We start from the raw sequence: 54859 nt of genomic DNA, 5'->3' as shown, positions 1-54859 counted from the left end.
CTCGCCGCGGAACATGAAGTAGGTGCGGAACTCCTCCCACGGCGCGGCGAGGTCACCCTCTTCGTCGAGGACGTACTTGAGTTCCATCTGGTCGAGCAGCTGCTTGACCAGGTCCTGGTCGGGGATGACGGGGCCCGACGGTCCCGCCCCCTGGGGATCGGGCTGCGCCCCGAAGTTCGGAATCGAGGACGGGTCGATGCTCATGTCTGTCCCTTCGTATGGATACAACTCATCCTCTCTCAGAGGGGGCCCCCGGGGGCAAGCCCGGCCCCCCGTCTGCCATGACCTGTTCGCTCCCGGCGTGCGGCCCGGTGGGGGCTGGTCGCGCAGTTCCCCGCGCCCCTGAAAGGCTTGCGGCTTCGCCGCTCAGCCTTTCATCGATGAGGTGCGCCCGAAGGGCATGCACCTCAGGGGCGCGGGGAACTGCGCGAGAAGCCCCACCGGGCCGCGGCCGGCGAACGACCGCACCCCGGCAGACGCGCCCCCGGCCCCTACAGCGACTTCCCCGTCGCGGGCCCCACGATCAACCCGTCGCCGAAGGCATCCACCCGCACCGTGTCCCCGTCCGTGACCTCCCCGGAGAGGATCTCCCGGGCGAGCCGGTCACCGATGGACGTCTGGACGAGACGCCGCAGCGGCCGCGCCCCGTAGGCCGGATCGTTGCCCTCCCGCGCCAGCCAGTCCAGCGCCGCGTCGGTGACGTCGAGCGTGAGCTGCCGCTCGGCGAGCCGCTTGGCGAGCCGGTCGATCTGCAGCCCGGCGATGCGCCGCAGCTCGTCCTTCTCCAGCGCGGAGAAGACGACCAGGTCGTCCAGCCGGTTCAGGAACTCCGGCTTGAAGGAGGCCCGTACGACATCCAGGACCTGCCGCTTCTTCTCCTCCGCCGAGGTCAGCGGCTCCACCAAGAACTGGCTGCCCAGGTTCGACGTGAGGATCAGGATCGTGTTGCGGAAGTCGACCGTGCGGCCCTGGCCGTCGGTGAGCCGCCCGTCGTCGAGCACCTGGAGCAGCACGTCGAAGACCTCGGGGTGCGCCTTCTCCACCTCGTCGAGCAGCACCACGCTGTACGGGCGCCGCCGCACCGCCTCGGTGAGCTGACCGCCCTCCTCGTAGCCGACGTAGCCGGGGGGAGCTCCGACGAGCCGGGCCACGGAGTGCTTCTCGCCGTACTCGCTCATGTCGATGCGGACCATCGCCCGCTCGTCGTCGAAGAGGAAGTCCGCGAGCGCCTTGGCCAGCTCGGTCTTGCCGACGCCGGTGGGGCCGAGGAAGAGGAAGGAGCCGGTCGGCCGGTCCGGGTCGGCGATGCCCGCGCGGGTGCGCCGGACCGCGTCCGACACGGCCCGTACGGCCTCGCCCTGCCCGATGAGCCGCTTGCCGAGCTCGTCCTCCATGCGCAGCAGCTTCTGCGTCTCGCCCTCCAGGAGGCGTCCGGCGGGAATGCCGGTCCAGGAACCGACGACGTCGGCGATGTCGTCCGGCCCGACCTCCTCCTTGACCATGAGGTTTCTAGAAGATTCAGTGCGGGCGACCTCCTCCTCGGCCTCGGACGCGGCCTCCAGGTCGCGCTCCAGGGTCGGGATCTCGCCGTAGAGCAGCTTGCTGGCGGTGTCGAAGTCGCCGTCGCGCTGGGCGCGCTCGGCCTGGCCGCGCAGCTCGTCGAGCTTCTCCTTGAGCTCACCGACCCGGTTGAGGGACTGCTTCTCCTTCTCCCAGCGGGCGGTGAGGCCGCGCAGCTCCTCCTCCTTGTCGGCGAGGTCGCGGCGCAGCTTGTCGAGGCGCTGCTTGCTGGCCGGGTCGGTCTCCTTGCTGAGGGCGAGCTCCTCCATGCGCAGCCGGTCGACGGAGCGCTGCAGCTCGTCGATCTCGACGGGCGAGGAGTCGATCTCCATGCGGAGCCGGGAGGCGGCCTCGTCGACGAGGTCGATGGCCTTGTCGGGCAGGAAGCGGGAGGTGATGTACCGGTCGGAGAGGGTCGCGGCGGCGACGAGCGCGCTGTCGGCGATCTGCACCTTGTGGTGCGCCTCGTAGCGTCCCTTGAGTCCGCGCAGGATCGCGATGGAGTCCTCGACGGACGGCTCGGCGACCAGGACCTGCTGGAAGCGGCGCTCCAGGGCGGGGTCCTTCTCGATGCGCTCGCGGTACTCGTCGAGCGTGGTCGCACCGACCATGCGCAGCTCACCGCGGGCGAGCATGGGCTTCAGCATGTTCCCCGCGTCCATCGCGGAGTCGCCGCCGGCGCCCGCGCCGACGACGGTGTGCAGCTCGTCGATGAACGTGATGATCTGGCCGTCGCTCTCCTTGATCTCGGAGAGGACGGTCTTGAGCCGCTCCTCGAACTCGCCGCGGTACTTGGCGCCGGCGACCATCGCGCCGAGGTCCAGGGAGACGAGCCGCTTGTTCTTGAGGGACTCCGGGACGTCGCCCTTCACGATGCGCTGGGCGAGGCCCTCGACGACGGCGGTCTTGCCGACGCCTGGCTCGCCGATGAGCACCGGGTTGTTCTTCGTGCGGCGCGAGAGCACCTGCACCACGCGGCGGATCTCCTGGTCGCGGCCGATGACCGGGTCGAGCCGGCCCTCTCGCGCGGCGGCGGTGAAGTCGGTGCCGAACTTCTCCAGGGCCTTGTACGAGCCCTCCGGGTCGGGTGTGGTCACCCGGCGTCCTCCCCTGCTCTTCTCGAACGCCTCGGCCAGCGCCTTGGCACCGGCCCCGTTCTGGATCAGTACGTCACCGGTCGCGCCGCCCTTCGCGGCGGTCCCGATCAGCAGATGCTCGGTGGAGAGGAACTCGTCGCCCAGCTCCTTCGCCCGCTCCGCCGCGTCGGCGATGACCGCGAGCAGTTCGCGGCTGGGCTGCGGGGGCGCGACCGTCGAGCCGGTCACGCTGGGCAGGCCCGCGAGCACGCGCTCGGCGCCGGCCCGCACCGCGGCCTGGTCGGCCTCGACGGCGGCCAGCAGATCGACGATGTTCTCGTTGTCCTGGCCCTCCAGCAGGGCCAGGAGCAGATGCGCCGGGGTCAGATCCGGGTGTCCCCCGGACACGGCCCGGCTGGTGGCCGCGTTGATCGCGTCACGGCTCCGGTTCGTCAGCTCGGCGTCCACGTACTCGTTCTCCTCCACGTCCGACCCCGCCCGGGGTCCACCTACGGCAACTCTGACTTATTCAGTGTACACAAAGTTGAGTCTATTCCGCTCAAGGTAAGACGGGGAGGTGTCCCGGGATAGGTTCCGGGCATGGCGAAGCGCATCGACCTGGACGATCCGGCGCAGGCCTTCCTTGACTTCTGGCGGGAACGGCACCTGTGCACCCTCACGACCCTGCGCGCGGACGGCACCCCGCACGTCGTCCCGGTCGGGGTGACCTACGACGCCGAGCGCCGGGTGGCCCGGGTGATCACGAGCCGGACCACGCGCAAGGCGGTCCATGTGCTCCAGGCGGCGGGCGCGGCCCGGGCGGCGGTCTGCCAGGTGGACGGCCGGCGCTGGGCGACGCTGGAAGGGACGGCCACGGTGCGCGCGGACCGGGAGAGCGTGGCGGACGCGGAGCGGCGGTACGCGGAGCGGTACACGCGTACGCCGAGGCCCAATCCGGACCGGATCGTGATCGAGATCGCGGTGACCCGCGCGACGGGCAACGGCGTCTTCGACGACTGAGCCGCGCGGCGGCGGTCCGGGTATGTACGAAAACTGCAGCGGCGCCACCGTGGTTCAGGTTCCACGGTGACGCCGCTGCGGGGGGAAGCACCTGCGCGATCTACAACGACGGGGGAATCGCGTCAGGCACTGCGGGGGGTGGCTGTGGTGCCGGTCGTCTCGCCGACCAGCTGGTGATCCCGCTGGTCGAGGTTGACGAAGATCATTCCGTACCGGACGACGGTCCGCACCGGCTGGGGGGCGCCGCGCGGGCGACGCAGACACCGGTAGGCCCGGATGTCGTCGTCATCGTCCCGCGCCACGACGATCGGCTCCCCGAACAGGGTGACCATGAGCGAGTCACCCGGATTCGGGATCGCCGTCACGAGATCGACCGTGTGCCAGCCGGACCGGTAGGCGATCGCCATCTCGCGGCGCAGGGATTTGTCGTCGGGCGGCGTGATCATGCCGCGCCGTTCCCGGGGGCGACACGCCCCCACGCCACGTCGTCGGTGCCGGTCGGGACATCCACGGTCGAGGAAGAGACGACAGCGTGTGTGCCGACCTGCGCGGAGCCCCACGCGACGTCACCAGGAGCGCCGGCGACGCTGAAGGCGCCGACTGCCAGCGCGCCGGCGGCGATCGCCGCACCGAGCGCCGAGCGAATCATCCTCTTACCCATGTCGGCCTCGTCCTTACTTGATGGCTTCGTGTCCCCCGCTCCACAAGACCATGACTCATTCGGGCCCATGCAAACCACAGAAGCGATGCATCATGTTCCTGCACGTTCAGGAGCCTGGGGGGTGGAGATTTGACCACATCAAGCACAAAACCGACACATCCGCATCCAGTCACTGAGCTGTGCCCGGACGGAGAGCGCCTTTACGCCACCGCGCTGAGCACCGGCCGCCTCGCCCGCAGCGAGGTGGACGTCGCACCGTGCCTGCTGGAGTTCGCGTTCCTGCACCCGGACCCGGACGACGCGCACTGGCTGCGCCCGGTTCCCCCGTCCGTCGTGCTGGCCCAGCGCCTTCAGCCCATCGAGCGGGAGATCCAGGACCGACGGCGCCTGTCCGTCGACCTGGCCGCCGCCTTCCAGCCGTTCATGGCCATCAGCGCGCAGATGCCTCCGACCACACACGCCATCACCGTTCTGGAGGGCGTGGGCCGGATCAACGCCGCCTTGGACAAGGCCATCGCCGAGAGCAGCGCCGAAGTGCTGACAGTACAGCCCGGAGGCGGCCGTTCCGAGCATCTCCTCAGCGAGGCTCTGGAGCGCAGCAAGCCGCTCATAGAACGCGGTATCTCGATGCGCACCCTGTACCAGCACACCGTCCGCTACAGCCAGAACACCTTCGCGTATGTGGACAAGATGGCCGGGGCGAGGGTCGAGATCCGGACACTCGAGGAACTCATCGAGCGGCTCATCATCTGCGACCACGACGTGGCCTTCATCCCCGCTCAGGCCGGTGACGCCATCGCCCTGGAACTGCGCCACCCCGGCCTGGTGCAGTACCTGATCAACGTCTTCGACCTGCTGTGGCGCCGCGCCACCCCGCTCAACGACGACGTCCCGTACGAGGCCACCCCCGAGGGCATCACCGGCGTCCAGCGCTCGATCGCCAAGCTCCTCATCGAGGGACACGTCGACGAGGCGATCGCCCGGCGTCTCGGGATGAACGTGCGCACCTGCCGGGCCCACATCGCCAAGATCGCGGCGGCGCTCGGCAGCGGCAGCCGCGCCCAACTCGGCTACCTCATAGCCCAGTCCGGAATGCTGGAGCGCGAATCGTGACGCCGGATCCGCACGAGCACGCCGTCGAGGAGATGTGCGCCCCCGGATCAGCCCTCTACTCCCGGGCCCTGCGCGAGGGCCGGATAGCCTCCCAGGAGGCCGAGGAGGCGCCCTGCCTGCTGCGCCACGGCCTGCTCCGGCCCGCCGAGCACGAGACGGGGTGGCTCCACCCCGTGGCCCCCGCCGTGGCACTGCCCCGGCTGCTCGACACGATGGAGCACGAGATCAGGCGCCAGCGCAGCCGCGAGACGCAGCTGGCGGACTTCTTCGCCCCCCTCATCGCGGAGGACACCCAGCGGGCCACCGTGCCCAGCACCCCCATGTTCACCGTCCTCATGGGCTTCCAGCGCATCAACCAGGCCATCGACGAGGCGGCCGACTCCGCCTCACGGGAACTGCTGACCATCCAGCCCGGCGGCCAGCGCCCCCCGAAGGGACTGGCCGAGTCACTGCCCCGGGAACAGGAACTGCTCACCCGCGGCTGCCGCATGCGCACCCTGTACCAGCACACGTCGCGCCACGCCCCCGCCGTCACCGCCCACTACGAGCAGCTCACCGGCGACGTGCAGGTCCGCACTCTCGACGAGGTCACCGAGCGGCTCGTGATCCTGGACCGCACCGTCGCCTTCATACCGGCGAACCAGGACCGCACGGTGGCCCTGGAGATCCGGCACCCGGCCCTGATCACCTATCTCGCGACGACGTTCGAGCGGCTGTGGCGGCTGGCCACGCCCATGTTCCCGTACGCGCGGGACCTGGACTCGGCGGCGTCCTCCGACGGCATCACGGCCCGGCAGCGGACCATCGCGACCCTGCTGATCGAGGGGCACACGGACGCCGTCATCGCCGAGCGCCTCGCCATGAACATCCGCACGGTCCGCGTCCACATCGCCAAACTCGCCGCCACGCTCGGCAGCGACAGCCGCGCCCAGCTCGGCTACCTCATCGGCCGGTCGGGAATCCTGGACCAGGACTACTGACCGGCCGGTCGCCGGCTACTTCGTCAGCCCCGCCTCCGCACACGCCGCCGCGTACTTCGCCGTGCAGATCTCGGACACCTTGAAGAACTTGTCCTTGATCACCGTGGACTTGATGTTGTCCCGCTTCAGCGCCACGACACTCACGCTCGCGGTACGGATCTGCTTCGTGGTCGGACTGTTCGTGCGGTCCGCCGCGAGCGCCTCGAACTCGATCGTGCGGCCCTGAGCGATCCGCACCGCCATCTCGGCGGCCGTCGCGGCCTCCTTGGCGTACGGCTTGTAGATGCTCATGTACTGGTCACCGGTGAGGATCCGCTGCACCGCGGCGAGCTCCGCGTCCTGCCCCGTGATGGGCGGCATTTTCGTCACACCGGCCTCACGCAGCGCCTCGACGACCCCCGCGGCCATGCCGTCGTTCGCCGAGTACACCCCCGCGATGCGGCTCGCGCCGATCGAGGCGATGGCCTGCTTCATCTCCGCCTTGGCGTTCTGCGCCTTCCAGTCGGCGGTGTCGTAGGACTTCGCGACGGTGACCGTGTTCGCCAGCTCGGCGCGCGCGGCCTCCTTGAACTGGGCCGCGTTCGGGTCGGACGGCGCGCCGTTGATCATGACGACCTGGCTGCGTTTGCCCGCGTTCTCGCCGAGAGCGAGGAGCAGTTCCTTGCCCTGGGTCTGGCCGACCAGCTCGTTGTCGAAGCCGACGTACGCGTCGACGGGGCCCTGCGCGAGACGGTCGTACGCGATGACGGGGATCCCCGCGTCCTTCGCCTTCTGGACGGACGGGGCGATCGCCGCGGCGTCGACCGGGTCGACGATCAGCGCGTCGACCTTGGCGTCGATCATGCGCTGCAACTGGCGGCTCTGCTCCTTCGCGTCCTGTTCGGCGTTCGCGTAGACCAGCTCGCCCTGGTTCTCGGTGAGTTCGGCGACCTTGGCCTCGATGCCCGGGTGATCGAACTTCTCGTAGCGGGTCGTCTCCTTCTCCGGCAGGAGCAGGCCGATCTTGACATCGTTTCCCTTGTGCGTGGGCTGGCTGCTGCCACCGTCCCCACCGGGCAGCAGGCCACCACAGGCCGAGAGCGAGACCAAGAGGACGGATACGACGCCGGTCGTCGTGACGCATCGTATGCGCGTGTTCATGTGCGGATACCTCCCTGACATGGCCGCAGCGGTGCGACCGAGGTGGCTCGAAAGCCAACTCGGCCGCCCACCCAGCGTCAAGAGGTGAAGCCACACTGCAACGAAACCGGGTCCTTAGCTTCCTTTTATGAAGACATATGAAGGCGCACGGGACCCGCGGGCACGGGCGGGATTCAGACGCCGGCCGGGACCCGGTCGAGGAAGCCGTGGACCGCGCGGATGCGGCCGTCCTCGTCGAGCACGACCACGTCGAAGCCGGCGACCGGCGCGGACCCGTCGGCCTCGGAGACGAGCTCCCAGCCGAAGCGGGCGATGCCGTGGTGCCCGTCGACCGCACCGAGCGGCCGGAAGAAGAAGCCGGGGAACTGCTCGTGCGCGGCCCCGATGACCGCGGCGACGCCCTCGTGCCCGGCGACGTCCGCGAGCGGGTCGGTGTAGGTGCCGTCCTCGGTCCAGGCGGCGGCGACGGCCTTGGCGCGGGCCTCGGCGCCGCGGGCGTTCCACGCCTCGAAGTAGCGGTCGGCGGCGGTCTCGTGGAAGGTACGGCCCTGTGCGGTCATGACGGTCGCCTCCTGCGGATCTCGGATGTCGGGGCCGGAGCCCGAGCGGAGTGCGCCGCCCGGGTTCCGGTGACTTCAGAGTGCCGGGACGCGGACCGGGGGTCGATTACGTGCCAGGTAATGCGGCCGGTACGGAGGCGATACGGGGCGGGGCTCAGCCCTCGTACTCGGTCAGGTCGATCGCGTACAGCCGCATGCGGTCGGCCTCGCCGGTGAACTCCATGCCAAGCTTGGTCAGCACCTTCTCGGAGGACGTGTCGCCCTCCGCGGTGGCCGCGACGACCCGGTCGACGCCCCGGTCCTGGAGGGCGAACTCCAGCGTCGCCTGGGCGGCCTCGGAGGCGTACCCCTGCCCCCAGAACTGCCGGCCGAGCCGCCACTGGATGCCGATGTGCCCCGCGATCGGCGCCGGGGCGTCCGGCACGTAGAGGCCGACGGCACCGGCCAGCTCGCCCGACCCGAGGAGCTCGACGGCGAAGACCCCGAAGCCCTCGTCGTCCCACTCCTCCTCCCAGCGCTCGATGTCCTCGGCCGTGTCGTCGAGGGAGCGCGGCGCGCCGTCGCCGACGTACCGCATCACCGCCGCATCGGCCTGGATCTCGGCGAGCGGGGCGAGGTCCTCGTCGGGCAGCCAGCGGCGCAGGAGGAGGCGAGGGGTACGGATCTCGGTCATGGGCCCAGTATGGGCGGGCCCATGACCGTGCCGCCTACCGGTCAGCCGCCGGTGGGATACGAGATGTCGTCGACGCGGATCTTGTGGATGTCCGTCGCCGGCGAGAGGTTCCCGGAGGAGTCGTACGTGAACGCCCGGTACTCGTAGACGCTTCCGTCCACGGGCAGCGGGTCGCAGACCGAGGCGGTGGCCGTCGTCTGGCGCGGGTCGTAGCCCTTGTGCAGGACGACGGTCCAGGCCTCGGTGCCCGCGAGGCGGCGCTCGACCTGGAAGCCCGTGAAGTCACGGATCGGGGCGGGCGTCGAGTCGGACGCGGCCACCCACACGCCGGCGTCGCAGCGGTCCAGGGCCAGGTCGGGCGCGTAGTACGGGCCGATCTGGTCCGGGATGTTGAGCCAGACCTCGTTCTCGGCGTACGCGTTGAGCGAGCCGTTGCCCACGTACTCGGTGGTGCCGCCGTCGTTCGTGACGATCACCTTGTACTGGTTGGCCTCACCGTCGGCGACGACCGGCTCGGTGGTCCAGGTGTTGCCCTTGGTGGTGCCGATGGCCACCCACGTGCCGCGCCCGTCGACCATCTCGTTCGAGTAGACCGTGTAGTGGTCGAACTGCGGCTCGGTGTTCTGCGTCCACTTCAGGCTGACCCGGCGGGTCGCGGGGTCGTACGAGCCGGTCATCCCGGTCGCCGTCGGCACCGGCCGCACGATGGTGTCGGCCGAGCCGGACGAGGTGTTGCCGGCCTTGTCCTTGGCGCGGACCTCGTAGTAGTACGGCGTCCGGTCGTCGGGGTTGACCAGCGGGTCCGTGTAGCTGCGGGCGGTGGTCGTGGACGCGACCTTCGTCCACGTGCTCCCCGTCCGCGCCTCCCGCCGGTACAGGCTGTACCCGGCGAGGTCCATCTCCTTGTTGGCGGACCAGGAGACGGTCGTGCGGCGCGTGGTGGTGTCGTACGCGGTCTTCACACCGGTCGGCGCGAGCGGCTTCACGGAGTCGTACGTGGCCGAGGTGCGGGGCGCGTACGTGTAGGCGACCTTGGCGGCGCCGGACCAGTTGACGTAGTCGACGCGCAGGGTGTGCTTGCCGGACGGCATGGTGAGGTTGACGCTCTTGGAGCGGGCGGTGTCGCCGGTGCCCTGCCAGAGGTCGATCTTGCGGACGCCGTCGAGGTACACCCGCACCCCGTCGGTGGCGGACACGCCGAACGTGAACGGACCGCCGGAACCGAAGTCCCGCGTCACGCTCCACCGCACCCCGAAGTTGTTCGAGGGCACGTTCGTGGCCGGGCTGCCGGACCAGTTCTGGCTGATGGCGCTGTCGCAGTCGGTCTTCACCGGCGTCCCGGAGAACGTCGTGTTCTTGTAGAAGGACCGCTGGTAGACGTTGGTGGAGCAGGTGGTGGCGGCGGCGGCCTGGGGAGCGACGGCCAGCAGCCCGCCGACCGCGGCGACGGACAGCGCCCCCGCGACAGCGGCGGCGCCGGATCTCTTCTTGTGCAACGGGATCCTCTCGGCCTCTCGGACGAGGCATGAAGACAAAGGGGTGGGGAGCGGCGTATCGGCTTCATGACCCCTGACCTGGCCGGAAGGTTGTACGAAGCCCGTACACCCGCCGTACAACCAAGCGCACCCTCCATGTGTCTTCTCCACACCCGGACGAAGATCCGGACCGTCCTGCCTGTCCTGCCTGTCCTGCCTGTCCTGCCTGGAGAACCATGCGAATCCGTACGGCCGCCACCGTCGCGGGCGGCGCCCTCGTGCTGCTCCCGTTCCTCACGCCCGCCGCTCAGGCGGACACCCACAAGGGCGACACGACGTTCACGTCGGTCACGTTCAGCAAGTCGACCGTGAACGTCGGCGTCAGCACGACCCAGTACCTGACGGTCACGGCCACCGCCAAGGACGGCTCCGGGATCAAGGGCATCTACGGCGGCAAGCTGGTCAGCCCGGCGGGCCGCATCGCGTTCCCGTACTCCGCGTCCTGCACCCGGCCCACGTCCACGACGATGAAGTGCGTCTGGAAGTACTCCTTCGACGCGAACGCCTCCGACGACTACGCGGACCTGCGCAACGCCGACGCGGGCACCTGGCACCTGGACGCCGAGGCGGCGGCCACCGACCAGGACTTCTACACCCTGGACACCAGCAGGACGGTCAAGATCAAGCGGTACGCGAAGCTGACCGCCACCCAGGCCACCCCCGAGCCCGTCGTCAAGGGCCGCACCCTGACGGTGACCGGCACCCTGACCCGCGCCAGCTGGGACTCCAACGCCTACTGGGGCTTCGCCGGCAAGTCCGTCTCCCTCCAGTTCAAGAAGTCCGGCACCTCGACCTACACCACGCTCAAGTCCGTGACGACGGACAGCGCGGGCAAGCTGAAGACGACGATCACGGCGAACGCGTCCGGCACCTGGCGCTGGAAGTTCGCGGGGTCGGGCACGACGAGCCCGGTGACGGCCACGGGGGACAGCGTGGCGCTGAAGTAACGGTCCCGGAATGCGACCGTCCCCGGCCCCGGCGGCCGGGATTTCGTGCCCCGGCACCCTGAGCAGAAGGAGATCGGACCGTTGAGACTCGGCGCCCTCGGCAGTGGCATGGCGCTGGCGACCGCGATGGTCGCCCTGAGTGCGGGTTGCTCCAGCCCGCCGTCGGACGGTCCTTCTTCGGCAGAGCCCAGCGCGTCGGCTCCGGCTCGTCCTCGCCCGGACAGCCTGTCGGCGAAGATCGGGGCAGAGGTCGAGAAGGGGTTCGGATACTCGGTGCGGGACGCGACCGACGCCGGGCGGACGGTCGACCTGCGGCACGTCGACCTCTGGCGGTTCTGCCTGGAGAGCAAGGCGGGCCAGCCGAAGACGGTGGACCTCGGAGCCGTCCCGTACGGGGAGAAGTGCCCGGACCACTGGGATGCGCACATCCCCGAGATACGAACACCTCGCGTGACCGGGAAGAAATTCGCGAACGCCTACCAGTCTCTCCTGGAGAAGGGCTACGACAGCCTCTCCATCGATGTGCTCTACGGAAGCGAGGGCGTCGTCGAGCAGGCAGACATGTCCCGCGTCGACGGAGAGGTCTGCAAGCAGTCCCCGAAGCCCGGTGCTCCCTTCGACCCGTCGGAGAACGTCAAGCTCTACGTCGCGATGGGGAATTGCCCGAAGCGCTGACGCCGCGCCCGACCGTCGCGAGCCGCACCTCGGCCCAGACGGTCTTCCGGGGAAATGGCCCCTGGGTGACACCCCACCGCTCGGCGAGCGCCTCGACGAGGACGAGTCCGCGCCCCGACTCCCCGTCCGCAACCCGGAGTTGAGGGAGCCGGTCGGCGCGGGTGTCGGTGACCTCGATGCGCAGGACACCCTCGGTCACGTACACCCTGAGGACGAAGTCGCGGGCGGGGAGGCGGCCGTGCGTGACGGCGTTCGCGGTGAGTTCGGCGACGACGTGCGCCGCGTCGTCGAGGGCGTGGGCGAGGCCCCAGGTGCGGAGTTGTTCGACGGCGAGGAGGCGGGCGAGGCGGGCCGCGCGCGGGGTCGGGGACAGCTGGACGCTGAAGTTCTGTCGATTCACATCACTCAGCGTGGCCGCCCCCGCATACCCTGATCCGCGACTCGCCCGTCACGTACGGTCACTGTCCAGCGTTTGTCCAGAGCTGTACAGGCTGTCCAAGACCCTTGGTGGGTAGGGCGGTTCACGGAACGTGGGCGGGGAGCCGAACGGGCGGGAGGGACGCGCGGATGACCGGTGCGACGGACGGTGACGGCTGGGAGATCGAGCCCGGTGACGTACAGGGAGCGGCGGTGATCGCCCTGGTGGGACACCAGCTGAGAGCGCTGCGCGAGGCGGCCGGCCTCAAGGTCTCGGAACTCGGCGCGGCACTCGGCTACGGCGAGGGCATCGTCTACAAAGTGGAGTCCGGTACGCGGATCCCGCGCCCTGAATTCCTGGACAAGGCCGACGACGTGCTCCGCGCCAACGGCCTGCTCAAGGCGATGAAGCCGGATGTCGCCGAGGTCCGGTACCCGAAGAAGGTGCGGGACATCGCGGCGCTGGAGGCCAAGGCCGTCGAGCTGACCTCGTACTGGAACCACAGCCCGCACGGCCTGCTCCAGACCCCCGAGTACGCACAGGCCCTCTTCTCGATGCGCCGCCCGGCACTGTCGTCCGAGCAGATCGAACGCGCGATGGCGGGCCGCACGGCCCGCAAATCCATCTTCGACCGCGACCCGTCCCCCGCCCTCAGCTTCATCCAGGAAGAGGTCACCCTGCGCCGCCCCATCGGCGGCCGCACCGTCCTGCGCGGCCAGCTCGAACACCTTCTGGAACTCGCCCAGTTGCGCACGGTAGAGATCCAGGTGATGCCGACCGATCGGGAGGATCACGCGGGGATGAGTGGGAACATGGACGTGCTGAAGTTCGGGGACGGAACGGCGATCGGGCGCTGCGACGGCCTCTACGCCGGGCGCCCTGTCTCCGACCCCAAACAGCTCCGCAGCATCGAACTTCGGTGTGGCATCATCCGAGCCCAGGCTCTCTCGCCCAGGGAGTCCCGGGCCTTCATCGAGCGCATGCTGGGAGACCTATGAACCGCGAGACCACCGCCGGGGAACCGACCGAGCTGGCCTGGTTCAAGAGCACCTACAGCAGCGGCGGAGACGAGCCCGACTGCGTAGAGATCGCCCACACCCCCGGCACGACCCACGTACGAGACTCCAAAAAGTCGGAGGGCCCGCGCCTGGCCGTGAGCGGAACGGCCTGGGCCGGCTTCCTGGGCGGTCTGTGAGAACGGCGGAGTCCATCAGCTGATACGCCGCGTGGCCCCCTGCCGGTCGGCAAGGGGCCACGCGATGTCACACAAGTCAGTCCTTCGGCCGCTTGGGGCGCCAGACCACCAGGGCGCTGGTCTGCTGGACCTCCTGGTACGGGACCAGGTCGCGGCGGTACGAGGCGTGGACCGCTGCCTCGCGTTGCTGCATGGCTGCTGCCGCGCCTTCGACCGCCGAGGAGAGTTCCGCCACGCGGGACTGGAGGGCGGCCACCTGGTTCTCCAGCTCGATGATGCGCTTGATGCCGGCCAGGTTGATGCCCTCTTCCTGCGACAACTGCTGGACGGTGCGCAGCAGGTCGATGTCGCGGGCCGAGTAGCGGCGGCCGCGCCCGGCCGTGCGGTCGGGCGAGACGAGGCCGAGGCGGTCGTACTGGCGCAGGGTCTGCGGGTGCAGGCCGGACAGCTGGGCCGCCACCGAGATCACGTACACCGGTGTCTCGTCGGTCAGTTCGTACGGGTTGCTTCGTCGACGGCCGTCCATCTGGCTCAGGCTCCCTTCGCCGCCTGGAACAGTTCTGCCCGCACGTCCGTGTCCTCGGTCGCCTTGGCGTACGACTCGAGGGCCGAACGGGCCTCGTCGGTCAGGTCCTCGTCCCTGGGGACCGCGACCTCGACCGTGACCAGGAGATCTCCGCGCGTGCCGTCCTTACGGACGGCGCCCTTGCCGCGGGCCCGCATCGTCCGCCCGTTCGGCGTGCCCGGGGGCAGCTTCAGGGTGACGGACGGGCCGCCGAGCGTGGGCACCTTGACCTCGCCGCCGAGCGTCGCCTCGGTGAACGTGACGGGCACGGTCACCGTGAGGTTGTCGCCCTTACGGCCGAAGACGGGGTGGGCGTCGACGTGGACGACGACGTACAGGTCGCCGGCCGGGCCGCCGCGCTCACCGGGTGCGCCCTTGCCGCGCAGGCGGATGCGCTGCCCGTCGGAGACCCCGGCGGGGATGCGCACCTGCATGGTGCGGGAGGACTTGGCGCGGCCGGAGCCCTTGCAGACCTCGCAGGGGGTCTCGGCGATGAGGCCGCGCCCCTTGCAGTCCACGCACGGGTCGGTGAGGGAGAAACCGCCACCGCCGCCCCGCGAGACCTGCCCGGTGCCGACGCAGGTCGGGCACACGCGCGGCGTGCCGTTCTTGTCGCCGGTGCCGGAGCACGCCTTGCAGGGGGCCTGGGACGACATACGGAGAGGCACCGTGGCCCCGTCCACCGCCTCGGTGAAGTTGAGCGTCACCTCGGACTCGATGTCCTGGCCCCGGCGCGGCTGGGTACGGGCACCCGTGCCCGCGCCCGCGCCGCCCCGGTTGAACAGGCCGCCGAAGACGTCGCCGATGCCGCCGCCGAAACCACCGGAGCCGGGCTGGCCCCCGCCCTGGGCGCCGCCTCCGAAGAGGTCGCCCAGGTCGAAGTTGAACGAACCTCCGCCGCCGCCGGGACCGGGGCGGAAGCCCCCGTTCCCGAACAGTGCGCGGGCCTCGTCGTACTCCTTGCGCTTCTTGGCGTCACCGAGGATGTCGTTCGCCTCGGAGATCTCCTTGAAGCGCTCCTCCGCCTTGGGGTTGCCCTTGTTGGCGTCGGGGTGGTTCTCGCGCGCCAGCTTGCGGTACGCCTTCTTGATCTCGGCGTCGGTGGCGTCCTTGGGGACGCCGAGGACCTTGTAGTAGTCCTTCTCGATGAAGTCCTTGGTGCTCATCGGCCCCGACGTCCCTCCTCACTCATTTCGTTGCGCGTGTGTACGTCAGCCCTTGTCCGGGCCACCGTCGTCCTTCTCGGCGTCCTGCTCGGAGGCCTCGTCGGACTTGCCCTGCGCGCCCGGCTGCGGCTCGGCCACGGCCACCCGCGCGGGGCGGATGGTGCGCTCGCCGATCCGGTAACCCGGCTGCAGGATCGCCACGCAGGTCGTCTCGGTGACGTCCGGCGCGTAGCTGTGCATCAGGGCCTCGTGCACGGTCGGGTCGAAGGGCTCGCCCTCCTTGCCGAACTGCTGCAGGCCCATCTTCGCCACGACCGTCTCCAGCGACTCGGCGACGGACTTGAAGCCGCCGACCAGCTCGCCGTGCTCACGGGCGCGGCCGACGTCGTCGAGGACGGGAAGCAGCTCGGACAGGAGGTTCGCGACGGCGATCTCCTTGACCGTGACGCGGTCCCGCTCCACGCGGCGCCGGTAGTTCTGGTACTCGGCCTGCAGGCGCTGGAGGTCGGCGGTGCGCTCGCCGAGGGCGGTGCGCACCTGGTCCAGCTGTGCCGTGAGGGCCACATCACCTGCGGACGAAGCGGAAGCTGAGTCCCCGGCCGGGGCCGCCCCCTCCTTGTCGGAGGGAGCGGACTTCGGCTCGGCGTCGTCGGCGCCGGAGGGGACGTCAGGCTTCTCGTTCTCCTCGAAGCCCGGGGTCTCCTCCGTCACGCGGCACCGTCCTTGCGGTCCTCGTCGACGATCTCGGCGTCGACGACGTCGTCGTCGGCCTTGGCGTCACCCTGCGGGGCGTCGCCCTCGGGACCGCCGGCGGCCTGGGCACCCTGGGCGTCGGCGTACATGGCCTGGCCCAGCTTCTGCGAGACGGCGGCGACCTTCTCGGTGGCGGTGCGGATCTCGGCCGTGTCCTCGCCCTTGAGCTTCTCCTTCAGCTCGGCGACGGCGGACTCGACCTCGGTCTTCACGTCACCCGGAACCTTGTCCTCGTTGTCCTTGAGGAACTTCTCCGTCTGGTAGACGAGCTGCTCGCCCTGGTTGCGCGACTCGGCGGCCTCGCGGCGGGCGTGGTCCTCCTCCGCGTACTTCTCGGCCTCTTCGCGCATCCGGTTGACCTCGTCCTTCGGCAGCGAGGAGCCACCGGTGACGGTCATCTTCTGCTCCTTGCCCGTGCCGAGGTCCTTCGCGGTCACGTGCATGATGCCGTTGGCGTCGATGTCGAAGGCGACCTCGATCTGCGGGACACCACGCGGGGCCGGCGGCAGACCGGTCAGCTCGAACATCCCGAGCTTCTTGTTGTACGCCGCGATCTCGCGCTCGCCCTGGTAGACCTGGATCTGGACGGACGGCTGGTTGTCCTCGGCGGTGGTGAAGATCTCGGACCGCTTGGTCGGGATCGTCGTGTTCCGCTCGATGAGCTTCGTCATGATGCCGCCCTTGGTCTCGATACCAAGCGACAGCGGGGTCACGTCGAGGAGCAGGACGTCCTTGACCTCACCCTTGAGGACACCGGCCTGCAGGGCGGCGCCGATGGCGACGACCTCGTCCGGGTTCACGCCCTTGTTGGCCTCGTTGCCGCCCGTCAGTTCCTTGACGAGCTCGGCGACGGCCGGCATACGGGTCGAGCCACCGACGAGAACGACGTGGTCGATCTCGGAGAGCTGGATGCCCGCGTCCTTGATGACGTTGTGGAACGGCGTCTTGCAGCGCTCCAGGAGGTCGGACGTGAGCTGCTGGAACTGGGCGCGCGTGAGCTTCTCGTCCAGGTGCAGCGGGCCCTCGGCGGACGCCGTGATGTAGGGCAGGTTGATCGTGGTCTCCGTGGAGGAGGACAGCTCGATCTTGGCCTTCTCGGCCGCCTCGCGCAGACGCTGGAGCGCCATCTTGTCCTTGGCGAGGTCCACGCCGTGGCCGTTGTTGAACTGCTTGACCAGGTAGTCGACGACGCGCTGGTCCCAGTCGTCACCACCGAGGTGGTTGTCACCGTTGGTGGCCTTCACCTCGACGACCCCGTCGCCGATCTCGAGCAGCGAGACGTCGAACGTACCGCCACCGAGGTCGAAGACCAGGATGGTCTGGTCGTCCTTGTCGAGGCCGTAGGCCAGGGCGGCGGCCGTCGGCTCGTTCACGATGCGCAGGACGTTCAGGCCCGCGATCTCGCCGGCCTCCTTCGTCGCCTGACGCTCCGAGTCGTTGAAGTACGCCGGGACGGTGATGACCGCGTCGGTGACCTTCTCGCCCAGGTAGGCCTCGGCGTCCCGCTTCAGCTTCTGCAGGATGAAGGCGCTCATCTGCTGCGGGTTGAAGTCCTTGCCGTCCAGGTTGATCTTCCAGTCAGTGCCCATGTGGCGCTTGACCGAGCGGACCGTACGGTCCACGTTCGTGACCGCCTGGCGCTTGGCGACCTCGCCGACCAGCACCTCGCCGTTCTTCGCGAAGGCGACGACGGACGGCGTGGTCCTGGCGCCCTCCGCGTTCGTGATGACGGTGGGCTCGCCGCCTTCGAGAACGCTGACGACGGAGTTAGTCGTGCCCAGGTCGATGCCGACCGCACGTGCCATTTCGATTCCTCCAGCTGACTACTTGAGTGGAACTGGCTCAAGGGTGCACCACCCCACCCCTCCCCGTCAACAGACCTGAGTCGATCCCACTCAACTTTTATTCAGCCCTTATGGGCAAGCAGATTGCCGACGCGCCGCGAGGGGCCGGGAGTTGGACTCTTCCCCGCGCCCTTATGTACCTAATATCCCTTATGGAGTCGCAGCCGCCCCAGGTAGCCGTACTGATGACCTGCCGCGACCGACGCGCCTCGACCCTCGCCGCCCTCGACGCCCTCGCCGCGCAGACCGGGCTGCCGGCCGGCACGCGCGTACGGGTCCACCTCGTCGACGCGGGGTCCTGCGACGGCACCGCCGCGGCCGTGCGCCGCGCGCATCCCGGCGTCCAGGTCGCCGAGGTCGGGCCCGACGTCTACTGGAGCCACGGGATGCGCCTCGCGAGCCGCAACAGCCGCGCGGCCGGGCTGCCCGAACCGACGCATCAGCTCTGGCTCGGCGACGCGGTGCGGCTGCGGGCCGGGGCGCTCGCCGAACTCCTCGCGACCGCGCGGCGCTTCGACGACGCGGCGATCGTCGTCGGGGCCGTCGTGCACGCCGGGGTCACCGTGCGGTCGGGGCGGTCCGCGCCGCCCGGGCTCGCCCTGGTGGAGCCGACGGGGGCGCCGGAGCGCTGCGCCACGTACGACGGGGACGTGGTGCTGGTCCCGTGGGCCGTACGGGAGCGGGTCGGGGACATCGACAAGGTGTTCCGGCACGGGATGGGGGATCACGATCACGGGTTGCGGGCTCGGCGGGCCGGGGTCGCGGCGTATGTGGCTCCGCGGGCCGTCGGGGAGTGGGCCGGGGATCGTCGCGGGGTGCCCGGGTCCTCGGAGCCGGGGATCGGCGTACGGGAGGCTCTCCGCCGGGTCGCCTCCGAGGCGGAGCGGCCTGTGTGGCCGTGGGCGGTGTACTGCGTGCGGCATGCGGGGGTTCGGGCGCCGGGGTTGATCGTGGCGCCGTATCTCCTGACGGCACTGCGGGCCGGACGTACCCGGGGCCGCGGCCACCGGGGTGCCCCTTCTTGAACGTGGCCGGGTGCGGGCCGGTGGGGGCTGATCGCGCAGTTCCCCGCGCCCCTGATGAGGCTGCGCCTCATAGGGGAAATGCGACGCGAAGCGTCTGCATTTCAGGGGCGCGGGGAACTGCGCGGCCCGCCCCCACTCAGCCGCGGTCGCGTACGAGACCGGAGGAACCGTGCTGGATGGCGGCGGCGTACACATGTGCCACCCGCTCCAGCCAGCGCTCCGCCGCGTACGACTCCGTATGGACGGCGCGGCAGTGCTGGGACAACCCGGGAAAGAGGCGCTCGGCCACATCGAGGGCCGACCCGAGAGGCGCCGCCCAAGAGGCCACCGTGCCGGTCCCCTCGGCCCGGACGGCCCGCGGCACCGCCACACCCCCGACAGCCAGCACGGGCACCCCCGCGGCCAGCGCCTCCGCGTAACAGACGGGCAGATCCTGCGCCGCGCGCCCGGGCACCACGAGCCCCCGGCGCCCGACGAGCCCGGCCCGCAGGCCACCCCGCCCGACCGGCCCCGAGAACCGTACGGACGCCGGCGCCGCGGCCCGGCAGGCCCCTTCGAGCGGCCCCGCGCCGAGCACGTCGAGGCGCCGGCCGTCCGGCCAGCGGCGCAGCAGGTCGAGGATCCCGGTCTCCGGGGCGAGCCGGCCCACATAGGTCCAGGGCCCTTCGGGGGCGTCCGGCACGCTCGGCGCGGCGGGCGCGAAGTCGGGGATCAGGGCGAGGCGCCGCAGCGGCACTCCGGCGCGCAGGTACTGGTCGCGGGCCGGTTCGGAGCGGACGACGAGGCGGTCGGCGCGGCGCAGCAGCGGGTCGCGGTCGGCGCGCGCCGCGCGGGCCTGCGGCAGCGCGGCGAGCCGGTGCAGGACGCCGGCGGCGGCGCTCTGGGGCCGGGTGTCGCGCAGGGTGGCGACGAGCGGGCCGGTCCAGTCGGCGGCCCAGCCGCGTCCGGCGCCGGTCGCGGCGTGGTGGACGTGCGTGACGTCGGGCGCGAGGGCCCGCAGCGCGCTGAGCGGCCCGCGGCTCTGCCCGGTGACGACGGTGACCGGGCAGGGCGCGCGGCGGCGCGGCGCCGCGTGCAGCGGCCCGCCGGCCGCGGTGACGACGAGATGGACGTCGTGCCCCGCGCGGACGAGCGCGGCGGCCTGGTCGAGCACCGCGGCGTTCTCCCCGCCGGGCCCGCCGGGCCCGTGGAACCCGTGCACCAGCGCGATCCTCACGCGACCACCGCCTCAACCGATGTCCCGCACCCACCAGAACCGAGCCCGACCCTCCGCGCACCGGCCGGCCTCCGCCTGCCCGCGCCCGCACCCCCGCCCGAGGCCCGAGGCCCCGCGCGGAAACCGTCCACCAGCGCGATCCTCACGCGACCACCGCCCCGTCCGGCTCCCCGCACCCACCGCGACCGAGCCCGACCCCCGGCGCGCCCTGCGAGGGGCCCGTCATGCGAACGCCGCCTCTCCCGCGACCCCGGTCCGTACGAGGGCCAGGTCCTCCCCGAAGGGGCCCGCTCCGGCGAGGATCTGGGGGAGTTCGGGGTGGCGGTCGACCTGGAGGAGGACGCGTTCGCCGGGGGCGACGACCTCCTCCCACATGCCGTCGAGGCGGCGGGTCCAGCGGGTGTCGCGGTCGCCGAGGGCGTACGGGAGCACCTGCCAGGCGGTGTCGCGGGAGGCGGCCCGGCGGACCCCGGCGCGGGGGCCGCCGAAGGGCTCGAAGGAGACGATCCGGCCGCGGTATCCGGCCCGGCGCAGGCCGCGTCCGAAGCCGCCGTCGTGGGCGCCGGAGTCCAGCACCAGGTCGATCTCGTCCTGGACCAGCCGGCGCACCAGCTCCCGGGCCCCGCCGAACGTCCTCATGTGCGTACCCCTTCGGTTCGTACCGCCTCTGTCGCCTCGGAAGCCTTCGGGTCGCGCAGCGCGAGGAGCACGGCGAGCGCGAGCGCGGCGGCCGGCCACCACACGGCCTCGGGGCCGAGCGCGCCCCGGTGGAGCAGGACGCCGACGACGGTGGTGAGCGCGGTCGCGACGCCCAGGGCGACGGCCGCGCCGGGCGCGGTCAGGCCGAGCCGGCGCAGGCGGTGCGCGAGGTGGCCGGGGCGGCGGGCCCGGCGCCGGGTCACGAGGGCGAGCACGGCGTCGGCGGCGGGCACGGCGGTGAGCGCGAACAGGGAGGCGGCCGGTTCGGGCGCGGTGTGCTCCGCGTTGACCAGGAGCGCGGCGCCGGCGACGAGGAACCCTGTGTAGAGGGCCCCGCAGCCGCCGGCCCGGGCCCGCGCCGGGTACCAGGCGTGCATCAGGTGTCCGGTGAGCGCGGCGGCGAGCAGCGCGAGGAGCACCGCGAGCGCGCCGAGCCCCTCGGCGCCCGCGCACACGCACAGGCCGAGCGCGGTGACGACGCCGACGGTGCCCATGACGCCCTCGGAGGTGTCGAGCTGCCGGAAGGCGCGGGTGACGAAGACGATCCACAGCACGGCGAGCGCCCCGGTGAGCGGCCCGAGCCCGGCGAAGTGCACGACGACCGTGGCCGCCGCGACCTCGACGGCGATCCGCAGCCGCGCGTCGAGTCCGCCGGGTCGCAGTCCGTCGGCGAGCCCGAGCAGGCCGACGACGGTGGCGCCGGCGAGCAGCGCGGTCGTCGCCGGGTCGAGCGGCACGGCGCCGGTCAGGGCTCCGGTGGCGGCGAGCGCCCCGGTGGCGGTGACGAGCGCGAGGCCGCCGACGCGCGGTGCGCCGCGCAAGGCGACGCCCCGGCGGCGGCGCCGGCCGAGCGCGAGGGGGCGCAGGGCGGCGGTCAGCAGGGTGGTGAGCAGCAGCGCGGCCGACGCGGCGGCGGTCCCGTACAGCACGTCAGCCCCGGGCCGCGGTGGCGAGCGGCGCGGTGGGCCGGCGGGCGGCGGCGTCGGCGAGGGCCGCGTCGACGATGTCGTCGAGGGTGCGGCGGGGCCGCCAGCCGGTGAGGGCGCGCAGTTTGCCGGTGTCGGGGATCCGGGTCGGGTCCTCGTCGCCGGGTGCGCCGGTGTCGTGGGGGACGAAGCGGAGCGGGGACGGGGAGCCGGCGCGCTCGACGACGAGGCCCGCGAGGTCGGCGACGGCGGTCGGCTCGCCGCAGCCGACGTTGATCACCTCGCCGACGGCGCCGGGGTGGTCCAGGAGCCGCAGCAGCGCGTCGGTGACGTCGTCGACGTGGGCGAGGCAGCGCCGCTGGGTGCCGTCGCCGTGGACGGTGAGGGGCCGGCCGGCGAGCGCCTGCGCGGCGAAGGTCGGCACGACGGCGCCGCAGCCGGGCGCCTGGCGCGGTCCGGCGGTGTTGAACAGCCGGGCGACGGTGACGGGCAGGCCGTGTTCGCGGTGGTGGCCGAGGGCGAGGATCTCGTCGACGGCCTTGGCGGTGGAGTGCGACCAGCGGGCCACGGTGGTCTGGCCGAGGATCCGGTCGTCGGTCTCGGCGAGCGGGCCCGCGCCGTTCTTCCCGTAGATCTCGGAGGTGGAGGCGAGCAGCAGCCGGCGGCGGTGGCGCAGGGCGGCGGCGACGACGGTCTCGGTGCCGCGCACGTTCGCGGTGAAGGAGTCGAGGGGGCGGGCGGCGACGCGGGCGCCGACGGTGGCGGCGAGGTGGACGACGACGTCGCAGCGGCCGGTGAGCTCGTCGACGAGCCGGTCGTCGAGGACGGAGCCGCGCACGAAGCGCAGCCCGCGCTGCGGCCAGGCGCGGTCGAGGTTGGCGCGGTCGCCCGTGGAGAGGTCGTCGAGCACGACGACGGTGTGGCCCCGGTCGAGGAGGGCGTCCGTCAGATGCGAGCCGATGAAGCCCGCGCCGCCGGTGACCAGGTAGGTGAGAGCGTCCATCGGGCCCCTCGACTGATTGCGGTATCGGGATGACACCGGGGGGCTCGCCCGTCCGGATACCGACTTAAGGTAATCCGTTATGTCCAAATATGGGGCGAATAACACGATCTATCGCGCGGCGCAGCCCGAGTCCGCCGCCCGGCCCGGTGAGTGGTACCTCAGCGACACAGATCACGACCCTGGCGACTACATTGCGACCGGGTAAGTGGGTAGTCTCAGACGGACTGCATAAGTTACCGCTTAGTAATCAATCGTCGGTCACCAAAGAGACCTCCCCTCGCAGGCCCGAGGAGCCCCCAATGCAACTCGCCGCGATCATCGTGTCGCTGGTTCTGATCGTGGTGGGCGCGGCGCTGTTCGTCCGTGCTCTCCTGCAGATCTACAACTTCATGCGGCTCGGCCAGAACGTGCCCAAGGGCACCCGCACGGACGATCCCGCACAGCGCACCCTCACCGTGGCCAGGGAGTTCCTCGGCCACACCCGCATGAACCGCTGGGGCGTCGTCGGTGTCGCGCACTGGTTCGTGGCGGTGGGCTTCTTCTCCCTGCTGCTGACGATCGTCAACGCCATCGGCCAGCTGTTCCAGGCCGACTGGCTGCTGCCGATCATCGGCGAGTGGGCGCCCTACAACGTCTTCGTCGAGTTCATCGGCACCATGACGGTCCTGGGCATCGTCGTCCTCATCGCGATCCGCCAGCTGTCCCACCCGCGCAAGCCGGGCCGCAAGTCCCGCTTCGCCGGCTCCAACTTCGGCCAGGCGTACTTCGTCGAGGCCGTCATCCTCATCGTCGGCGTCTGCATCTTCATGCTGCACGCCCTCGAAGGCGCCCAGCACCACGTCGACAGCTACGAGGCCTCCTTCTTCATCTCGTACCCGGTCGTCAACGCGCTGGAGGGCCTGGACGTCTCCACGCTCCAGAACCTCACCTACTTCTTCGCCGGTCTGAAGATCGCGACCTCCTTCATCTGGATGATCACGGTCGCCCTGAAGACCGACATGGGTGTCGCCTGGCACCGCTTCCTGGCCTTCCCGAACATCTGGTTCAAGCGGAACGCCAAGGGCGACACCTCGCTCGGCGAGCTGCTCCCGATGACCTCCAAGGGCGAGCCGATCGACTTCGAGGACCCCTCGGACGACGACGTCTACGGCGTCTCGCAGATCGAGCACTTCTCCTGGAAGGGCCTGCTCGACTTCTCCACCTGCACCGAGTGCGGCCGCTGCCAGTCGCAGTGCCCCGCCTGGAACACGGGCAAGCCGCTCTCCCCGAAGCTCCTCATCATGTCGCTGCGCGACCACGCGCACGCCAAGGCGCCCTACCTGCTCGCGGGTGGCGGCAAGTCCATGGAGGGCGAGGAGAAGGCGACCGAGGAGCAGCTGAAGGACGTCCCTGCGGCCGCCCTGGCCGAGGCCGAGCGCCCGCTGATCGGCACCGCCGAAGAGAACGGCGTCATCGACCCCGACGTCCTGTGGTCCTGCACCACCTGCGGCGCCTGCGTCGAGCAGTGCCCGGTCGACATCGAGCACATCGACCACATCGTCGACATGCGCCGCTACCAGGTGATGATCGAGTCCGCGTTCCCGTCCGAGGCGGGCACGATGCTCAAGAACCTGGAGAAGAAGGGCAACCCCTGGGGCCTCGCCAAGAAGCAGCGCCTGGAGTGGCTCAAGGAGCTCGACTTCGAGGTGCCGGTCGTCGGCAAGGACATCGAGGACCTCACCGAGGTCGAGTACCTCTACTGGGTCGGCTGCGCCGGCGCCCTCGAGGACCGCGCCAAGAAGACCACCAAGGCCTTCGCCGAGCTGCTCAACATCGCGGGCGTCAAGTTCGCGATCATGGGCGGCGACGAGAAGTGCACCGGTGACTCCGCCCGCCGCCTGGGCAACGAGCCGCTCTTCCAGCAGCTCGGCCAGGAGAACGTCATGGCGCTCAACATGGCCTTCGGCGAAGAGTACGACGACGACGGCAAGGTGACGGAGGAGTCCAAGAAGCCCCGCACCGCCAAGAAGATCGTCGCCACCTGCCCGCACTGCCTCAACACGATCGGCAACGAGTACCCGCAGATCGGCGGCGACTACGAGGTCATCCACCACACCCAGCTGCTCCAGCACCTGGTGGACGAGGGCAAGCTGATCCCCGTGACCCCGGTCGAGGGCATCATCACGTACCACGACCCCTGCTACCTGGGCCGCCACAACAAGATCTACACGCCCCCGCGCGAGATCATCGGCAAGGTCCCGGGCCTGCGCAACGAGGAGATGCACCGCCACAAGGAGCGCGGCTTCTGCTGCGGCGCCGGCGGCGCCCGCATGTGGATGGAAGAGCGCATCGGCAAGCGCATCAACAACGAGCGCGTCGACGAGGCCCTGTCCCTCAACCCGGACATCGTCTCCACCGCCTGCCCGTTCTGCCTCGTCATGCTGACCGACTCGGTCAACGGCAAGAAGAACGACGGCAAGGCCAAGGAGTCCATCCAGGTCGTCGACGTCGCCCAGCTGCTCCTCGACTCCGTCAAGACGCCGGCCGACCCGGCGGGCGAGACGGAGAGCGAGGACGCGCCGGAGCCGGAGCCGGTCAAGTAGCCGGTCGACCGGGAGGCGTCAGCCTCTGAGGCGGTCTCCCGTACGCCATCGAGGGCATCCCGTGTATGCACGGGGTGCCCTCTTTGTCGTAAGAAAGCTGCTGTAAGGGCCGTACAACCCTTCCGGTTGATCCCGTGTCAAACGGTATGTCGGAAAAGGAACGGGCCCTTTCCGGCCGTCCCCCCGCGCTGCCCGGCCCTCCGTCAGCCCAGGAGCCGCACGTGCGCAAGAACCGTTCGGCCGCCCTCGCAGCGGCGTCATTCCTTCTTCTCGGCGGCATGTTCATCGCCACCGCCCCGTCCGCGTACGCCGGCACGCCCGGCGGGACCCGTGCGAACGACCGCAACACCGACTTCAACGGCGACGGCTACGACGACGTGCTCGTCGGCGCGCCCGGCGCCACCGTCGGCGGGCACACCGGCGCCGGACTCGTCACCGTCCAGTACGGCGGGTCCGGCGGCATGGGCACCACCCGCTCCGCGGTGTTCAGCCAGGACACCACCGGGGTGCCCGGCGCCGCCGAGACCGGGGACGCGTTCGGCCAGGCCGTCGCCACCGGCGACCTCGACGGCGACGGCTACGACGACGCGATCGTCGGCGCGCCCGGCGAGGACCTCGCCTCCCTGGCCGACTCCGGCGGCGGCGTCGTCTTCTGGGGCACCCCCAGAGGCCTCACCGGCGCCGACAGCACCTGGCTCCAGTCCGACGAACTCGCCGCCGGACGCCACTTCGGCTCCGCGCTCGCCGCCGCCCACTTCTCCGACGAGACCCCCGGCGACCTCCTCGCCGTCCTCGACAACGCCGGCCTCTCGATCTACCGCTACGAGACGGCCCCCGCCGCCGCCCGCAGCACCGGCAAGAACCTCGCCCGCGAGTCCCGGCGCAACTTCACCCGGAACGCGCCCGCCGCCCGCGCCGCCCAGGACGAGCCGGACGGCATCCAGCCCATGTCCCTCACCACCGGCGACTACGACGCCAACGGCTTCGCCGACCTCGTCGTCTCCGGCACCTCCATCGGCTCCGAGCCCGGCCACGGCTGGTCCTACGTCCTGCCCGGCACCGCCTCCGACGCCGACCCGCTGCCCATCCTCGCCGTGCGCGGCGGCCCCGTCGTGGCCTCCGGCGACGTCAACGGGGACGGCATGGACGACCTCATCACCGGCGAACCCCACAGCCCCGACGACGGCGGCGAGACCCTGACCGGCGGCGTCGTCGGCGTCCACTACGGCTCGGCCACCGGCCCCTACGGCGCGCCCGAGTGGTGGACGCAGAACACCACCGGGGTGCCCGGCACCGCCGAGAAGGGCGACGGCTGGGGCAGCGACCTCTCGGTCGGCGACACCAACGGCGACGGCTTCGCCGACCTGGCCGTCGGCGCGTCCGGCGAGGACATCGGCACGGTCGCCGACGCCGGCGCGGTCTGGGTGCTGCGCGGGTCCGCGGGCGGCCTCACCGCGACCGGCGTGAAGGACTTCAACCAGAACTCGGCGAACGTGCCGGGCACCGCCGAGAAGGGCGACAAGTTCGGCGCGCAGGTCGCGTTCACCGACCCGAACGACGACGGCCGCTTCGGGCTCCTCGCCTCGGCGCCGGGCGAGAACACGAACGACGGCGTGATCTGGGTCTTCTCCGCCGGATCGGGCGGCGTCACCGCCACGGGTTCCTGGACCTACGGCGCCGGCTCCCTCCACGCCCCCTACCAGAACGCCCGCTTCGGAGCCGCCATCGACGACTGACCACGGCCCGCGCCCCTGAGACGGCGCACGAAGTGCGCATCTCAGGGGCGCGGGGAACTGCGCGAGAAGCCCCACCCACCCGCACCCCACGTGACGCAGTAGCCACCCCCCGCCCCTTAACCTCCCGCCCGCCAAAAGCCATCATGTTCCGGTCACACACACAAAAAAGCGGGCGGGGACACACGGTGAACGCGAGAACCAGGACACTCGGCATCAGCGGAGCACTGGCGCTCGCCCTCACCCTGACCCTGGCGGCCTGCTCCGGCGACGGCACCTCCACCGACAAGACCGACTCCTCGGCCCTGTCCGCCAAGAAGGCCCACACCCAGAGCCGCCCGATCCCCGAAGGCAAGGGCAGCAAGGTCCCCTCCGACTTCAACGGCGACGGCACCCCCGACCTCGTCCTCGACGACCTCGCCCACCAGGGCCTCGGCGACGACCCCGGCATCGGCATCGTCTACGGCCGCAAGAAGCACGGCCCCGACCCGGCCACCCGCCAACTGCTCTCCCCCGCCAAGTACGCCGCCCCGACCAAGGGCCAGATCCCGGCCGCGTTCAGCTCCGAGGCCGCCTGCGACCTCAACCGCGACGGCTTCTCCGACCTGGTCGTCTCCACCGACCCGCCCTACGACGGCCAGGGCCGGCCCCCCGTCCCCGTGCAGATCCTCTTCGGCTCCCCCACCGGCATCTCCGGCAGGGCCGTCACCCTCCGCATCCCGGACAAGGCCCGCTTCGGCAACGACTGGCCCGACCAGCCCGTCTGCGGCGACTTCGACGACGACGGCGACGGCGACCTCGTCGTCCACGCCAGCGGCGGCCGACTCACCTTCCTGCCCGGCCCGTTCACCCGCGCCGGAGCCCCCCGCGGCACCGCCCGCCTCGTCCAGGCCTCCGGCAACCTCCCGGCCGGCCCCGCCTCCGACCTCGACGGCGACGGCGCCGACGACGTCCTGGTCCGCGCCCACACCGGCACCGCCCGCTCCGCCCTCGTCCGCGGCGGCCCGACCGGCCCCGGCCGCCCCGGAGCCACGTACCCGGCAGGCGAGGACGTGGCGTTCGGCCGCTTCGGCACGACCCCCGGCGCCGCCGTCCTCACCACCACCGGCATCACCCTCTACGGCCCCCAAGGCGCGGCGGGCCGCACGGTGAAGCTCCCCGCGCCGACCGGATCGGCCCTGGACGCGGGCGACTTCGACGGCGACGGCCGCACCGACCTCGTCGTCTCCGGCGACTCCGGCGACCCCGTCCGCATGCTGCACAGCGGCACCAAGGTCCTGGCGGGCCCCTCCGTGAAGGGCCGCGTCGTCGCCGTCGCGGACTTCGACGGCGACGGCAGGGACGACCTCGTCCTGCAACGCGCCGCGGCGGACGGCGACACCGACACGGTCGAAGTGCTGCGCGGCATCACGGAGCCCGTGCTCGCCTCGTCCGACCCCGCCGTCACCTTCTCCACCACGGAGTTCACCGGCTGACACAATTTGTCATCAGCCCCGTACAACCCTCGCGCCCCACGACGAGTCTCCTGTTCGCCGAACCGCCGATCATGCCCAGGACAACTCCGGGTGAACGACGGCGAAACCGGCACCTCATCGTCGCGGATGCCCGCCAGGCATCCCCTGCAGCAGGAGCCACGTATGGCCAAGCACAGACACCTCCTCACGGCGACCGCCGTCGCCGCGGCCCTGACCGGCGCCCTGATCGTCACCGGCACGGGCACCGCCACGGCCGGCGACTCCGTCCACCACCACGAGGCCGACTTCAACGGTGACGGGTACGGCGACGTCGCGTTCTCCGCGGGCGACGCGACCGTCGCCGGCTACAAGGAGGCCGGCTCGATCGTCGCCCTCTACGGCTCCGCGTCCGGCGTCACGTCGAGCAAGCGCACCACGATCACCCAGAACTCCCCGGGCGTCCCGGGCGGCGCCGAGAAGGCCGACCACTTCGGTTGGGTGAGCGCCTACGGCGACTTCAACCACGACGGCTTCGACGACCTCGCCGTCTCCGCCTCCTACGAGGACATCGACGGGGACACCGACGGCGGCATGGTCACCATCCTGTGGGGCTCCGCCGGCGGCCTGACCGGCGGCACGACGCTCCCCGACCCGGCCGTCTCCTCCCACGACCGCTGGGGCCGCACCCTGGCCGCGGGCGACTTCGACGGCGACGGCACGGACGACCTCGCCGTCGGGTCGTCCAGCGCCACCGTGTACGTCTACAAGGGCGGCATCACCAAGTCCGGCACCACGGGCGGCCGTTACACCATCAAGCCCGCCATCATGAGCGGCGGCTCCAACGGCCCGCTCAACCTCACCGCCGGCGACGTCAACGGCGACAAGCGGACCGACCTCGTCGTCAACGGCTACGAGACCAGCTCCGAGATGGGCTGGAACACGAACTACTACATCCCCGGCTCCTCCTCCGGTCTCACCATGAGCGGCGCCAAGACGCTCAAGCGCGGCATCATCACCGGCATCGGCGACGTCAACGGCGACGGCTACGCCGACATCGTCACCGGCCAGGACTGGGACCCGGAGAAGGACGGCTCGGAGTACCCCTCCGTCCCCGAGTCCGTCGTCGGCGGCCAGGTCCACATCACGTACGGCTCGGCCTCCGGCCCGGCCGGCACCACCAACGTCACCCAGGACTCCGGCAACGTGCCCGGCGGCTCCGAGCGCGGCGACTGGTTCGGCGGCGAGGTCTCCCTCGGTGACGTCAACGGCGACGGCTTCCAGGATCTCGTCGTGGGCGCCGCCGGCGAGAACCTCGGCAGCCCCTCGGTCGTCGACACCGGCTCCGTCACCGTCCTCTACGGCTCCCCGAACGGCATCGACACGATGTCCGGCACCCAGTTCTTCGCCCAGTCCACCCCCGGCGTCCCCGGCGACGACGAGGCGCACGACTACTTCGGCTCCGAGGTCAAGCTCACCGACGTCACCGGCGACGGCAAGTCCGACCTGATGGTCGGCGCGATCGGCGAGAACGACTTCAACGGCGCCCTGACCTACCTCCCGTCCAACGGCACCAAGATCACCACGACGGGCGCCCGCTCGATCTCCACGACAGCCGCCGGCGTCAGCACGGACGGCTACCCGGAGTTCGCCGCGAACGCCGCCAACTGACCGGCCCGGCTCAGCCACGCACCACCACCCGGCGCCCCCGCCCCAGAACGGGGGCGCCGGCCCAGCACCTGATCCCGGAGTCCCCCATGCACAAACGCGCCCTCCTCCTCGCCGCCACCCTGACGGTGTCCGGCGCCCTCGCCCTGCCGGCCACGCAGGCCGCGGCGGCCCCCGCCAAGTACGCCGACGACTTCAACGGCGACGGCTACCGCGACTACGCGTACCCCAGCTTCAGCGACGGGGACGGCGGCAGCGTCGCCGTCGTGTTCGGCACCGCGAGCGGCCCCGGCACCGCCGACGCCCAGCGCATCAGCCAGGCCAGCCCCGGCGTGCCCGGCGCCGACGAGGCCGACGACGAGTTCGGCGAGGTGCGTGCCGCCGCCGACTTCGACCAGGACGGCTACGGCGACCTCGCCGTGGCAGCGGTCAACGAGAAGAACTCCCAGGGAGCCGCCCGGGGCGCCGTGACCATCTTGTGGGGTTCACCGAAGGGCCTGTCCACCGGCACGACGGTGGCGAACAAGAACCCGGTCGGCGGCATGGGCCGGGACCTGGCGACCGGCGACTTCAACGGCGACGGCCATCAAGACCTGGCCCTCGTCAACGGTGCGGTCACCTACGTCTACCGCGGCCCGTTCACCCGCTCCGGCACCACCGGCACCGTCACGAAGCTCGACAAGACGACGTCCTTCTACTCGACGGCCCTGATCTCGGGGAAGGTCAACGGCGACGGCAAAACGGACCTCGTGATCATCGGGGACGTGGTCACGTCCTCGTACTCGGCCGCCGACGCCTGGTTCATCAAGGGCGGATCGAGCGCGCTCACCTCCGGCAGCACCCTCCGCCTGGCCTCCATCGACGGCGACGTCGGGCGCGCCGAACTCGGCGGCGACGGCGTCATCGCCGACTTCGACAAGGACGGCTACGGCGACATCGCCGTGGGCACGCCTCTCTACTCGAGGCACAAGGGCCGACTCACCGTCTGGAAGGGTTCCTCGTCGGGCCCCTCCACCAGCACCCGCATCACCCAGTCCTCCGACGGCATGGCCGGCACTCCGGAGAACTACGACAACTTCGCGTCGTCGATCTCCGCGGGCGACGTCAACGGGGACGGCTATCAGGACCTGGCGATCGGTGTGCGCGACGAGGCGATCGACGGTAAGGACAACGCGGGCGGAGTCCACGTCCTCAAGGGCCGCGCCAGTGGTCTCTCCGGCACCGGCTCCCAGTGGTTCGCCCGCAACACCCCCGGCGTACCCGGGCCGCTGAACCCCTACGACGCCTTCGGCGATGTGGTGCGGCTGCGCGACGCGAACGGCGACGGCACGGCCGACCTCTACGTCGACGGCGGAAACGGCTCGCTGAGGCTGCCCGGCTCCGCGACGGGTATCACCACGGTGGGCGTGACGGACATCTCCGAGCCGCCCGTCTCGGCGTACCTCCCATGACCCCTAGGGCCACCCCGTAAGGGATGTCACAGCTCAGCGGCAATGCCGGGCCCGATCCCCTCGGGCCCGGCACCGGGTCGTCGAAACCAGGTACGTTCGACTACGTGGCTGGATTCAGGAACGGACGCGGCCGGGACAACCGCGAAGCGCCGCAGCAAGGGCACCCCCCGTACGGACAACCGCAGCAGTACCCGCAGCAGCCGTACGGGCAACCGCGGCAGGCGCCCCAGCAGGCGCCTCAGCAGCAGTGGCCCCAGGGCGGCGGGCACGGCGAGCCGGAGTACTTCGGCGGCGCCGGTCCCGACCCGTACGCGGCGAACAACCCGGGCCACACGCAGGCCTTCTCGGTGCACGACGACCCGTACAACCAGGGCGCCACGTACCAGGCGGGCGCGGCCCCGGCGGGCCCCGTCGGCCCCCGCCTGCACTGGAAGGAACTCCTCTCCGGAGTCGTCCTGCGCCCCAACCAGACGTACCTCCAGATGCGGGACTACGCGATGTGGGGCCCCGCCCTCGTCGTCACCTTCGTCTACGGCCTGCTCGCGATCTTCGGCTTCGACGGCGCCCGCAAGGACGTGATCAACGCGACGATGTCGTCGGCGATCCCCTACGTCCTGACCACCGGCATCGCCGTCACGATCAGCTTCTTCATCCTCGGCGTCGTCACGCACACCCTGGCCCGCCAGCTCGGCGGCGACGGCGCATGGCAGCCCACGGTCGGCCTGTCCATGCTGATCGCCTGCCTCACCGACGCCCCGCGCCTGGTCGTCGGCATGTTCCTCGGCGGCGACGAGATGTTCGTGCAGCTGCTCGGCTGGGCCACCTGGCTGGCCGCCGGCGCCCTGCTGACCGCGATGGTCTCCAAGTCCCACGACCTCCCCTGGCCGAAGGCCCTGGCCGCCTCCGCGATCCAGCTGATCGCCCTGCTGTCGATCATCAAGCTGGGCACGTTCTGACGCTCTGAGCACACGCACAGAAGGGCCCGGCGCCGTCGTTCGTGCGACGGCGCCGGGCCCTTCTTCACATCTGCTGTGGCTCAGGCGTCGAGGACCTGGTCGTCGCGCTTCACGACGGGCGGCTCGACGGACCACGGGAAGTTGATCCAGTCGTCCGTGCGCTTCCACACGTACTCGCACTTCACCAGCGAATGCGACTTCTCGTAGATCACGGCGGACCGGACCTCGGCCACGTGGTCGAGGCAGAAGTCGTGGACCAGCTTCAGCGTCTTGCCGGTGTCGGCGACGTCGTCGGTGATCAGCACCTTCTTGTCGCTGAAGTCGATCGCGTTCGGCACGGGCGCGAGCATGACCGGCATCTCGAGGGTCGTTCCCACGCCGGTGTAGAACTCCACGTTGACCAGGTGGATGTTCTTGCAGTCCAGGGCATATGCGAGGCCGCCCGCGACGAAGACGCCGCCGCGCGCGATGCTCAGGATGACGTCCGGCTCGTAGCCGTCGTCGGCGATGGTCTGCGCGAGCTCGCGCACGGCGCCGCCGAACATCTCGTACGTAAGGTTCTCGCGCACGTCACTCATGTTGCTGCCGCTCACACCTGGGTCCGATGGAAATTCTGGAAGGAGCGGGAGGCCGTCGGCCCACGCTGCCCCTGGTAACGCGAACCGTATCGCTCGCTGCCGTACGGGTACTCGGCGGGCGACGACAGCCGGAACATGCACAGCTGGCCGATCTTCATGCCGGGCCACAGCTTGATGGGGAGCGTCGCGAGGTTCGACAGTTCCAGCGTCACGTGGCCGCTGAAGCCCGGGTCGATGAACCCGGCCGTGGAGTGCGTGACGAGGCCGAGGCGGCCCAGCGAGCTCTTGCCCTCCAGGCGCGAGGCCAGGTCGTCGGGCAGCGAGATGACCTCGTACGTCGACGCGAGCACGAACTCACCCGGGTGCAGGATGAACGGCTCGTCGCCCTCCGGCTCCACCGTCCGGGTCAGGTCCGCCTGCTCGACGCTCGGGTCGATGTGCGGGTACTTGTGGTTCTCGAACACCCGGAAGTAGCGGTCGAGACGTACGTCGATGCTCGACGGCTGCACCATGGATTCGTCGTAGGGATCGATCCGCACCCGCCCGGCGTCGATCTCGGCCCGGATGTCCTTGTCTGAGAGAAGCACTCACTGAGGATACGCAGAGCGCGGGGGCCCGCCACAATCGGCGGGCCCCCGCGCTGAGCCACTGCTTCCGCCTGCCGCTACCGCTTGTCGGATCCCACAGGAACCGAGTGCCGGAGCCGGGCGCACCGCGGGCACCGGATGAGCCGGCCGGGACCGAGTCGGTCGGCCTGCTGCATCGGGAACGAAGCGGTGCTGAACACGTGCCCCTCGGCACATCGGACGACGGTGCGCTCCATCGAGTCCATCAAGTCCCGGAGTCCCTTCCCCACGAGCCATGTGGTCAGTTTCCTGACCGACGACGGGGTCACATTACGGGATGAAAGGGACGCGAATCCACGCGGCACTCCGCCTCTGAACAACCCTCGCGCGGTCCCCCCACCGTACGCCCCAACTCCCTTCACCCGCAGTCACTTCCAGGCCTCGGAACGCAGCCGGGCCCCGGCGCTCACGCGCCCGGGGCCCGGGATGAGGTACAGTGTCCGCGAGTACGGATCATCGCAACGGCCGTACTGTGCGGGTGTAGTTTAGTGGTAGAACATCAGCTTCCCAAGCTGAGAGTGCGAGTTCGATTCTCGTCACCCGCTCCATAAGAAACCCCCAGGTCGTAGACCCGGGGGTTCTTTGTTGTCTGGACCTGTTCAGCTGTCGCGCACCACATCCGCACCATTACGGCTGTCGGGCGGCTCCTTGTGGTGCTTCGCACGCTGAGTGCGCACCATCTCGTCGAGCCCGTCGGCGACCTCACGCTGACGCTCGTGATCGGAATGCTGATAGATCAGCGCGGCCTTCTCCGATGACTGCCCCGCACGGACCATCGTGTCCTTGAGCGTGGCGCCGGAGCGCGTCGACAGCGTGTGACCGGTGTGGCGAAGATCGTAGAACCGGAAGCCCTCCGGAAGGCCCGCCGTAACTCGAACCCGACGCCAGACCTTCCCGAACGTGGTGCGACGGAAGGCGCCGCCGCGCTCCCCGACGAAGAGCAACCCGTCCGGCCTCTTCTCGGCCCACCAGTCGAGATGCCACTGAACCTCGCGGCGCAGGAAGGCCGGGAGCACGACGACGCGGGCGCCGGCATCGGACTTGGTCGGCCCCGGGGCGCGCCGGCCGTTTGTGCGCTCAGGCTCCGCTACCCGGACACGAACCACGAGGGCGTCAGGGTCGACATCCCTACGCCGCAGACCGGCCAGCTCTTCCGGTCGCATCGGACCGTACGCACCGAGGTAGACCATGAGGCGCCAGCGGGGACCGATCGCGTCGGCGAGGGCATCGACCTGGGCGACGGTGGCGACCTGTCGCTCGGCAGCGGATTCCTTGCCCGCTCCCTTGATCCGGCACGGATTGCGACTGATCAGGTCGTCGTCGACGGCCGTCTCCATGATGGCTTTGAGGAGGCGGTACGCCTTGGCAACTGTGGTCTTGGCCTTGGTGGTGCGAAGGCGCTCAGCCCGCCATTCCCGGACGCGAGGAGCCGTGATCTCGTCCAGGTCCAGCGTGCCGAAGGTCGGGAGGATGTGCAGCCGCAGGAGGTGCTTGTACAGATCCTCGGTGCGAATGGCCAGCTCACGCTCCTCGACCCACTTCTCCGCGTAGACACGGAAGTTGACCGCCCCGGCGTCGGGAGCGCGCCAGTCCCCTCGACTGAGGTCGGCCTCGACCTGGGACAGCCAGACCTCTGCGTCCTTCTTTGTCTCGAACGTCTCGTCCGCGCGAACCCGCTCCCCATCGGGGCCCAGGTAGGAAGCGGTCCAACTGCCTGAGCGGTACTGCCGCACGGCACCGAAGCGGCGGCGTCTGCCCTTCTTGTTGGCCATCAGGCAGCCCTCCGCAATCCCGCACGGCGGATTCGGGCGGGCTGGACGGTGTGTTCGGTGACGTAGGACGACACGGCGCTTTCGGGGATACGGACGTGTCGGCCGACCCTGACGAAGGTGATGCGGCGTTCCTCGATGAGGCGACGTGGGAAGCGAACCGTGGTGCCCAGGGCTTCGGCGACTTCCGCGACGGTGAGCAAGCGGTCCACGGTCACCACTCCCCCTCGTCGACGGATACGGCCAGGGCCTCGCGGGCGGTGTCGCGGTTGAGTTGGAGGCCGCGGGCGATGGTGGCGGCGAGGGCGGACTCGCCGGGAGTGTGGCCGTGGCCGGCGTATTGCCAGTCGGCCAGGACAAGGACGGTGTCCGGCTTGAAGTCGGGCGTGCCGAGCACTTCGTGTTCTTGGGCGGCGCGGAAGTCGGCGCGGGCCTGGCGGAGTTCGCCGAGGGTGGTCGAGTAGCGGCGGGACTTGGAGCTGAAGTGGCCGCGGAAGCCGAGCATGTGCGCCCAGGCCCAGAGGCGGCGGTCCGGGTAGAGCGGGTCGAGGTGCTTGCAGGCTTCGATCAGGCGGCGGGTGTGGTCGGGGACCTGGTGGCGTTCGAGGTCGGCGAGTTCGGTGATTCGGCGGTCGAGCGTGCCGGTGTTCTCGGCGGCCTTGGTGGCGTACTTGGCGATGTACGAGGCCACTGCCTGTTCGGTGATGTCGGAGCCGTCGCCGAAGGCTTTGACGGGGCGTACGTCGAGTTGCTTGCCCCAGTGGAAGGTGCGTGCGGGCTGGTCGTCGGCGGCCGGGACGGACACGGAGGTGTAGCTGTGCGAAGCAGCTGCGTGGATCGCGTCGGTGAGGAGTGTGACCGTGGCCCACGACGGCGGCGGGGCCTCTGGGCCGTCCGGGCCGTCGATGCGGATCACGGCATGGAAGTGCAGGGCTCCGCGCTTCTGGAACTCGGCGACCTTGCCGTACGAGAGGCGGGCCGACTCCTTCAGCTCCCGTTGGGAGAGGCCGGCGCGGGCGGCGATTTCGCGGCGGAGGCGGGTCGTGAAGCGCATCCACAGGTCGCCCGCGTGGTTGTTGAAGAGGACGGCGGCGGCGTAGTCGTACGTCGTCGGGTCGAGGGCCATGCCGAGGGCCGGGTCGTCGGACGCGTGGCGGGTGCCGCAGCGGCAGGCTCCGGAGTCGGGGCGGTTGTGGACCGGGCCGAAGGACGGGGCGGTGAGGGTGGCGAACACGCGCGGGTGGTCGCGGACCGTGGAGGGAATGTCCCGGCGGTCGTCTCCGGCCAGTCCGGCACGGATGAGGTGGTAGGTGTCCCCCGCGTACGTCCAGGCGCAGGACGGGCAGCGGGAGGCGCGGCGGTTGCCGCAGGCGAGGCGGAGGCGGCCGCCGGGTTCGGCCTCGGTGGAGTAGTGGTGCAGGGTCTCGCCGGTCGTCTTGTCCTTGGTGAGGGTCCAGCCGGTGAGGTGGATCGGGTCGGCGCAGCCTCCGGTGCGGCGGATCTGGTCCTGCCAGCGGTCGTAGTCGTCGGCCGAAGCCACCCTCAGCAGGTCGCCGAGGGTCACCGGGTCGAGCAGGGTGTCAGACACGGGTGCCCTCCCGTGTGGAGGGGTGGGTGTGGGCGGTCATGCTGGGGGTTCCTTCCGGTTGTGAGATCGGTAGATCGGTTGGGGCACGGCTCCCGGGCGGCGGATGCTTGGCGGTATCGAGGTCGCCCGGGGGCCGGTCAGCGGCGCTTGTGCTCGGAGGAGATCAGCGAGCGGATGACGAGCGCGCAGATGGCGAGCGAGACGCCGGTGATGGCGACCGCGAGGAGCATCGAGACCAGGACGGCGCCGACGACCAGGACCACGGCCGTACCGCCGCCGACGAGGGCGACCAGGGCGCCGGGCGTGAGCTGGACCGTGGGCCGGGTCGAGGCCGGCGCGGCGATCGGCGCGGCTGTCGGCGCGGGCGCCGGGGTGTACTGCGTGATGCTGGTCGGCTCGACGACGACGGCGTGCGGGGTGACGATGCCGGTCGGCTGGGGCATGGTCGGGATCTTCGGACGGAACATCGCGGAACTCCCTGCGGCAGGTGGTTACTTGACAGCTGTATCGATGACCGGGGAGAGCAGGCTGTCGGCGAGGAGGTAGCCGCCGAGCAGGAGCACGGCCACGAGCCACCAGGGCGGGCGGATGAGCTTGATGCCGAGGTAGCCGACGGCGATCAGGGCGAGCCAGAGCGGGACGTGCATGGCGGTGGCCTCCTAGCGGACGTTGCAGCGGTGGGTGCGCGCGGCGAGCTGGGCGGCGCTCTGGCTGGAGTAGTCGGAGGACCAGCCGCAGCGGTCGGCGGTGCAGACGGCGGCGTGCCGGGTCTGGCCACGGCGGTCGCGGTGGGTGCCGATCTGGACGGGGCCGATCCGCATCACGGAGTGGAAGTGGTCTCGGGCAGGCATGGGCGGTTCTCCTTTCGAGTCAGGCGAGTCAGGCGAGTTGGGCGGCGATGGCGTCGGCGAGCTGGGGCGGGACGCCGAGCCGGGCCCGAAGGGTGTCGGTGTCGATCGCAGTGCCGGTCCGGGCGTGGTGGTCGTCGGCGACCTTGCGGGCGTGGTCGACGAGGGCGGCAGGGACGGGCGGTGTCGGGATGACGGCGGCCGGAAGCGCGGGAGCTTCGTCGGCCGCGGGAGCCTGCGGGGCTTCCGGCTCCGGGGCGGACGTTGCGGGAGCCGGGATTGCGGGTGCGGATTCCGCGTCTACGGGCGCCGGCCGATCCGGCACTCGCACCTCGTCCGTCTCGTGGGCGGTGTGGGCGAGGAGCGTTCCGCCGAGGAAGGCGAGGGCGGGCCAACCGGCGACTCCGAAGCGGAGCCAGGCGGGAGGGTGGGCCAGGTCGAGGAATCCGGCCGTGGCGACGTTGGCGCCGAGCGAGGCCACCAGCGCGATCACGAACCAGGCCCAAGCCAATCGGGACGGGCCGTCGCTGCGGAGCCGACGCCAGGCGGCGACGAGCAACAGGTCGACGCTGACCGGATAGGCCCACGCCTTCCAGCCGTCCTGTCCGGCAGCGGCAGCGAGGTCGTGCAGATGAGCGAAGGAGAGCGCTCCGGCGATGACGGCCTGGACGAGAACGGCATCCGGGCGGATCGCGGTCCGGATCATTCCGAGCCCTCGCCCGGGTATTCGGGCCCGTCAGCCGGGTCGTAGCCGGGAGGCAGGGGCGGGACGACATCGCGCGGAAGCGAGACGGCGATGGCCGGGCCCAGCACGGCCACGAACTCCTCGTCGGCGTGGGCCAGTTGTGCGTACCGGGCCAGTGCGCCGAAGAGCTGGACAGTGCGTTCGAAGTCCTCGTAGGCGTCCACTGGTTCACCTCCGATTTCAGGCATGGGTGGGGTAGGGACGTGGCGCGGATACGGTCGCGCCGGCCGAGGTACGGGAGTGGTCAGGCCGTGGCGGGGACGGCCTTGGAGAGCGGCGTACTGGCCGAGGAGAGCGGGGCGACGGCGGGCCGGAACGGTGCCAGCTCGGGCAGGTCCGGGGTGCGGTCGGCGTGCCGGTTGCAGATGTTCACTGCCTCGCGCAGCGAGGTGTGCGGGGCGCGGATGCGGGCCCATCCACCAGTCGAGTCAGCGGCTACGGCGATGCCGGGCGACTCGGTGGGGATCTGGATGGCGGCGAGGACGGCGTCCGGGGCGATGTCGCCGAAGGCCATGTTGGCGCTGGACTCGTCGTTGACGCGGTGCGCGGTGCGGCCGGTGAGCTGGGCACGGAGCATCGTGATGCCCTTGCCGAGTTCGGAGCCGAAGCGCTGGCCGCAGATCTCCAGGTAGATGCCGGCGGCGCGGCCGAGCTGGGCGAGCCGGACCAGGTCGGTGATGATCCGGTCTCGCCGCTTCTCTTCTTCCTTGCTTGCGAAGAGCGCGAGTTCGGCGACCTCGTCGACCAGGACGACGACGGGGATCGGGCGCAGGTCCTCGGGCAAATCCCAGATGTCGGCGGCGATCTCCGCGTCGGGGACGTTGACGCTGACGCGCTGCTCGGCGCGGATGAGCTGGTAGACGGCCTCCATTTGGGCGACGAGCGCGTCGAGGAGTTCGAGGGCGGTGTCCGGGTTGTCGGCGAGGGCGGAGAAGCGGCGGGCCAGCGGAAACAGCTCGACGCCCTGCTTGCAGTCGATGCCGACGAGGGCGACGTTCTGCGCGGCGAGCCCGGCGACGAGGTTGCGCTGGTAGACGGACTTGCCGGACTCGGTGGCGCCGAGGGTGAGCCCGTGCGGGACGGCCCGATAGTCGCGGTAGTGCACGGCGCCGTCCTCGCGCAGGGCGACAGGGATGCGCATCGGATTGGTGTCGATCTTGGCCGGCATCTGCACCCGCTTGAGCACGTCATAGCCGGTCATCCTCAACTCGACGACGCCCGAGCAAAGTTCTCGTGAGGTGACGCCGTACATGCCGAAGGAGTGGCGAAGTCGGTCGGTCGCGGCGGAGACGTCGAACGCGTCCTGTCCCGGGCGGAGCTTGAGCCGTAAGACAAGGCCAGTACGGGTCGGCCGGAAGCGAAGGATGCGCGGCGCTCGCGGCTCGGGCACCGGGCGATTGGTGATCCGGGCGAGCGAGAGGCGCCAGCGCGACGGCGGGACGGTCAGCCCGCAAGCGTCCATGACGGAGGCGTAGCGGATGGCGACCCGCACGGCGGCGAAGGTGACCCCGAAGGCCATCCAGTACCAGGCGGGGCGCCGCCACCGCAGGAGCACTGCGGCAGCGACGACCAGCACCAGCGCGACCGTGAAGCCGGTCATGATCAGGCCGCCTTCGGCTTCATAGCAGCCGCGGCGAGCGAGGTGACCGCGACCGCGCGGAAGGCGATGCCGTGCCGCTTCTGACCGTTGAACTCGTTCTCCCACGGGCGTGCGATCAGGCCGGTGAGCGCGACCGGGGTGCCCATGGTCAGCTCGCCGGAGACGCCCGGCTCCGGGACGGTCACGGAAAGGATCTCCACCTCGTCGTTAGCCGCGAACATCACGTCCACGGTCAGCAGCTTCGCGCCGGTCTCGGCGTCGAGGGCGAGTTCGCCGGTCCGGCGGTCCTTGACCTTGGGTTGCGGGTTCTTGGCGACCATCACGGTGGCGGTGGAGGTGTCGACGGGGATCTGACGCACAGCGGATCACTCCTATATAGATGCTGAACTCCGCCACTCATGTACATGAGTGACATGAAGAAGAGTGCACCACTCCTATACATGAGTCAACCCGCCGCGACAGATAAGTCACGACGGGCTGTGGAGAGTTGAGCGAGCGTCAGTCGGCGGCGGGGATCCGGTACTCAAAAACGAACTGGTCAGCGGCCATGAGGGTGTCGCACACCTCGACCACGCGACCCTCGGTCGTCACGGCCTCACGGACCAGATGAATCACGGGAGCACCGGGACTGAGCGCCAGCTCGGACGCCTCCGCCTTGGAGGCCGAGCGCGCTTGCAGCGTCTCGACGAACTCGGCGAACTCGTGCCCGTGGTCTTCGAGTCGGGCATAGATGCCACCACCGCCGGGGTTCTCGGCGAACAACTCGGGGATGTCCTTGACGACGCCCCACGGCAGGTAAGACGTAGCCGTCTCGACGGGCGTGCCGTTCCGGAAGTAGAGGCGCCGGCGGGCGAGCACCTGAGTGCCGGCCGCCACGCCCAGCCGCTCGGCGGCATCCGCGGGAGCCTCCATGGGCCCGATGTAGAGCACGCTCACCTTTGCGGCGGCGCCGGACTGCGCGGACTCCGCCAGATATGCAGCCTTGCCGCCCTGCCGATGGGAACGCCGGAAGCGGTCCGACGAGCGGAGCCGTACCGGTGGCCGATCCTTCACGATCGAGCCCTTGCCGTGCCGGGTCTCCACGAGCCCACTGGCCCGCACCTCGACCATGGCCTTGCGAATCGTCCCGCCGGATACGCCGTAGCGCTCCACGAGCTCCGACTCACTCGGCACCATGTCGCCGGGCTTGAGGACTCCTCCCCTGATCTGCTGAACGATGTCTTCAGCGATCTGCACGTACCGAGGTACGGCCCTCCCCTCTCCTACCGCAGTTCCCATAGTCCTTCTCTTCCTCCTATGCTCCTGTACATGAGTAACAGCGCCCGGGAAGGCCAGTCAACGCCGCTGCACTCCGTGTCGGTGGCCGGAGTGGTGGTCCGCGACGACGGCCGACTCCTGGCGATCAGGCGCGCGGACAACGGCACCTGGGAACTGCCTGGTGGCGTACTCGAACTCGACGAGCCTCCGGAGGCCGGCGTCGCCCGCGAGGTCCTTGAGGAGACTGGCATTCACGTCGCGGTGGATGAGCTGACCGGGGTCTACAAAAACACGACGCGAGGCATCGTGGCTCTGGTCTTCCGCTGCAAGCCGTCCGGGGGCACCGAGCGCACGTCCAGCGAATCGACGGCGGTCGACTGGCTCACGCCCGAAGAGGTCGCGGAGCGGATGTCCGAGGTCTACGCGATCCGCCTGCTGGATGCCTTGGATGGGGCGGGCCCGCACGTGCGGAGCCATGACGGCAAGCGCCTGACGCCCGCGCGATAGAACTTTCCCTACTTCATCAAGGCCCGCGCACGGCGCGGGCGCGCGCCGCCTGTGCGGCGCGGCCTGCCTCCTGTCTCCGCCCCGGCTGGCCGCGCCCGTCGGCGCGCTGCGCGCAAGCGGGCAAAGGCGGGACGTCATCCGCGGGCACAAGATGATGCCTCCGGCGGGGGATCGGCCGGCACCGGGATGGAGGGGGCGCCGTTCCCGTCCGCGGGCTCATCGTGGTGAGCGTGGGGGCTCCCATCCCGTCCACCGTCGACCCAGGCAGAGCCGAGCAGACGCGGCCCATGGCGTCCAGGTCGTTCGTACAGTGGCGCGCTCCACCTGGACGCCATGAACCACGCCCGCTCCACGGTGTGTGGGTCGACGGCGGACGGGATGGGAGCTGGGGTGGGGCATGGGTTGAGGTGAACGGGGCAGCATGCCCCGTGACGGCAGGCGTCTTTGATCAGGCGGCTTGGCCCGACTATGAAGTTAAAAGTGGTATCCGCGTTTTCCTGACGGTCAGCTGTTCCTGATGCGAGTTTGAGTACTTAGGATGACTTCAAACGCAAGCAACCGAACAAGCTCGATGTCCGGCCACAAAGACTCCGCTTCGTCGCTTTGCGGAAGCAGCGCCGGGACGCTATCGAACTTCGGGTCATCCTTGGCATGGACAATTCTGTTGCGAATCTTATATACGCGGTCAGCAACCTGCTGACTCAGAGATACCTGACGATTTTCCGGGTTGATTGAGTCCGTGATGCCCCTGATGGGCCCGTTCTTAGTGAAATGTTTCCCCCAGTCGCGCTCGGTGAAGAAATCTTGCAAGGAACCCCCGCGGACGAATTCCTCAAGCAGAACCCGCAATTGCGCGGACTCAGAAGAGCTTGCAGCATTCTCCCCGACTGCCAGGATTCGCATCAAAAACTTGTCTTGGTGACGGTCGAAACGTTGGTCCGAGAGCTCTAGCTCCAACTTGCGCAAAGCGCTTCTCCGAGTCGCCACCGGGAAGAAATTCTCAAGTACTTGATAGTAGGAGAGGAAGGCCAGGGGTGGGTTTCCTGTTGCGCTGCCAGCGAAGCCGAAGAGGACAGATACTTCTGGGTCAATTCTGGTCTGAGGAAACCGGACTACACGACTAGCGCGCTCACGACGAATCAACTGGCGCCGGTCGTATTTCGGAGGCCACCGCACGAGCCGGGTTTTAACCCCATTGCGAACTTCGAGTTCATAAACAAGAGAATTCAAGATTGGCTCCGCTGCGGACTCCAGGTCCTCTTGTTTCATCGAGTGCCCGAAATCGATTTTCAAGCTGAGAAAAAACCTCGCCCGATTCCTATATCCTGAGTTCGTCAATACATGACATGCCGGCGAAGGTCCAGAGATTTCTACGCACGCAGCCTCATCCGTGAGATGCAGTCGAGGCGCCTGGTCTCTGGTGGCGATCAGATCTTGCAGGCTCAGAAAAGGTTCAGCACCGCCAGTGTGCCTGCAAACCGCATCCACATCCTCCGGGACTGAATGCATGAAAGATCGCATCAGGGAACTGTTAGCTGCGATGTAGCCATTGGGACGAATGAGTACCTCGATGTAGCCGGAATTCGGAATTGCAATCCCGGCCCACCTTTTACAGAGAAAAGCGCCGCGCTGAAGCTGGTTGAGCAAATCGGCGGCGCGGTCTCGGGGAAGCAGGGTTCCCGCATGGGAACCTTCATCCCAATTCGGGTGAGAGGAGAAGGTCAGATGGCTAGTGCCGATTTCTTTAAGGTCGATATTGTGGCTAGCTAGGTCTCGGACCACGTTCTTCTCGGTCGAGGTCAACTCCTCGGGTGGAGCTGCTGCGTTGGTCTCGTCCGAGTCCGGATCTGCTCCCTCTTCATCTACCTCGACCCAGTCACTGTCCTGCGCAAGCTCTGACATGGTTCCGCCCCCTTCATGCTGTGGTCAGGAATGCTAATCGGAGCTACCGACCCGAGGAGGAGGTTTGGGCTAGAGAGCTGCGTTGGGGCGAGAACGGGTATGTCACTGGTGGCGGTTGTACAGCAGCGCGATATCGCAACTGCAACAGCCATCTTCGGCCCCCACCGCTTGCTAGGGGCCTCGCGGCGGTCGGTATGGCCGTGGCTGACCGATCTGGCTAGAGCTACGGATAGAAGGCTGCGTGCCACAGTCGTGCCACATCGTGCGGTCAACCACGGTCAATGAGGGCTCGATGCAGTCGAGATGCGCCGTTCGCTCGGGCTGCCACTACAGCCGGATTGACCTGGGCACCCTCGCTACCGGCCACGACCGCCCTTACAAGGCAGATGCCCAGCCCACTCACCGGTTCCAGACCCGTTGAAACTCTTCGGCTGGGATGGCTTCCAGGGGGTCCTCTTCCGGATCGATCGCTTGGCCTGTCAGGCCACCGCGCTCGTCATCCAGGTGCTCCCAGCTATACCGGTGGAGCTGGCCGGCCGAAGTCAGCTCGGCTTGCTTGAGGACGATCAACTCGCCACGGTCGGAGACCGCTTCGATGTACCAGCGGCCACCCTCCTCGTCCTCGTGGCGGAAGTAGTGCCGTAGGGTGGCGCGCTCGTCGAGTGCTCGGTAGTACGCCACGATCTCCGCGATGCGCTCCAGGTCAGCCACGGAGTCATAGTGCCAGGGTGCGACGCACGGTTGCGCAGTTCTGACATCTACGACTGACATCAACGGCGCGGGACGCCAGCACTCCTAGGTGGTGCAGCATGAACGGCGTGGCTGGGTGGTCACCCGGCAGGGCCGAGCAGTGATCGAACTCCTAGTGCGGTGGTCACGCAGTCGCGGAGGGGCCCGGTCGACTTCCGGGCCCCTCCGCCATCGAATCTCTGCCTTGCTAGCTGAACGCCGCCGCCGGCAACCTAGGGCCTTCGCCTCCGTGTTCGCGGCCGTTGGGATCTGGTTGCGACAGGCGCTGGCCTCGGCTCGTTGCCACCCTGAGTGCCGTCCTCAGGCCTCCAGCGAGGTCCACCGCCAGGAGCCGCATGTCGCTCGGCGCCACCTTCTCTTCCGCCAGCAGTTCCGCTGCCTGTTCCAGGAGTTCCGCGGCCATACCGAGTTGGATGGCTTCGGTGTTGTCCGCCAGGCGCGACAGGTAGCTATCGGCGTCGTCGGAGCTCAAGTAGCAAGGTTTGCCCTCGGGGCCCGACCACGGAAGAAGACGCAGTTCGATGGGAGACGTCATCCTTCCCTCCTCTTCTTTAGGGTCACGGGGTGGGTGATGAAATACGCGTCCGTGCGATGGCCGGGGAACACCAGCTGGGCCGCCTCGACCACACGGCCCGTGCCGTCGACGGCTACGCGCGTGATGGCGAGGACGGCCAGGTTGGGACTGATCCGGAGGATCTCCGCTTCCTCGAGGGTGGGCGGGCGGGCAGTGAGGCGCTCCCGGATTTCGGCCAGTTGCGGGTGGAGAACCGTCAGCGTCTCGTCGAAGCCCGCGCGCGAACTCGACTCACAGAGCCGGCCAGCTTGCGGTAGATCGCACGGCACGTAGATGCGAGCGAGGCTGTGCGGCGACTCCCCCTCGTTGCGGACGCAGAGGTACTGAGTGAGCCGGCTGTTTGCCGGTACCTCCAGCAGGGCGATCAGGTGCCCTTGCGCCTGGAGGCGGGTGGTGCGAACGCTGACGTGCAGTGACGGGTCAACTGCGTTGCTCTCGCCCAGGATTCGGCCTCCACCCACATACGTGATCCGGCTGGATGCGCGACGAACGAAGTTCCCCTTGCCGTGGACCTTCTCCACGAGGCCTTCGCTCTGGAGGAGCGTGAGGGCACTCCGCAACGTCGGCGTGCTGACCATGTACCGCGAGGCGAGGCTCGACTCGGAAGGAAGGCGTTCGCCGGGCTTGAGTCGGCCGGTCGCGATCTGATTCCGGATGTCGTCGGCGATGGCTTGGCGACGGGAAGGCACGGGCGCACTCACCGCCTTCTCAAGACTCGTAGGGCGATGAGCCGCGTTCGCGCGTGCATGGTCAGGAGTTCGCCGGACTCGAACCGAATGCGCTTGGCTCCTCCGGGAAGCCGGAAGAGATCGACTACGCGGTGCGGACTACCGCCGACATCGATGACGTCGCCCCGCTGCACGCTGTCCACGGTGATCTCGACTGGAGCGGCCATCACGCCGCTCGGCACCCACCCCCTCACTGAGTCACCTCCTGCGGGCTGCCCTCGCCGACCGCGGAATGGCACCCACAACCGCACGACTCATAGATCAGAGGGACGTCTGACGTCGAAGCGGTCGGAGAGGACTGCAGACACGCACGGTGGGTGCCGATGCAACACGCACTCGACCGGTAGGGAACGGTCGCGCCCCTCGTGATGCCAGGCGGCTGGCAGGGCGGCATCAGAGAGCCCCCGCAGACACGAACTGTCCGCACACAGGGCGATCGGAAAGCGCAATCGGTGACGCTTCGATCAGCGGAGGGCAGGGACCCCAGTCATACGGGGCACACCATGCGGTGGTGGGGCAGACGGTATGGCGAATACGGTTGAACACGCTGACCAGCTCCTATCGCTGACGGCCGGACCCCCGGACCTCACTCGTCGCGGGGGTCTCTCTACGTACGGCGGCCCATAAGGTGCGGCCGCTAAGGCTGTTGGCCAGGAGTCCGAAGCGATCGGCCCCCGCCACTGCTTCCAGGGCCTCCCGCCATGACTCAGCGGGGAGGGACTCCGGTACCTCCGCTTCGATCGACGTGAGGTGCCGGTGTCGCTGCAGCCTTGGAGTGAGTCCGAGGGCGGTCAGCCGAGCGGCGATGTCTTCGGCGCGCGCATCCGAAGCAGCAGACACAGCTCCGCCCCCGTCACTCGGAAATCACTCTCGGTTAAGCTAGTTAACTAGATTAGAGCTAGTGGACTAGATTTTCTATATGCCTGAGCAGCCGCCGTATCTCCGCATCGCTGACGTGCTCCGACGTCGGATCGCGGAGCATGAGTGGACGCCGGGGGACCGGCTCCCTTCGCGCGCCCAGATCGCCGAGGAGTGTGGCGTCGGCGAGAATGTGGTGCGCCGAGCGCAGGAACTGCTGATCTCCCAGGGCGTATTGGAAGGTCGCGCCGGTTCCGGGACCTATGTAGCCGCGCCCCGTCAGCGTGTACGCGTGGTCCGCTCGTCGGCGCGCGAGCAGCCTGACGGTTCCCCGTTCCGCACGGACATGCGAGCTGTGGGCAAGCAGGGTGACTGGGAGAGCCGCACCGAGGCCAAGGTGCCGGCACCCGCCGAGATCGCGGAGCGACTGGGCATCACCGAGGGCGACCTGTGCGTCCGCACCGTGTACGAATTCCTGGCAGACGGCAGGCCCGTGCAGCTATCGACGAGCTGGGAGCCGTACGACCTCACCGCCGGAACCCTGGTCGTCCTCCCCGAGGGCGGCCCACACTCTGGGGCGGGCGTCGTGAACCGCATGGCCGCCATCGGGATCACCATCAGCCACGCCGTGGAGCAGCCGGAGCCGAGGCAGGCGAGCGCCGAGGAGGCGTCGCTTCTGGGCATTCAGAAGGCCGCGCTCGTCACGCACATCCGACGGACGTACTACAGCGATCAGGGGCGGCCCGTGGAGACGGCGGACATCGTCGTACCCGCCGCGCTCTGCGAGATCGTCTACGAGATTCCGATCGGTCGATAGCGGGGCAACACTCTGCATCGACGAGCGAACTGAGTCTTTGGGAAGGGGACCGACAGCACAAGGGCTTGCGGGATGATCCTGGTCAGTGTCCAGGACGGCTCAGTGCGAGGGACGAGCATGACGACTGATATCTGGATGAACGTGATCACTGGGGTCGCGACAGGTCTTGCGGGGGTCGCAGCCTTCTTGAGGTTACGGCGGTTTCCTAAGGATTTTGACGAGGACCTGAAAGAAGAGCGCGAGCGTCTACGAGAGCAACTGTCTGCCCGGGAGTTGCGAGTCGGTGGTGACCTACACATCATCCACAACGGCGCCGCCTCCGATTCAGCGAGTCGCCCGGAGGATGGTCAACTGGCCGACGTCCGCGCCGCGCTACAGCGGATCGATGATGATCGATTCGCTGAACTGCTCATTGACTACTACGCCTACGGCCTCACCCAAGCGCGGAGCAGTTTCTACACCAGCCAGCGGTTCGCCGGCCTGGGCACCCTGATCCTGCTCTTCGGAATCGCGCTTGCAGTCTGGCGTTCTGAGACGACGGGCGACCTGTACCTCGGAATCGTCACCAGTTCCGTTGGTGCTGTCATCGCGCTCATCGGCCAGTTGTTCCACCGTCGCGCCGATATCGCTCTACGTCACATGTCAGACCAAACCGATGCGCTGCGTGACGACATGCGGACCGAGCGGTCGACTGAGCAAGCGATCCTGCTGCTGGCGGATGTTGCCGATCCTGAAGTGAAGGCGCGACTTCAAGCAGGGTTGATCATGAAGCTGGCAGGAGCTGAGCTGCCCGCCTTGACCAACGGAACCTACCTGCCTCCACAGCAGCACAAAGAACGGTGCGAGGCTCCGACAGGCTCCGGCGAGTAAGTGGCGCGCTACAACGCTCCCCCTGCACCACAGTCGCACCAGATCGGCCGGGGAACGGCGGGGAACCACGGTGAACGCAGTTCAGCCCAGCAAGGCCCCAGACGAGCCATTCACGCAGGTCAGCGGCCGTATCAGCCCCAGATCCCCCCAGCTTCCCAAGCTGAGAGTGCGAGTTCGATTCTCGTCACCCGCTCCATCCGACCCCCGAGTCGTCGACTCGGGGGTTTTTGTTTTTCACGGTTCGTTTGCACGGATCGTCTTCACGGTTCGTTTTTCACGGGGTGGCGCGGGTCGCGAACTCCTTCAGGAACAGGGCCTCCACGTGGGCCATGTGCTCGATCTCCGTCGGGTCGACGCTCTCGTTCGGGGCGTGGATGAGGCAGCGGGGTTCCTCCACTCCCATGAGGATGATCTCGGCGCGGGGGTAGGCCGACGCGAAGACGTTGCACAGGGGGATGGAGCCGCCCTGGCCGAGGAAGGCGAGGGGTTTGCCGTAGACCTGGCTCATGGCTTCGCCGAGGGCCGTGTAGGCGGGGCCGTCGGTGGCGGCGCGGAAGGGGGAGCCGGTGCTTTCTGTCTCGACGGTGACGCGGGCGCCCCAGGGGGCTGCCTCGGTGAGGTGTTTGGTGAGGGCCTCGCGGGCGGTGCCGGCGTCCATGTCCGGCGGGACGCGGAGGCTGACGCGGGCGCGGGCGGTGGCCGGGACGGCGGCCGCGGAGCCGACGACGGGCGGGCAGTCGATGCCGAGGACGGTGACGGCGGGCCGGGCCCACAGGCGGTCGGCGACCGTGCCGGTGCCGGTGAGGTGGACGCCGTCCAGGACGCCGGCGTCGCGGCGGAAGGTCGCCTCGTCGTAGCCGACGCCGTCCCACGTGCCCTCGCAGTCCAGGCCGTCGATCCGGGTGGCGCCCGTGGCGGGGTCGCGCAGGGTCGAGAGGGTCTGGATCAGGGCGGCGAGCGCGTCGGGGGCGGGGCCGCCGAACATGCCCGAGTGGATCTCGCCCTCGAGGGTGTCGAGGGTGACGACGAGGTTGGCGAGGCCGCGCAGGGTGATCGTCGCGGTGCCCGTGCCGACCTCCGCGTTGCCGGTGTCGCACACCAGCAGGGCGTCGGCGAGGAACTCCTCCGGGTGCTCGGTGACGTACGCCTCCAGGCCGCCCGTGCCCTGCTCCTCCGAGCCCTCCGCGACGAATTTCAGGCCTACGGGGATGTCGTCGCCGAGCGCCCTGAGCGCGGTGAGGTGCATGACGATGTTGCCCTTGCAGTCCGCGGTGCCGCGCCCGTACCAGCGGCCGTCGCGTTCGGTCAGGGTGAAGGGCGGGGTGGTCCAGGCGGCGTCGTCGAGCGGCGGCTGGACGTCGTAGTGGCAGTAGAGCAGGACGGTGGGCGCGCCGGGCGGGGGCGGGCGGTGGCCGATGACGGCGTGGCTGCCGTCGGCGGTCTCGACGAGGTGCACGTCGCGCAGGCCGGCCTCGGCGAAGGCGTCGGCGACCCAGCGGGCGGCCTTGTGGCATTCCTCGGGCGGGTACTGGCGGGGGTCGGCGACCGAGGGGACGGCGACGAGGTCGGTCAGGTCCTGTTTCGCGCGCGGCATCAACGCCGCGATGCGTGCGGCCAGTTCGGTCATGCGTCTCGCCTCACCGTGTCGTCGGTCTTCAGGTCGTCGAGCTTGTCCTTGAACGTGTCGAGTTTGTCGGGGCAGTAGATCTTCAGGATCTCGGCCTCGGCGCGCAGGGCGCGGGCGTCTCCGATGATCGGGCGCTGGCCGACGAAGGCGGCACCGTTGGAGACGTTGATCTTCCACAGGGCCGATTTGAGGGCGCCGGCGGGGTTCTCGCAGACGGTGCCGCCGTCGGTGCCGAGGGCGCGCTGGATCGTCCCGGTGTCGGGGCGCGGGTAGCCGGCCTCCTCGGCGGCGTCGGCGAGCTGGTTGGCCTTCTTCGCGGCCTCGTTGCCGGTCTTCACGCTCTCGTACTGGATGACGCCGATGATGGCGAGGACGATCAGGAGGACGATGGCGCCGATGTAGATCCACTTGTGTTCGGAGGCGAAGCGGGTGGGGCTCATGACGTGCCGCCTTCCTCGGCGGCCTCGGTGCGCCAGCCGGGTTTGCGGAACTTGAGGAACGCCCACGGGATGAGCAGGCCGAGGATGATCAGGCCGGAGCCGATGAGCAGGACGTACGACCAGACGCTGCCGCTGCCGAACTGCGAGGGCGGTACGAAGCCGATGGCGAGTGCGGCGAGGGAGGCGAGCAGGCCGACGGTGCACAGGAGGCCGAGGGCGGGGACGCGGTAGCCGCGCGGGTGGTCGGGCTGGGTCTTCCGCAGGCGCACCGCGGCGACGAACATCAGCAGGTAGACGATGAGGTACACCTGCGTGGTGATCGTCGAGAAGATCCAGTACACGTTGGAGACGTTCGGGATCAGCGCGTAGAGCAGGGCGATGACGGTGGTGACGACGCCCTGGGTGACGAGGATGTTCTGCTGGACGCCGAACTTGTTGAGCTTCTGCAGGAACGGCGGCAGGTAGCCCTCGCTGCGGGAGATCTCCAGGAGGCCCTTGGAGGGGCCGGCGAGCCAGGTCAGCATGCCGCCGAGGGCCGCGGAGATCAGCATCACGGCGGCGATCGGGGTCATCCAGCCGATGTGGAAGTGGGAGAAGAAGGCGTCGAAGGCCTGCATCACGCCTGCGGTGAGGCTGAGTTGGTCGGCGGGGACGACCCAGCTGATGGCCAGCGCGGGCAGGATGAAGATCAGCAGGACGAGGCCCATCGCCAGGAACATCGACTTCGGGTACTCCTTCGCCGGGTTCTTCAGCGAGGAGACGTGGACCGCGTTCATCTCCATGCCGGAGTAGGAGAGGAAGTTGTTGACGATGAGGACCAGGCTCGCGAGGCCGGTCCACGCCGGCAGGAGGTGGTCGCCGGTCATGGGGGCGGCGGAGGCGTTGCCCTGGCCGAGGAAGACCATGCCGAGGACCACGAGGACGGTGCCCGGGATGAGCGTTCCGATGATCAGGCCCCAACTGGACAGTCCGGCCAGGGCTTTGGTGCCGCGCGAGGACACCCAGACGCCGGTCCAGTACAGGACCATGATGACGATGGCCGTGTAGAGGCCGTTGGAGGCGAGGGACGGGTCGATGACGTACGCGATGGTGCTCGCGACGAAGGCGAGCAGGCTCGGGTAGTAGAAGATCGTCATCGCGAACTGGCACCACACGGCGAGGAATCCGAGCGGCTTGGACAGTCCCTCACTCACCCACCGGTAGACGCCGCCCGACCAGCCGGAGGCGAGTTCGGCCGAGACCAGAGCGGTCGGCAGCAGGAACACGATCGCCGGGACGAGGTAGAGGAAGACGCAGGCCAGGCCGTAGACGGCCATCGTGGGCGCGGCCCGCAGGCTGGCCACCGACGCGGTCGTCATGAGGGCCAGGGTCACCCAGGACAGGGTCGGCCGGGCGGCCGTGCTCACCTCCGTCCGGGCGGCTTGTTGCGGAACGTCCGCCGGAACGTCCATCGATGCCATCAGGCCCTCCTGGGAGCTGCCGACGAGGTCGGGGTCAGCCTCGGTGGGCTCACGCCCGGGCGCGAGACGAGTGGGCCGTTCGGGTGAGGTGGGGTGGGGTGGGTGGGGCTTGCTCCGGGGGCCGGTCGACCGGGGCCGCGCGGGGCGGGGCCGGTCCCGGGGCGTGGAGCGACGCGAGGCCGCGGGGGCGGAGCGGGATGGGGGCAGGGGCCCCGGTGCCGGCCCCGGTCCCGGTGGTGCGGCGGGGCTCGACGGTCCGACGGAGCCTGGCGCCCCGGCGGGGACCAGCGATCCGGCGGGGCTCGATGAATTGGTCGTGTTTCTGTCCCGGCTGACGGGGCTGCTGCTGCGTACCTCCGGTGAGGGCGCGCACCTGGTCGAGCGGGCGGTCGCGGACAGTGCCCGCACGTTCGGGGGTTCCGCGTCGCTGCTGCTGGTGCCGGAGGCGGCGGCGCTGGCGGTGACCGCGGCGGACGGCGGGACCCGGGCCGTCACCGTGCACGGTGTCCCCGAGGTGTTCCGGCTCGATCAGGTCGCCGCGTTGCAGCCGCTGCTCGACGAGGTGCGGAGTGGCCGGATCGGGCTCGCGGCGGCGGATCGCCGGCTGGCGGCGATCGTGGCGGCGCCGGCCCCGTACCCGTGGTGGCTGAAGTTCCTCGGGATCGTGCTGTTCTCGCTGGGGTTCGCGCCGCTGATGCAGCCGACCTGGTACGAGATCGGCGCCACGGCCGTGCTGGGCGCGCTGGCCGCGGGGCTCGCGGTGGCGGCGGAGCGGGTGCCGGTGCTGGAGCGGATCCTGCCGCTGGTGGTGTCGGTCGTCGTGTCCGTCGTCACGATCGAGGTGTTCGCGGACGATCCGGCGCGTGGCGGTCCGGTGCTGCTGATGCCTCCGGCGCTGTTCTACTTCGTGCCCGGCGACTATCTGAGCGCGGCCACCGCCGAGTTGTCGGCGGGCCTGATCACGACGGGTGCGATCCGGCTCGTCTACTCCGTGTTCCTGCTGGTCCAGCTGTATCTCGGGGTGCTGCTCGGCGTCGTCGTCACCGGCACCGACACCCGCGCCCTGTTCGACGTGGCCGCGGACGCGGATCTGCCCCGGTGGGCGCTGTTCCTGGCGTGGATCGTGTTCACGGCGGGAACGCTGCTGGCGTTCGCGATCCCGGTGCGTTTCTTCGTGCCGCTGCTGCTGCTCGTGTACCTCACCGTGGGTGTGCAGTCGGCGTTCACGAAGCTGGTCGGGGAGACGGGCGGGACGTTCGTCGCCGCGGTGGTGCTGGCCGCGGCGGCCACGCTGATCGCGCGCCGTCCGGGCCGTCCGCCCCGGCTGATCCTGCTCCTGCCGGGCTTCTTCACGCTGACCGTCGGTTCGCTCGGTATGCGGGGTCTGACGACACTGGCGGGCGGCCACGTCATCGCGGGCTTCCAGGACCTGATGAAGCTGATCACGATCGTCACGGCGCTCGCGGTGGCTCTGGTGGTGGGCGGGGTGCTGGCGGAGGGCGGGGGTCTGCGGCGTACGGCCGGCCGGGACGTGACCGAGCCCCTGTGACATTCCTTGATCGCTTTTCGCTCTCGTAGCGGGGGCCGGAGACACCGGCTGCCCCAGAAGGGCTCAAGTGCTTCTCAAACGCGTCGTGTTGACCGTGGGTGTCGTCGTCGCCGCGGGTCTGCCGACAGCAGGGACCGCCGTGGCGGGGCAGGAGGCGGCGGCGGCTCCGATCACCGCCACCGGCTACGCCTCGGGCTCTCCCGCACTGGTCACGCTCGACCCGGTGACCGGAGACGTCACCCGGACCCTCGCGCAGGACGCCGACCAGGGCGTCCTGTCCCCAAAGGGCTCCACCGTGGCGTACGTCCAGCGTGACGCCACCTGCATCCCGCAGCCCGAGGGCTGCATGTACGCCCGGAACCTGGTGCTCGCCGGCAACGACGGCAGCGACCGGCGCGTGCTGGTCCCGGGCATCGCGCCCGAGACGAACGAGGCCCCGTACGTCGGACACCCCGACTGGTCCCCCGACGGCAAGCGGATCGTCTACTCCAGCCCGCGCGGCATGGAGTGGATCAGGAGCGACGGCTCGGGGCAGGAGGTGCTGACGACGGCGGGCGGCGCGGGCACGTTCTCGCCGGACGGCAAGAGCGTCGCCTTCGTGCGGACCAGCAGCTACGAGACGCCCGACGGCCGGGAGTACGGCAGGGACGTCTGGGTCATGGACCTCGCCACCCGGGAGGCGCGTCAGATCAGCACGGCCCGCAACGCGTCGTCCGCGCCCGTCGACTGGTCCCCCGACGGGCGGCGCATCGCCTACGTCACCGAGAACGGCCTGACCACCGTCGACGTGGCGACCGGCGCCACGACGGAGCTGCAGAGCACCTGGACGACCGCCCTCAGCGGCGTCCAGGGCCCGGTCTTCTCCCCCGACGGCACCCGGATCGCGTTCTCGGCCGTGAACGACGTCGACGCCACCCGCGGCGTCTACGTCGCCGACGCCACGGACGGAGGCGACGTCCGGCTTCTGACGGGCGAGACCGCGATTCCCACGGACTGGCTGAACGACTGAGGAACACCGGCCGCGGACCCGCGCTCTCACGTCGCGGGCCCGCGGTCGGCCGTGGGGGCTCCGGCCCGCCGTGATCCGGACGGGGGCCGGCTAGGTCGTGGGGCCGCGGCCGGTCGATGTCAACTGCCAGGCGTGCGCGAAGAGTTCGGGGAGGGTGCGGGTGGGC

General features: G+C 69.8%; 57 protein-coding genes and 1 tRNA gene (2 of these 58 running past the window's edge). 20 read left to right on the top strand and 38 right to left on the bottom strand.

Annotated elements, in window-relative coordinates; all coding sequences use genetic code 11:
• On the bottom strand, window positions 1–204 hold the beginning of the coding sequence (locus ACZ4E1_RS11540) for a YbjN domain-containing protein (RefSeq protein WP_399124606.1). The gene continues 333 nt to the left of window position 1, outside the view; only the first 204 of its 537 coding nucleotides appear in the window; the start codon lies at window positions 202–204; its stop codon lies off the left edge, out of view.
• 287 nt (window positions 205–491) lie between these two features.
• A complete protein-coding gene (gene clpB / locus ACZ4E1_RS11535) occupies window positions 492–3104 on the bottom strand; it encodes an ATP-dependent chaperone ClpB (RefSeq protein ID WP_467538549.1) in 2613 nt (870 codons plus the stop codon).
• A 132-nt stretch (window positions 3105–3236) separates the two neighbouring features.
• On the opposite strand from clpB, the gene ACZ4E1_RS11530 reads away from it, so the two are divergent.
• On the top strand, window positions 3237–3656 hold the full coding sequence (locus ACZ4E1_RS11530) for a pyridoxamine 5'-phosphate oxidase family protein (protein WP_467538125.1): 420 nt from the start codon (window positions 3237–3239) through the stop codon (window positions 3654–3656).
• A 122-nt stretch (window positions 3657–3778) separates the two neighbouring features.
• On the opposite strand, the gene ACZ4E1_RS11525 is transcribed toward ACZ4E1_RS11530, so the two are convergent.
• Window positions 3779–4102, bottom strand: a complete 324-nt coding sequence (locus ACZ4E1_RS11525; protein ID WP_188338126.1) for a (2Fe-2S)-binding protein — start codon at window positions 4100–4102, stop codon at window positions 3779–3781.
• Window positions 4099–4317 (bottom strand): hypothetical protein, encoded by a 219-nt coding sequence (locus ACZ4E1_RS11520; protein ID WP_467538123.1) that lies wholly within the window; start codon window positions 4315–4317, stop codon window positions 4099–4101. Before ACZ4E1_RS11520 ends, ACZ4E1_RS11525 begins: the two co-directional genes overlap by 4 nt.
• Before the next feature lie 129 nt (window positions 4318–4446).
• Here ACZ4E1_RS11520 and ACZ4E1_RS11515 point away from each other — a divergent pair, with 129 nt between their 5' ends.
• Complete coding sequence (locus tag ACZ4E1_RS11515) at window positions 4447–5430, top strand: helix-turn-helix transcriptional regulator (protein WP_467538121.1); 984 nt, start codon at window positions 4447–4449, stop codon at window positions 5428–5430.
• Entirely contained in the window at window positions 5427–6410 is a 984-nt protein-coding gene (locus ACZ4E1_RS11510; protein WP_467538119.1) for a LuxR C-terminal-related transcriptional regulator, read from the top strand. The genes ACZ4E1_RS11515 and ACZ4E1_RS11510 overlap by 4 nt, the downstream gene beginning before the upstream one ends.
• A 15-nt stretch (window positions 6411–6425) precedes the next feature.
• Here the strand turns inward: ACZ4E1_RS11510 and ACZ4E1_RS11505 are convergent, their stop codons facing one another.
• The 4 genes from ACZ4E1_RS11505 to ACZ4E1_RS11490 all read right to left on the bottom strand — a co-directional run bounded on the left by ACZ4E1_RS11505 (window position 6426) and on the right by ACZ4E1_RS11490 (window position 10279).
• A complete protein-coding gene (locus ACZ4E1_RS11505; protein ID WP_467538118.1) occupies window positions 6426–7550 on the bottom strand; it encodes a sugar ABC transporter substrate-binding protein in 1125 nt (374 codons plus the stop codon).
• Window positions 7551–7723: 173 nt separating this feature from the next.
• Window positions 7724–8110: a nuclear transport factor 2 family protein gene (locus ACZ4E1_RS11500; protein ID WP_467538117.1), complete on the bottom strand. Its 387-nt coding sequence runs from the start codon at window positions 8108–8110 to the stop codon at window positions 7724–7726.
• A gap of 154 nt (window positions 8111–8264) precedes the next feature.
• Window positions 8265–8783, bottom strand: a complete 519-nt coding sequence (locus ACZ4E1_RS11495; protein WP_467538115.1) for a GNAT family N-acetyltransferase — start codon at window positions 8781–8783, stop codon at window positions 8265–8267.
• A 41-nt stretch (window positions 8784–8824) separates the two neighbouring features.
• Entirely contained in the window at window positions 8825–10279 is a 1455-nt protein-coding gene (locus ACZ4E1_RS11490; protein WP_467538113.1) for a fibronectin type III domain-containing protein, read from the bottom strand.
• A gap of 215 nt (window positions 10280–10494) precedes the next feature.
• On the opposite strand from ACZ4E1_RS11490, the gene ACZ4E1_RS11485 reads away from it, so the two are divergent.
• Both ACZ4E1_RS11485 and ACZ4E1_RS11480 read left to right on the top strand, forming a co-directional pair.
• Entirely contained in the window at window positions 10495–11265 is a 771-nt protein-coding gene (locus tag ACZ4E1_RS11485; RefSeq protein WP_467538111.1) for a calcium-binding protein, read from the top strand.
• 81 nt (window positions 11266–11346) lie between these two features.
• Complete coding sequence (locus ACZ4E1_RS11480) at window positions 11347–11940, top strand: PASTA domain-containing protein (RefSeq protein ID WP_467538109.1); 594 nt, start codon at window positions 11347–11349, stop codon at window positions 11938–11940.
• Here the strand turns inward: ACZ4E1_RS11480 and ACZ4E1_RS11475 are convergent.
• Window positions 11900–12340 (bottom strand): ATP-binding protein, encoded by a 441-nt coding sequence (locus ACZ4E1_RS11475; protein WP_467538108.1) that lies wholly within the window; start codon window positions 12338–12340, stop codon window positions 11900–11902. The genes ACZ4E1_RS11480 and ACZ4E1_RS11475 overlap by 41 nt on opposite strands.
• Before the next feature lie 167 nt (window positions 12341–12507).
• Between ACZ4E1_RS11475 and ACZ4E1_RS11470 the strand changes: the two genes are divergently transcribed.
• Window positions 12508–13356 (top strand): helix-turn-helix domain-containing protein, encoded by an 849-nt coding sequence (locus ACZ4E1_RS11470; protein ID WP_467538106.1) that lies wholly within the window; start codon window positions 12508–12510, stop codon window positions 13354–13356.
• Window positions 13353–13553 (top strand): DUF397 domain-containing protein, encoded by a 201-nt coding sequence (locus tag ACZ4E1_RS11465; protein ID WP_467538104.1) that lies wholly within the window; start codon window positions 13353–13355, stop codon window positions 13551–13553. The genes ACZ4E1_RS11470 and ACZ4E1_RS11465 overlap by 4 nt, the downstream gene beginning before the upstream one ends.
• 76 nt (window positions 13554–13629) lie before the next feature.
• On the opposite strand, the gene ACZ4E1_RS11460 is transcribed toward ACZ4E1_RS11465, so the two are convergent.
• Genes ACZ4E1_RS11460 through dnaK form a run of 4 tightly spaced genes read right to left on the bottom strand, consistent with a single transcriptional unit; the run spans window position 13630 to window position 17842 of the window.
• Window positions 13630–14079, bottom strand: a complete 450-nt coding sequence (locus ACZ4E1_RS11460) for a heat shock protein transcriptional repressor HspR (protein ID WP_467538102.1) — start codon at window positions 14077–14079, stop codon at window positions 13630–13632.
• Window positions 14080–14084: 5 nt separating this feature from the next.
• Entirely contained in the window at window positions 14085–15284 is a 1200-nt protein-coding gene (gene dnaJ, locus ACZ4E1_RS11455; protein WP_467538100.1) for a molecular chaperone DnaJ, read from the bottom strand.
• Window positions 15285–15329: 45 nt separating this feature from the next.
• Entirely contained in the window at window positions 15330–15995 is a 666-nt protein-coding gene (gene grpE, locus ACZ4E1_RS11450) for a nucleotide exchange factor GrpE (RefSeq protein WP_467538098.1), read from the bottom strand.
• A complete protein-coding gene (gene dnaK, locus ACZ4E1_RS11445; RefSeq protein WP_467538095.1) occupies window positions 15992–17842 on the bottom strand; it encodes a molecular chaperone DnaK in 1851 nt (616 codons plus the stop codon). Before dnaK ends, grpE begins: the two co-directional genes overlap by 4 nt.
• A 173-nt stretch (window positions 17843–18015) precedes the next feature.
• Between dnaK and ACZ4E1_RS11440 the strand changes: the two genes are divergently transcribed.
• Window positions 18016–18906: a glycosyltransferase family 2 protein gene (locus ACZ4E1_RS11440; RefSeq protein WP_467538094.1), complete on the top strand. Its 891-nt coding sequence runs from the start codon at window positions 18016–18018 to the stop codon at window positions 18904–18906.
• A gap of 136 nt (window positions 18907–19042) precedes the next feature.
• Here ACZ4E1_RS11440 and ACZ4E1_RS11435 read toward each other — a convergent pair whose 3' ends face one another.
• The 4 genes from ACZ4E1_RS11435 to ACZ4E1_RS11420 all read right to left on the bottom strand — a co-directional run bounded on the left by ACZ4E1_RS11435 (window position 19043) and on the right by ACZ4E1_RS11420 (window position 22750).
• Window positions 19043–20122 carry a glycosyltransferase gene (locus tag ACZ4E1_RS11435; RefSeq protein ID WP_467538092.1) on the bottom strand — a complete coding sequence of 360 codons (1080 nt, stop codon included), beginning with the start codon at window positions 20120–20122 and terminating at the stop codon, window positions 19043–19045.
• Window positions 20123–20344: 222 nt separating this feature from the next.
• Window positions 20345–20761, bottom strand: coding sequence for a class I SAM-dependent methyltransferase (locus tag ACZ4E1_RS11430; RefSeq protein ID WP_467538090.1), 417 nt, complete (start codon window positions 20759–20761; stop codon window positions 20345–20347).
• Complete coding sequence (locus tag ACZ4E1_RS11425; protein ID WP_467538089.1) at window positions 20758–21750, bottom strand: MraY family glycosyltransferase; 993 nt, start codon at window positions 21748–21750, stop codon at window positions 20758–20760. The genes ACZ4E1_RS11430 and ACZ4E1_RS11425 overlap by 4 nt, the downstream gene beginning before the upstream one ends.
• A gap of 1 nt (window position 21751) precedes the next feature.
• Complete coding sequence (locus ACZ4E1_RS11420) at window positions 21752–22750, bottom strand: NAD-dependent epimerase/dehydratase family protein (RefSeq protein ID WP_467538087.1); 999 nt, start codon at window positions 22748–22750, stop codon at window positions 21752–21754.
• Between the two features lie 299 nt (window positions 22751–23049).
• On the opposite strand from ACZ4E1_RS11420, the gene ACZ4E1_RS11415 reads away from it, so the two are divergent.
• The 6 genes from ACZ4E1_RS11415 to ACZ4E1_RS11390 all read left to right on the top strand — a co-directional run bounded on the left by ACZ4E1_RS11415 (window position 23050) and on the right by ACZ4E1_RS11390 (window position 32591).
• Complete coding sequence (locus tag ACZ4E1_RS11415; RefSeq protein WP_467538084.1) at window positions 23050–25332, top strand: (Fe-S)-binding protein; 2283 nt, start codon at window positions 23050–23052, stop codon at window positions 25330–25332.
• Window positions 25333–25553: 221 nt separating this feature from the next.
• Window positions 25554–27068 (top strand): esterase, encoded by a 1515-nt coding sequence (locus ACZ4E1_RS11410; protein ID WP_467538082.1) that lies wholly within the window; start codon window positions 25554–25556, stop codon window positions 27066–27068.
• Window positions 27069–27253: 185 nt separating this feature from the next.
• The gene (locus ACZ4E1_RS11405; RefSeq protein ID WP_467538080.1) at window positions 27254–28540 is read left to right on the top strand and encodes an FG-GAP repeat domain-containing protein; all 1287 of its coding nucleotides are present in this window, start codon (window positions 27254–27256) and stop codon (window positions 28538–28540) included.
• A gap of 162 nt (window positions 28541–28702) precedes the next feature.
• Entirely contained in the window at window positions 28703–30187 is a 1485-nt protein-coding gene (locus tag ACZ4E1_RS11400) for an FG-GAP repeat protein (RefSeq protein WP_467538078.1), read from the top strand.
• 86 nt (window positions 30188–30273) lie between these two features.
• A complete protein-coding gene (locus ACZ4E1_RS11395; protein ID WP_467538076.1) occupies window positions 30274–31635 on the top strand; it encodes an FG-GAP and VCBS repeat-containing protein in 1362 nt (453 codons plus the stop codon).
• 23 nt (window positions 31636–31658) lie between these two features.
• Window positions 31659–32591: a Yip1 family protein gene (locus ACZ4E1_RS11390; RefSeq protein ID WP_467538074.1), complete on the top strand. Its 933-nt coding sequence runs from the start codon at window positions 31659–31661 to the stop codon at window positions 32589–32591.
• An 80-nt stretch (window positions 32592–32671) separates the two neighbouring features.
• Here ACZ4E1_RS11390 and ACZ4E1_RS11385 read toward each other — a convergent pair whose 3' ends face one another.
• Together ACZ4E1_RS11385 and dcd are read right to left on the bottom strand one after the other, a co-directional pair.
• Window positions 32672–33169, bottom strand: a complete 498-nt coding sequence (locus ACZ4E1_RS11385) for a phosphoribosyltransferase (protein WP_467538072.1) — start codon at window positions 33167–33169, stop codon at window positions 32672–32674.
• A gap of 11 nt (window positions 33170–33180) precedes the next feature.
• Window positions 33181–33756 carry a dCTP deaminase gene (gene dcd, locus ACZ4E1_RS11380; RefSeq protein ID WP_188338099.1) on the bottom strand — a complete coding sequence of 192 codons (576 nt, stop codon included), beginning with the start codon at window positions 33754–33756 and terminating at the stop codon, window positions 33181–33183.
• A 513-nt stretch (window positions 33757–34269) separates the two neighbouring features.
• On the opposite strand from dcd, the gene ACZ4E1_RS11375 reads away from it, so the two are divergent.
• Window positions 34270–34343, top strand: a tRNA-Gly gene (locus tag ACZ4E1_RS11375).
• A gap of 51 nt (window positions 34344–34394) precedes the next feature.
• Here ACZ4E1_RS11375 and ACZ4E1_RS11370 read toward each other — a convergent pair.
• The 11 genes from ACZ4E1_RS11370 to ACZ4E1_RS11320 all read right to left on the bottom strand — a co-directional run bounded on the left by ACZ4E1_RS11370 (window position 34395) and on the right by ACZ4E1_RS11320 (window position 41623).
• Window positions 34395–35567, bottom strand: coding sequence for a tyrosine-type recombinase/integrase (locus ACZ4E1_RS11370; protein WP_467538070.1), 1173 nt, complete (start codon window positions 35565–35567; stop codon window positions 34395–34397).
• Complete coding sequence (locus ACZ4E1_RS11365; protein WP_467538069.1) at window positions 35567–35785, bottom strand: excisionase family DNA-binding protein; 219 nt, start codon at window positions 35783–35785, stop codon at window positions 35567–35569. Before ACZ4E1_RS11365 ends, ACZ4E1_RS11370 begins: the two co-directional genes overlap by 1 nt.
• Window positions 35779–37152 (bottom strand): replication initiator protein RepSA, encoded by a 1374-nt coding sequence (gene repSA, locus ACZ4E1_RS11360; protein ID WP_467538068.1) that lies wholly within the window; start codon window positions 37150–37152, stop codon window positions 35779–35781. The genes ACZ4E1_RS11365 and repSA overlap by 7 nt, the downstream gene beginning before the upstream one ends.
• 137 nt (window positions 37153–37289) lie before the next feature.
• Entirely contained in the window at window positions 37290–37619 is a 330-nt protein-coding gene (locus tag ACZ4E1_RS11355) for a SpdD-like protein (protein ID WP_467538067.1), read from the bottom strand.
• A gap of 24 nt (window positions 37620–37643) precedes the next feature.
• On the bottom strand, window positions 37644–37799 hold the full coding sequence (locus ACZ4E1_RS11350; protein ID WP_467538065.1) for a hypothetical protein: 156 nt from the start codon (window positions 37797–37799) through the stop codon (window positions 37644–37646).
• Between the two features lie 12 nt (window positions 37800–37811).
• A complete protein-coding gene (locus ACZ4E1_RS11345; RefSeq protein WP_467538063.1) occupies window positions 37812–38003 on the bottom strand; it encodes a mobile element transfer protein in 192 nt (63 codons plus the stop codon).
• 28 nt (window positions 38004–38031) lie between these two features.
• Complete coding sequence (locus tag ACZ4E1_RS11340; RefSeq protein ID WP_467538061.1) at window positions 38032–38706, bottom strand: DUF2637 domain-containing protein; 675 nt, start codon at window positions 38704–38706, stop codon at window positions 38032–38034.
• Window positions 38703–38909, bottom strand: a complete 207-nt coding sequence (locus tag ACZ4E1_RS11335) for a hypothetical protein (protein WP_467538059.1) — start codon at window positions 38907–38909, stop codon at window positions 38703–38705. Before ACZ4E1_RS11335 ends, ACZ4E1_RS11340 begins: the two co-directional genes overlap by 4 nt.
• A gap of 80 nt (window positions 38910–38989) precedes the next feature.
• The gene (locus tag ACZ4E1_RS11330; protein WP_467538058.1) at window positions 38990–40345 is read right to left on the bottom strand and encodes an FtsK/SpoIIIE domain-containing protein; all 1356 of its coding nucleotides are present in this window, start codon (window positions 40343–40345) and stop codon (window positions 38990–38992) included.
• 2 nt (window positions 40346–40347) lie between these two features.
• The gene (locus ACZ4E1_RS11325) at window positions 40348–40704 is read right to left on the bottom strand and encodes an SCO3933 family regulatory protein (RefSeq protein WP_467538056.1); all 357 of its coding nucleotides are present in this window, start codon (window positions 40702–40704) and stop codon (window positions 40348–40350) included.
• Between the two features lie 139 nt (window positions 40705–40843).
• Window positions 40844–41623, bottom strand: coding sequence for a GntR family transcriptional regulator (locus ACZ4E1_RS11320; protein ID WP_467538055.1), 780 nt, complete (start codon window positions 41621–41623; stop codon window positions 40844–40846).
• Between the two features lie 18 nt (window positions 41624–41641).
• Between ACZ4E1_RS11320 and ACZ4E1_RS11315 the strand changes: the two genes are divergently transcribed.
• Window positions 41642–42109: an NUDIX hydrolase gene (locus ACZ4E1_RS11315; protein ID WP_467538053.1), complete on the top strand. Its 468-nt coding sequence runs from the start codon at window positions 41642–41644 to the stop codon at window positions 42107–42109.
• A 504-nt stretch (window positions 42110–42613) separates the two neighbouring features.
• On the opposite strand, the gene ACZ4E1_RS11310 is transcribed toward ACZ4E1_RS11315, so the two are convergent.
• The 4 genes from ACZ4E1_RS11310 to ACZ4E1_RS11295 form a co-directional block, all read right to left on the bottom strand.
• Complete coding sequence (locus ACZ4E1_RS11310; protein ID WP_467538052.1) at window positions 42614–44011, bottom strand: hypothetical protein; 1398 nt, start codon at window positions 44009–44011, stop codon at window positions 42614–42616.
• 399 nt (window positions 44012–44410) lie between these two features.
• The gene (locus ACZ4E1_RS11305) at window positions 44411–44722 is read right to left on the bottom strand and encodes a hypothetical protein (RefSeq protein WP_467538050.1); all 312 of its coding nucleotides are present in this window, start codon (window positions 44720–44722) and stop codon (window positions 44411–44413) included.
• A gap of 226 nt (window positions 44723–44948) precedes the next feature.
• Complete coding sequence (locus ACZ4E1_RS11300) at window positions 44949–45296, bottom strand: hypothetical protein (protein ID WP_467538048.1); 348 nt, start codon at window positions 45294–45296, stop codon at window positions 44949–44951.
• Window positions 45293–46036: a GntR family transcriptional regulator gene (locus tag ACZ4E1_RS11295; protein WP_467538046.1), complete on the bottom strand. Its 744-nt coding sequence runs from the start codon at window positions 46034–46036 to the stop codon at window positions 45293–45295. Before ACZ4E1_RS11295 ends, ACZ4E1_RS11300 begins: the two co-directional genes overlap by 4 nt.
• Before the next feature lie 946 nt (window positions 46037–46982).
• Between ACZ4E1_RS11295 and ACZ4E1_RS11290 the strand changes: the two genes are divergently transcribed.
• Together ACZ4E1_RS11290 and ACZ4E1_RS11285 are read left to right on the top strand one after the other, a co-directional pair.
• Window positions 46983–47738, top strand: a complete 756-nt coding sequence (locus ACZ4E1_RS11290) for a GntR family transcriptional regulator (protein ID WP_467538045.1) — start codon at window positions 46983–46985, stop codon at window positions 47736–47738.
• A gap of 117 nt (window positions 47739–47855) precedes the next feature.
• A complete protein-coding gene (locus ACZ4E1_RS11285; protein WP_467538043.1) occupies window positions 47856–48608 on the top strand; it encodes a TRADD-N-associated membrane domain-containing protein in 753 nt (250 codons plus the stop codon).
• Window positions 48609–48882: 274 nt separating this feature from the next.
• Here the strand turns inward: ACZ4E1_RS11285 and ACZ4E1_RS11280 are convergent, their stop codons facing one another.
• From ACZ4E1_RS11280 to ACZ4E1_RS11270, 3 genes are read right to left on the bottom strand one after another with little or no spacing between them, the layout of a single operon-like run.
• A complete protein-coding gene (locus tag ACZ4E1_RS11280) occupies window positions 48883–50235 on the bottom strand; it encodes a M20/M25/M40 family metallo-hydrolase (protein WP_467538041.1) in 1353 nt (450 codons plus the stop codon).
• Window positions 50232–50675 carry a hypothetical protein gene (locus tag ACZ4E1_RS11275; RefSeq protein ID WP_467538040.1) on the bottom strand — a complete coding sequence of 148 codons (444 nt, stop codon included), beginning with the start codon at window positions 50673–50675 and terminating at the stop codon, window positions 50232–50234. The genes ACZ4E1_RS11280 and ACZ4E1_RS11275 overlap by 4 nt, the downstream gene beginning before the upstream one ends.
• Complete coding sequence (locus ACZ4E1_RS11270) at window positions 50672–52135, bottom strand: APC family permease (protein ID WP_467538037.1); 1464 nt, start codon at window positions 52133–52135, stop codon at window positions 50672–50674. The genes ACZ4E1_RS11275 and ACZ4E1_RS11270 overlap by 4 nt, the downstream gene beginning before the upstream one ends.
• 316 nt (window positions 52136–52451) lie before the next feature.
• Between ACZ4E1_RS11270 and ACZ4E1_RS11265 the strand changes: the two genes are divergently transcribed.
• Complete coding sequence (locus ACZ4E1_RS11265) at window positions 52452–53684, top strand: threonine/serine exporter family protein (RefSeq protein WP_467538035.1); 1233 nt, start codon at window positions 52452–52454, stop codon at window positions 53682–53684.
• 67 nt (window positions 53685–53751) lie between these two features.
• Window positions 53752–54693, top strand: coding sequence for a DPP IV N-terminal domain-containing protein (locus tag ACZ4E1_RS11260; protein WP_467538032.1), 942 nt, complete (start codon window positions 53752–53754; stop codon window positions 54691–54693).
• 90 nt (window positions 54694–54783) lie between these two features.
• Here ACZ4E1_RS11260 and ACZ4E1_RS11255 read toward each other — a convergent pair whose 3' ends face one another.
• On the bottom strand, window positions 54784–54859 hold the 3' portion of the coding sequence (locus tag ACZ4E1_RS11255) for a hypothetical protein (protein ID WP_467538030.1). The gene runs 1964 nt beyond the window's last position; only the last 76 of its 2040 coding nucleotides appear in the window; its start codon lies off the right edge, out of view; it ends in the stop codon at window positions 54784–54786.

The sequence above is a fragment of the Streptomyces sp. NPDC025806 genome, assembly GCF_055558275.1.
This window is presented reverse-complemented; position numbering and strand designations above follow the sequence as displayed.

Coding starts and splice junctions, on each gene's coding strand:
- ACZ4E1_RS11530 (WP_467538125.1), top strand. CDS start 3,237: ATGGCGAAGCGCATCGACCTGGACGATCCGGCGCAGGCCTTCCTTGAC.
- ACZ4E1_RS11525 (WP_188338126.1), bottom strand. CDS start 4,102: ATGATCACGCCGCCCGACGACAAATCCCTGCGCCGCGAGATGGCGATC.
- ACZ4E1_RS11520 (WP_467538123.1), bottom strand. CDS start 4,317: ATGGGTAAGAGGATGATTCGCTCGGCGCTCGGTGCGGCGATCGCCGCC.
- ACZ4E1_RS11505 (WP_467538118.1), bottom strand. CDS start 7,550: ATGAACACGCGCATACGATGCGTCACGACGACCGGCGTCGTATCCGTC.
- ACZ4E1_RS11500 (WP_467538117.1), bottom strand. CDS start 8,110: ATGACCGCACAGGGCCGTACCTTCCACGAGACCGCCGCCGACCGCTAC.
- ACZ4E1_RS11495 (WP_467538115.1), bottom strand. CDS start 8,783: ATGACCGAGATCCGTACCCCTCGCCTCCTCCTGCGCCGCTGGCTGCCC.
- ACZ4E1_RS11485 (WP_467538111.1), top strand. CDS start 10,495: ATGCGAATCCGTACGGCCGCCACCGTCGCGGGCGGCGCCCTCGTGCTG.
- ACZ4E1_RS11470 (WP_467538106.1), top strand. CDS start 12,508: ATGACCGGTGCGACGGACGGTGACGGCTGGGAGATCGAGCCCGGTGAC.
- ACZ4E1_RS11465 (WP_467538104.1), top strand. CDS start 13,353: ATGAACCGCGAGACCACCGCCGGGGAACCGACCGAGCTGGCCTGGTTC.
- ACZ4E1_RS11460 (WP_467538102.1), bottom strand. CDS start 14,079: ATGGACGGCCGTCGACGAAGCAACCCGTACGAACTGACCGACGAGACA.
- dnaJ (WP_467538100.1), bottom strand. CDS start 15,284: ATGAGCACCAAGGACTTCATCGAGAAGGACTACTACAAGGTCCTCGGC.
- dnaK (WP_467538095.1), bottom strand. CDS start 17,842: ATGGCACGTGCGGTCGGCATCGACCTGGGCACGACTAACTCCGTCGTC.
- ACZ4E1_RS11440 (WP_467538094.1), top strand. CDS start 18,016: ATGTACCTAATATCCCTTATGGAGTCGCAGCCGCCCCAGGTAGCCGTA.
- ACZ4E1_RS11430 (WP_467538090.1), bottom strand. CDS start 20,761: ATGAGGACGTTCGGCGGGGCCCGGGAGCTGGTGCGCCGGCTGGTCCAG.
- ACZ4E1_RS11420 (WP_467538087.1), bottom strand. CDS start 22,750: ATGGACGCTCTCACCTACCTGGTCACCGGCGGCGCGGGCTTCATCGGC.
- ACZ4E1_RS11415 (WP_467538084.1), top strand. CDS start 23,050: ATGCAACTCGCCGCGATCATCGTGTCGCTGGTTCTGATCGTGGTGGGC.
- ACZ4E1_RS11400 (WP_467538078.1), top strand. CDS start 28,703: ATGGCCAAGCACAGACACCTCCTCACGGCGACCGCCGTCGCCGCGGCC.
- ACZ4E1_RS11395 (WP_467538076.1), top strand. CDS start 30,274: ATGCACAAACGCGCCCTCCTCCTCGCCGCCACCCTGACGGTGTCCGGC.
- ACZ4E1_RS11390 (WP_467538074.1), top strand. CDS start 31,659: ATGTCACAGCTCAGCGGCAATGCCGGGCCCGATCCCCTCGGGCCCGGC.
- ACZ4E1_RS11385 (WP_467538072.1), bottom strand. CDS start 33,169: ATGAGTGACGTGCGCGAGAACCTTACGTACGAGATGTTCGGCGGCGCC.
- ACZ4E1_RS11370 (WP_467538070.1), bottom strand. CDS start 35,567: ATGGCCAACAAGAAGGGCAGACGCCGCCGCTTCGGTGCCGTGCGGCAG.
- ACZ4E1_RS11355 (WP_467538067.1), bottom strand. CDS start 37,619: ATGTTCCGTCCGAAGATCCCGACCATGCCCCAGCCGACCGGCATCGTC.
- ACZ4E1_RS11350 (WP_467538065.1), bottom strand. CDS start 37,799: ATGCACGTCCCGCTCTGGCTCGCCCTGATCGCCGTCGGCTACCTCGGC.
- ACZ4E1_RS11345 (WP_467538063.1), bottom strand. CDS start 38,003: ATGCCTGCCCGAGACCACTTCCACTCCGTGATGCGGATCGGCCCCGTC.
- ACZ4E1_RS11340 (WP_467538061.1), bottom strand. CDS start 38,706: ATGATCCGGACCGCGATCCGCCCGGATGCCGTTCTCGTCCAGGCCGTC.
- ACZ4E1_RS11330 (WP_467538058.1), bottom strand. CDS start 40,345: ATGACCGGCTTCACGGTCGCGCTGGTGCTGGTCGTCGCTGCCGCAGTG.
- ACZ4E1_RS11320 (WP_467538055.1), bottom strand. CDS start 41,623: ATGGGAACTGCGGTAGGAGAGGGGAGGGCCGTACCTCGGTACGTGCAG.
- ACZ4E1_RS11315 (WP_467538053.1), top strand. CDS start 41,642: ATGCTCCTGTACATGAGTAACAGCGCCCGGGAAGGCCAGTCAACGCCG.
- ACZ4E1_RS11310 (WP_467538052.1), bottom strand. CDS start 44,011: ATGTCAGAGCTTGCGCAGGACAGTGACTGGGTCGAGGTAGATGAAGAG.
- ACZ4E1_RS11300 (WP_467538048.1), bottom strand. CDS start 45,296: ATGACGTCTCCCATCGAACTGCGTCTTCTTCCGTGGTCGGGCCCCGAG.
- ACZ4E1_RS11290 (WP_467538045.1), top strand. CDS start 46,983: ATGCCTGAGCAGCCGCCGTATCTCCGCATCGCTGACGTGCTCCGACGT.
- ACZ4E1_RS11285 (WP_467538043.1), top strand. CDS start 47,856: ATGACGACTGATATCTGGATGAACGTGATCACTGGGGTCGCGACAGGT.
- ACZ4E1_RS11280 (WP_467538041.1), bottom strand. CDS start 50,235: ATGACCGAACTGGCCGCACGCATCGCGGCGTTGATGCCGCGCGCGAAA.
- ACZ4E1_RS11275 (WP_467538040.1), bottom strand. CDS start 50,675: ATGAGCCCCACCCGCTTCGCCTCCGAACACAAGTGGATCTACATCGGC.
- ACZ4E1_RS11270 (WP_467538037.1), bottom strand. CDS start 52,135: ATGGCATCGATGGACGTTCCGGCGGACGTTCCGCAACAAGCCGCCCGG.